Raw genomic sequence first — 57,671 nt, 5'->3', positions numbered from 1 at the left:
CCAACACCACGTTCGGCCCCTCGGCCGGATACACCGCGCGGTTCGCCGACGCGTCCGGTCTGCACGAGGGCGACGACGTGCGCATGTCCGGGGTCAAGATCGGCCAGGTGCAACGCATCTCGGTGGGTGAGGACAACCGCGCCGACGTCCACTTCGACATCCACGGCGAGCGCCGACTGCCCGGCCTGGTCACGGCCACCGTGAAGTACCGGAACCTCATCGGCCAGCGATACCTGTCGCTGAGCGCCGACGTGCCCGAGTCCCCGCCGCTCGAACCGGGCGGAACCATCCCGGTCGAGCGCACACAGCCCGCCCTGAACCTGACGGTGCTGTTCAACGGCTTCCAGCCGCTGTTGCGGGCCCTCGAGCCGGAGCAGGTGAACCAGTTGTCGTACCAGATCATCCGCGTGTTCCAGGGCGAGGGCGGCACGGTACGCAGTCTCCTGTCGCACACCGCGTCCCTGACCTCGACGCTGTCGAAGAAGGACGAGGTCATCGGCCGCACCATCGACAACCTCAATCGCGTGCTGACGACGGTCAACGACCGCACGCCACAGGTGAAGAACCTGCTGTCGACGACCCAGCGCCTCGTGTCGGGCCTGGCCGAGCAGCGTAAGCCGATCGGCGAGGCCGTCTCGGGGCTTGGCGACCTGACCGAGGCGACCTCCGGTCTGCTGGCCGACGCGCGTGAGCCCCTGCGCCGCGACGTGGCCGGACTCCGCGACCTCGCGAGCGGTCTGGCGGGCTCGCGCGAGTTGATCGACGAGGTCCTGACCACGCTGCCCGGCCACCTGAACAAGTTCACCCGCGCGGTCAGCTACGGCAGCTGGTTCAACTACTACCTGTGCGATCTGCGCGGAACGATCGGCGTGAAATCCCTCAACGTCGAGGTGCCGATCCTGCCGCTGCCCGCGACCCAGCAGCCGGAGAGGTGTCAGGTCGAATGAAGCCGCTCAAGGAACGCAACCAGGCGCTCGTCGGACTGGTCAGCCTCACGCTCGTGGCACTCGCCATCGTGACGGCATACCGCTTCGACGACATCCCCCTGCTCAACGACCGCACGACGTACTCCGCGCACTTCGCCGAGTCGGCCGGGCTGGCCGCGGGCAACGAGGTGCAGGTCGCGGGCGTGAAGGTGGGCGAGGTCGACGAGGTGGTGCTGGACGGCACCCACGTGCGGGCGACCTTCTCGCTCGAGGGGATCGACTCGTCGCGGATCGGCACCGAGACCACCGCGTCGATCGAGATCAAGACGTTGCTGGGGGAGAAGTACCTGGCGCTGCGGCCGAAAGGCGGCGGCACGCACGACCCGGGCGATGCGATCCCGGTCGCGCGCACCGAGACGCCGTTCGAACTGCAGGACGCCTTCGACCAGCTCTCGGGCACGGTGGGCGAGATCGACACCGACCAGCTCGCGCGCAGCTTCGACGTCGTGTCCGAGACGTTCGCCGACACCCCACAGTCCATGAAGGACGCACTGACGGGCCTGTCGGCGTTGTCGCAGACGGTGTCCTCGCGGGACGAGGAGCTGTCGCGCCTGCTGTCGAACACCAGGGAGATCACCGGGACGCTCAACAGCCGCAACCGTCAACTGCGCACCGTCATCGAGGACGGCAACCTGCTGCTGACCGAACTGCAGAACCGTCGACAGGCCATCAACCGGCTGCTGCGCGGAACCACGAGCGTGGCCGGCCAGCTCTCGGCGGTGGTCTCGGAGAACCGGAAGCAGCTGCGCCCCGCGCTGCGGGAACTCGGCAAGGTCACCGACGTCCTGCAACGCAACCAGGACAACCTCGACCGGGGGCTCGAACTGCTGGCGCCGTTCACGCGTCTCGGTACCAACGTCACCGGTAACGGGCGGTGGTTCGAGGGCTACATCTGCGGTCTGCTCCCGCCGACGATCAACACCGGCACCGGCTACGAGTACAACTCCGAGGGGTGCGTGAGTGACGTCGCGGCACCGGATCAGGGCGTGGGAGGTGGCCGATGACCGGTGTGCTGACGAGGGACACCCGCGCGGGCCGCAGCCTCTACCGGTGGCTGGCCACCGCGTGCGTGGCCGCGCTGCTGCTCAGCGGTGGTCTCTGGTGGATGCTCAGGGAACAGACCGGCCTGCGCGTCACCGCCCACTTCGACCGTGCCGTCGGCCTGTACGCCGGATCGTCGGTGCGGGTGCTGGGCATCGAGGTCGGGGAGATCACCCGGGTCGAGCCGCGGGGCAGGCAGGTGGTCGTCGACATGCAGGTCGACGAGGGCGTGCGGATCCCCGCCGACGCCGACGCGGTCGTCGTGGCGCCGAGCCTCGTCAGCGACCGCTACGTGCAGCTCACGCCCGTCTACGACGGCGGGCCCGTGATGCGCTCGGCCGCCCGGATCCCCCTGGAGCGCACCGCTACCCCCATGGAGATCGACGACCTCTACCGCAGCCTCGACGAACTGTCCACGGCGCTCGGGCCGGCCGGGGCCAACTCCGACGGTGCGCTCTCGCGCGCGCTCGACACCGCGGCGGCGAACCTCGACGGCAACGGGGAGAACCTCAACACGACCGTCACGCGACTGTCCGAACTGGCCACGACGCTGGACGGGTCCAAGGGCGATCTGTTCGGCACCGTGCGCAACCTGCAGCGGTTCACGAAGGTGCTGGCCGACAGCGACGCGCAGCTGAACAGCTTCTACTCGCGGCTGAACCAGGTGAGCGGATTCCTGGCCGAGGACTCCGACGAGGTCGGCAGGGCGCTGTCGTCGCTCGGCACGGCGCTCGGCAGGGTGAAGGGTTTCGTCGGCGAGAACCGGGAGGAGCTGGGCCGCAACGTCTCGAAGCTGGAGGGCATCACCCGGGTACTGGTGGACCAGCGCGCCGCCGTCGCCGAGATTGCCGACGTGGCCCCACTCGGCCTGTCGAACTTCATCAACTCCTACGACGCGGCGTCCGGGTCGATCGCCATCCGCTACAACCTCAACGAGCTGACGAACCCGTTGATGACGACGGCGTGCAAGCTCACCGACTCGTTGACCGATCGGCAGCTGCCGGACGCACTGACGAAGCTGTGCGACATCCTCGGGCCCGTGGTCGACGGGGTGGCCAAGGCCCCGTCGGTGTCGCAGCTGCTCGCCTCGATCCAGAGCGGCGAGCTGCCGCCGCTTCCGCTGCCGTTGATCGTCGCACCAGGGGGCAGGTCATGACCGCCGTCGCCGCGATGCGCGGACGGCTGCGGCCGGTGGATACCCGGAGCCCCGCCGCGGGACGCCGACCGCGGCGGGGGCCGCGGATGCTGCTCGTGTGCCTGATGCTGCTCGTCGCAGGCTGCGGGGACGGCGGTTTCTCCGGGCTGTACAACGCGCCGTTGCCCGGCGGGGCTGACCTCGGTGACCACCCGTACCGCGTCACCGTGCGCTTCGAGGACGTGCTCGACCTGGTGCCGCAGGCGGCCGTGAAGGTCAACGACGTCGCGGTGGGCAGGGTCGAACGGGTGCGGCTGGCGCCCGACGGCCGCTCGGCGCTCGTCGACCTGGCCGTGAGCGGCGACGTGCGCCTTCCGGCCGACGCCTCGGCCGAACTGCGCCAGTCGAGCATGCTGGGGGAGAAATTCGTCGAGCTGAGCCCGCCTCAGCAGGGCGGAAGGGGAACGCTCGCCGAGGGTGCGGTCATCCCGCTCGACCGCACCAACCGCAACCCCGAGGTCGAGGAGGTGCTCGGTGCGCTGTCGTTGCTGCTCAACGGGGGCGGGGTCCAGCAGCTGCGCGACATCGTCGGCGAACTCAACGAGGCACTGACGGGTAACGCGCCGGAGATCAAGGCGTTGCTGTCGCGTGTGGACCACCTCGCGAGCACCTTGGACGAACAGCGCGGGGACATCGTGCGGGCCATCGACGGAGTGCACGCACTGTCCCGCACGCTCTCGACCCAGCGCGGCGACCTCGCCACGGCGCTGGAGCACCTCGAACCGGGACTGAAGGTGGTGTCCGGACAGCGCAGGCAACTGGTCGGGATGCTGAACTCGCTGCGGACGCTCTCGGGCACCGGAACGCGGGTCGTCAACGCGAGCAAGGACAGTATCGTGGCCAACCTGCGGGCCTTGGCACCGACGTTGGAGAAACTCGCCGAGACCGGAGCCGACCTGCCCGAGGCGATGCAGTTGCTGCCGAGCTATCCGATCCCGGTGTTCGGCAATTCGATCATGCACGGCGACTACGCCAACGTCAGTGTCCGGCTGGACCTGCAGCTGGACGCGATCCTGGAGAACATCCTGAACGCGCGCAGGCCGGCGGTGCAGCTTCCCCACGACGACGGCACCGGTGCCGACGGTGCGATTCCGTTCAACGAAGGGGAGAACCCGCCGCCGTTGCCGCTGCCCGACCCGTCCGCACCGTCGGGACAGGACGGTGCCGGCGCGCCGGGAGCGCGGAGCAACGGCGGCCTCGACGGTCTGCTCGGCGGGCTCGTGGGAGGTGGCGGCTGATGCGCCTGCAACGCAAGAACCGGGTCCAACTGGTCGTCTTCGGCGTGATCTCGCTGTTGGCGGTGGGATACGCGGGCGGCAACTACGCCGGACTGGACCGGCTGCTGGGTGCACGCGGCTACGTCGTGCACGTCACGCTCGAGGAGTCGGGTGGAATCTTCGAGAACGCCGAGGTCGCGTATCGGGGCGTGACCGTCGGCAGGGTCGCCGAGCTGCACCTGGCCGACACGGGCGTCACCCTCGATCTGGACATCGAGGAGGGCGGTCCGCCGATTCCCGCCGACAGTGACGCCGTGGTGGCGAACCGGTCGGCCGTCGGTGAGCAATATGTCGACCTGCGGCCGAGCTCCGACGGCGGTCCGTACCTGCGCGCCGGATCGAGGATCGACAGTGCGCGCACCGACACGCCCGTCTCACCGGACACCCTGCTGGCCGGCCTCGACAAACTCGTGTCCAGTGTGGATCCCCGGTCGCTGCGGACGGTCGTCGGCGAGCTCGACACGGCCTTCACCGGAGCGGGCCCCGAACTCGGCCGGCTGTTGGAGGCATCGGGATCGCTGACCACCGAGGCCAGGCGTGCGCTGCCGCAGACGGCGCAGTTGTTGCGGGACAGCAGGACGGTGCTCGACACCCAGCGGCGCAACTCCGAGCAGCTGGCCTCGATCGCGAGCGGATTCCGCGACATCGCCGCGCAACTGAAGGACTCCGACGCCGATCTGCGGACCGTCGTCGACCGCGCCCCGGGTGCGAGCGAAGAGATCTCCACACTGCTGGCCGATTCGGGCACGAGCCTGAGCGTGCTCATCGCCAATCTGCTGACGACCTCGCAGGTCTTGGAGCCACGGTCGGACGCACTCGAGCACATGATGGTGGCGCTGCCGATGGTGTCGGGCTTCGCCCGTTCGGTCGTGTCGAACGGCGAGGGGCATCTCGGGTTCGTGCCGACGTTCTTCGACCCGCACAGCTGCACCAAGGGTTACGAGGGCACCCAGCGCAGGCCAGCCGATGACACGCGCGACCTCCCGCCGAACACCGACGCCTACTGCGCCGAACCGCCCGGGAGCCCGAGCAACGTGCGCGGCGCGCAGAACGCACCGGTGGCGGGCGATCCGGTGCAGATCCCCGATTCCGGCGGGAGCGGCAGCGGTGACGGGGGATCCCGTGGGGGTGAGGACGCGCGGGACACGGCCGGTGGTGCTGCCGACGGTGGCGGGGTGAAGCTCCCCGGGCTGCTGGAGTTCACCGACTCCGATGCCGAGTCCGGCCGGGGTGGCGGTGACGCGGGGCGCGGCGCGGACCGCCGGAACACCGGGGGCTTCGACGACCTGCTGGGGGTGGGCCGATGACGGAGCGCACGCGCAGCCGGATGCGGAGTGCCGCGGCGCGGACGGTCGGTCTCGCGGGCCGGGACCGGACGACGGCGGTGCTGGTGACGGTGGCGGTACTCGCCGCCGCCTGCTGCGCGGGCTTCGGCGTGCGGTGGTGGGCGGCCGCGGCAAGCGCGGACGCCAGGGGCGCGGACGCGCGGGAGACCGCTCTGCGGGACGGCTCCCGCGCGCTGGAGATCCTCCACACGATCGACCACCGCACCGCAGAATCCGATGTGGACCGGTGGTTGACCGTCACCGGCGGGACGTTGCACCGGAACCTGGCCGGGGACGTCGACGAACACGTCGGCAGGGCCGAGCGGGGGCGCACCGACGCGTCGGCGTCGACCGTCCGCGCCGCACTGTCCGAACTGGACGCCACGAAGGGAACCGCGCGGCTGCTCACGGTCCTGCGGATCGACCTCTCCGGGGCAGGCGAGGCGGATCCGCGGACGCGGCGCAGCGGCCTGCTGGCGACACTGGCCAGGGACGGGGACGTGTGGAAGGTGACCGGCGTCCAGGAGGTGGGCTCGTGAGCACGACGACCCGTACCCCGTCCCCCTCGTCCACCCCCTCTCCGGTCCCGCGCGCAGGCGCGTCGACGAAGGCCCGCGCGGGCGGGGGCCGGTCGCGGCGGCCCGGACCGGCCAGGGCGACGGTGCTCGGCGCGTTGGCCGCGGTGTGTGTGGTGCTAGCCGCGGCGGCGGCGTGGACGGCGCTGGGTGCGCTGTCGGCGACCCCCGACGATCGTGCGCACATCGATGGGCCCTCCACCGAGCGGGTGTCCGAGGACATCGCCGCAGGCGTGGCCGCGGTGCTGTCGTACGACCACGCCGACCTGGGCCGGACGAGCCGCGCGGCCGAACGCGTGCTCGCCGGCGACGCGTTGCGCAGGCACCGGGCGAGCTTCACCGAGATCGAGCGGGCCGCGCAGCGACCCGGCCACCGGGACCTCGTGCGGTCGACGACCGTGCGCTCGGTCGGCGTGCGCACGCTGACCGGCGGCCGCGCGGAGGCACTCGTGCTGGCCGACCGCCGTGACCTGGACGAACGGATGCGCCCGCGGTCCTCGAGCGTGGTGTGGGTCGAGGTCGTCGCCGTGCGGAGTGCGGGCGCATGGCGTATCACCGAGATGACGCCGGTCTGATCCGAGCCGTCGCGGTGGTCCGGGACGGCCGGGAGGGCGCGCGTTGCCAGAAAGTGAAACACGTTCTAGTCTGATCGTTGATCATGGCCGGGCCGTCGCGGAAGGGGTGAGCGGGTGCGCATCGCGTTGCTGTCGTACCGGAGCAAACCGCACTGCGGCGGGCAGGGCGTGTACGTGCGCCACCTCAGCAGGGGACTGGCCGAACTCGGCCACGACGTCGAGGTGTTCTCCGGCCAGCCGTACCCGGAGCTCGACGATCCGGTGCGGCTCACCCGGGTGCCGAGTCTCGACCTGTACCGCGATCCCGACCCGTTCCGCACGCCCGCGCTCGGTGAGTACCGGGACGCGCTGGACCTGCTCGAGGTCGCGACGATGTGGACAGCCGGATTCCCCGAACCGCTGACCTTCAGCCTGCGTGCGGCGCGGCTCCTGCGCGCCCGGGCCCACGAGTTCGACGTCGTGCACGACAACCAGTGCCTCGGCTACGGCCTGCTCTCGCTGCGCGGTGCCGGTCTGCCCCTGGTGGCCACCGTGCACCATCCGATCACCCGCGACCGCGCGGCCGACCTGGCCGCGCGGGGAAGGGCGCCGTGGCGCAGGCTCGCGGTGCACCGCTGGTACGGCTTCGTGAGCATGCAGGCTCGGGTCGCCCGGCGCATTCCCCGCCTCATCACGGTCTCGCAGGCCTCCGCCGAGGACATCGCCACCGACTTCCGGGTGCCGCGCGAACGGCTGACCACCGTCCCGCTGGGCGTCGACACCGACCTGTTCCGGCCCGCGGGCCCCCGCGTACCGGGGCGCATCGTCGCGGTCGCCAGTGCGGACGTGCCGCTGAAAGGGGTGCGTCATCTGCTGGAGGCCGTCGCCAAGCTGCGGGCCGAACGCGAGGTCGAGCTCGTGCTGGTCAGCAGGCTGGCCGAGGACGGCCCCACGCGGGCGCTGATCGACGAACTGGCGATCGGCGACGTGGTGCGCGCGGTGCACGGACTCCCGGACGCCGAGCTCGCCCGGCTGCTGGCCTCGGCCGAGGTCGCGTGCGTTCCCTCGCTGTACGAGGGGTTCTCGCTGCCGACCGTCGAAGCCATGGCGTGCGGTACGCCCCTCGTGGTGAGCAGGGCGGGCGCGTTGCCCGAGGTCGTCGGCGACTGCGGCCGGCTCGTGCCGCCCGGTGACACCGAGGCACTCGCCCGCGAACTGGGCGTCGTGCTCGGCGAACCGGGTCTGCGTGCCCATCTCGGCGAGGCGGGCCGCGCGCGGGCGCTCGAACGCTACAGCTGGCGCTCGGTCGCGGCCTCCACAGTGGACACCTATCGCCAGGCGATCGAAGGGCGGAACACATGCTGACGGTGGACTTCGACCGGCTGGGGATCGGCCCCGGCACCCGCGTGATCGACGTCGGATGCGGCGCGGGCAGGCACGCGTTCGAGGCCTATCGCCGGGGCGCCGACGTCGTCGCGTTCGACCGGGACGAACCGGCACTGGCCGAGGTCGAGACGATGTTCGCCGCCATGGCGGCCGAGGGCGAGGCGCCCGAAGGGGCCCGCGCGACCACGGTGGCCGGCGATGCGCTGGCGCTGCCGTATCCCGAGGCGTCGTTCGACTGCGTGATCGCCTCGGAGATCCTCGAACACGTGCCGGAGGACGAGCGGGCGATCGCCGAACTCGTCCGCGTCACCCGCCCGGGCGGGACGGTGGCCGTGACCGTTCCGCGGTGGCTGCCCGAACGCGTCTGCTGGCTGCTGTCGGATGCCTACCACCAGGTGGAGGGTGGGCACGTGCGGATCTACCGCGGCGACGAACTGCGCACCAAACTGCGCGCAGCGGGGCTGCGGCCCGTCGCCGGCGAACACGCGCACGCCCTCCACTCGCCGTACTGGTGGCTCAAGTGCGCCGTCGGGACCGACAACGACGACCATCCGTTGGTCAAGGCCTACCACCGGGTCCTCGTGTGGGACCTGCTGCACGCGCCGTGGCCGACCCGGCTGGCCGAGCGGGTGCTCGATCCGGTGCTCGGCAAGAGTCTCGCCGTGTACTCGGTGAAGGATCCACCCGCGCCGTCGACGCGCGAGCGCGGCCGAAACGCGGCCGAGGGTGGGGAGGTCGCCGTTGCCGCCGACTGACCCGCCCGAGGTACCGGGAGTGCTCAGCGCGGCAGAGGTCGACGCGACGGCACGGGCGATCGCGCGGGCACAGGAGCCCTCCGGGGCGATTCCCTGGTTCCCCGGCGGGCACACCGATCCGTGGGACCACGTCGAGTCGGCGATGGCACTGACGGCCGCCGGCCGCTACGACGAGGCGGCGGCCGCCTACGCGTGGTGCAGGCGCACCCAGCGCGCGGACGGGTCGTGGCCGGCCAAGGTCGTCGGCGGCCGGGTCGAGGACGCCGTCACCGACACCAACTTCTGCGCCTACGTCGCCGTGGGCGTGTGGCACCACCTGATCGCGACCGGCGACGAGGAATTCGCCGCGGCCATGTGGCCCGTCGTGCGCGCGGCCGTCGACCTCGTACTGGACGGACAACGGGAACGCGGCGAGCTCGTGTGGGCCCGCGGCCCGGCAGGCTGGGCCGACGAGGCGTTGCTGTCGGGATGTTCGAGCATCCACCAGAGCCTGCGGTGCGCGCTCGCGCTCGCCGAGTACGTCGAGCGGCCGCAACCGGACTGGGAGGTGGCCCTCGGCAGGCTCGTCCACACGCTGCGCGCGCATCCCGAGGCGTTCGCCGACAAGGACCGGTACTCGATGGACTGGTACTACCCGGTGCTCGGCGGGGCCGTGCGGGGACGGTCCGGACTCGACCGGATCCACCGGCGCTGGCCCGACTTCGTCGTCGACGGGCTCGGCGTCCGCTGCGTGGCCGACCGGCCGTGGGTGACCGGGGCCGAGACCTGCGAGCTCGTGCTCAGCCTCGACGCGCTCGGACGTCGCGGCCCGGCACGCGAGATGCTCGCCGCGATGCAGCACCTGCGCGAGTCGGACGGCTCGTACTGGACGGGGTACGTCTACGCCGACGGCAAGCGCTGGCCGGAGGAACGCACCACGTGGACGGGAGCCGCCGTGGTGCTGGCGGCCGACGCACTGGCCGGCACCAGCGCGACGTCGGGCATCTTCCGCGGCGACGCTCCTCCGGCGGCGCTGCCCGCCGGACTGCCCGTCGGCGGCAGTGACTGCGGATGCGACGCCTACGTCACCGGCGTGCCCGGCTGACCGTCGATGCGCCGCAGCACCCGCAGTGACCCGCTCGCCGCGTGCTCGGCGAACTGACCGGAGGCGAGTGCTCGCCGGAAGATGTGGAACGGTGGACGGCCGCCGTCCCGGGGGTCGGGGAAGACGTCGTGGATCGCGAGCAGTCCGCCGCGGCGCACCCATGGGGCCCACCCGGTCAGGTCGGCGTCGGCCGCCTCCTCGGTGTGCCCGCCGTCGATGAACACCAGATCCACGGGTGTCCGCCACAGGGCCGCGACGTCGGGGGAGCGGCCGACGATCGCCACCACCGTGTCCTCCAGTCCGGCCTCGGCGATCGTGCGCCGGAACGTGCCCAGCGTGTCGAGGCGTCCGGTGTGCGGGTCGACCAGGGCCGGATCGTGATACTCCCAGCCGGGTTGGTGTTCCTCGGACCCCCGGTGATGGTCGACGGTGACCACGCGGGCGCCCGTGCGCGCGGCCGCCGCGCCGAGGAACACCGTCGACTTGCCGCAGTAACTGCCGATCTCCACCGCGACCGGGCGGGTGCCGGTGCGGTCCGGGGTGCGGGCGGCGACGGCGTCCTCGAGTGCCCGGCACAGCGCCAGTCCCTCGTCGGTGGGCAGGAAACCGGGCGCGGCGACGGCGTGGGCGAGCAGCTCGTCGGAGATGTCGGGCATGCGAGCCGAGCGTAGGCCCGGCCGTGCCGGGGCTCAACCTCTTCCCCCGGTGGAACGTGATGGCGTCCGGCGCGCTGCATGGGGCGGGTTCCGGTGCCGGCCGGCCGGGACCGGTCGACGTCAAGAGTTGAAACATGTTTCAGTTATCGGCATGATGTGGGACGGCGGTGCGGCAGCGAACCGGCGGCCGCACGCCGCGGCACTGTCCGACGACGAACGGGGCGCCGATGACGGGGAACCGGGACTGGGACGCCGAGGCCGACGTGGTGATCGTCGGATTCGGCGGTGCGGGGGCGTGTGCCGCGGTCGAGGCCTGTGACGCGGGCGCCGACGTCCTCGTGCTCGATCGGTTCCGGGGTGGCGGGGCGACGGCCATCAGCGGCGGTGTCGTCTACGCCGGTGGTGGTACCGACCACCAGCACGCGGCCGGATTCACCGACACCACCGAGGCGATGCTCGACTACCTGCGGCTCGAAACCGCGGGCGTCGTCTCCGACGAGACCCTCGGCCGGTTCTGCGCGCAGAGCCTGGACAACCTGCGGTGGCTCGAGCGGCACGGCGTGCCGTTCGAGGGCAGCATGGCGCCGCGCAAGACGTCGTACCCGACCAACGAGCACTACCTGTACTACTCGGGCAACGAGCTGGCTCCGCCGTTCTCGGAGGTGGCGCCGCCCGCCCCGCGAGGGCATCGGGCCAAGGGCAAGGGGGTCTCGGGCAAACCGCTGTTCGCGGCGCTGCGCAGGGCGGTGGCCCGCAGGCCCATCGGGGTGCGCACCCAGACCAGGGCCACCCGGCTGATCACCGACGGCGAGCGCGTCGTCGGGGTGGAGGCCGACGAGATCCGCGGCACTCTCGCGCGAGGGCTGCATCGCCTGCTGGCGGCCGCCAATCTCAAACTCAACATCTATTACCGCCCCCTCGGCCGGATACTGGACCGCCCGATCCGGCGCTTCGAACGCGACCATGTCGTGCGCCGCCGGTTCCGCGCCCGCCGGGGCGTCGTGCTCGCCGCGGGCGGATTCGTGTTCAACCGGCCGCTGCTCGCCCGGCACGCGCCCGCGTACCGGCGCGGCTCCTCGCTCGGCACCATCGGCGACGACGGCAGCGGCATCGCCCTTGGCGAGCAGGTGGGTGGGCAGACCGACCGCATGCACCGGGTGTCGGCGTGGCGGTTCTACAACCCGCCGCTGGCGATGGTCGAGGGCGTACTGGTCAACAACCGCGGGCAGCGGATCTGCAACGAGACCTACTACGGCGCCCGCATCGGCGACCACGTGGCGCGCCAACCGGACTCGGAGGCGTACCTGATCATCGACGAGCGCATCCGCGCCGAGGCCAAACGGCAGGTGCCGCGGCAGACCCTGTGGTTCCAACGGCTCCAGGCCGAGTACGTACTGCGCATCGGCCACGAGAAGGCCGAGGACCTCGCGACGTTGGCCCGCCGCCGAGGGATCGACGCCGGCGGGCTCGTACGCACGGTCGAGTCGTACAACGCCGACGCCCGCGCGGGCACCCGCGACCGCATGGGCAAGGATCCCGAGCACGTGCGCCCCCTGGAGCGCGGCCCGTTCTACGCCATCGACTGCTCGCTGCGGACCCAGCCCGCGTTCCCCATCCCGATGATCACCCTCGGCGGCCTGGTGGTCGACGAAGCGACCGGCGCGGTGGTCCGCGGCGACGGTGCGGCCGTGCCCGGACTCTACGCGGCCGGGCGTACCGCGGTCGGCGTGTGCTCGGAGTCGTACGTGAGCGGACTGTCCCTTGCGGACTGTGTGTTCTCGGGCAGGCGCGCGGCCGCGGCGCTGACCGAGCAGCGGCACCACGAGAAGGAGGAGACGTGAGGATCGTCGTCGACTGGGATCTGTGCGAGGCCAACGGCATCTGCGAGGCCGTCGCGCCGGACGTCTTCGAACTGGACGAGGACGAGAACCTGCTGATCAAGGCCCAACCGAACGCCGAAACCGTGGACGCGGTGCGGCAGGCCGTCGCCTCGTGCCCCAAGGCGGCACTGTCTCTCGACGAGTCGGAGCAGCGGTGACCCCGGGCGCCGTCGACGGCGGGAACGCAGGCGGGGGCGAGGAGTTCGACGTCGTCGTGGTGGGCAGCGGTGCGGCCGGGATGACCGCGGCCCTTCGTGCTGCCCACAGTGGACTGTCCACGGTGGTCGTGGAGAAGGCCGCCGCGTTCGGCGGGTCGACCGCCAGGTCGGGCGGTGGGGTGTGGGTCCCCGGCAACGATGCGTTGCGCAGGGCCGGGGTCGCCGACACACCGGAGGAGGCCAGGGACTACCTGCGCACCATCGTCGGCGACGTGGCCGACCCCGACCGCATCGACGCCTACCTCGAGCGTGGCCCCGAGGTGCTGCGCTTCGTCGAACGCACCACACCGCTGCGGCTGGCGTGGGTGCGCGGCTACTCCGACTACTACCCGGAAGCCCCTGGCGGCAAGGTGGTGGGCAGATCGGCCGAGCCGAAACCCGTCGACGCCCGGTTGCTCGGCGACGAACGTGCCCGCCTCGAACGGCCCTACAGCGCGCCGCCGCTCGGCGTTCCCCTCGGTCAGGCAGACTACCGGTGGCTGAGCCTCATCGCCCGGCACCCCCGGGGCGTGCTGACCCTGTTGAGTCTCGGACTGCGGTGGCTCGCGGGACTGGCGCGCGGCAGGCGGCAGCTCACCATGGGACAGGCCATTGCGGCGGCGTTGCGCGTCGGCCTCCTGCGTGCGGGGGTCGAGGTGCGTCTCGAACGGCCCCTCGTGCGGCTGCACACGGGTCCGGACCCCGGCGCGAGGGGATCGGCGGGCCGCGAGCGGGTCGACGGGGTGGTCGTGACCGAGGACGGCCGTGAGGTGCTGATCCGTGCTCGCCGCGGGGTCGTGCTCGCCGCGGGCGGATTCGAACACAACGCCGAGCTCAGGCAGCGCTACCAGCGGGCGCCGATCGGTACGGAGTGGACGGTCGGGGCGAAGGCCAACACCGGCGACGCGATCACGGCGGCGATGGACGTCGGTGCCGCCGTCGACCTCATGGACGACGCATGGTGGGGCCCGTCGATCCCACTGCCCGGCGGACCGTGGTTCGCGTTGGCCGAACGGTCGCGGCCCGGCTGCGTGATGGTCAACGACCGCGGCAGGCGGTTCGGCAACGAGTCGGCGCCCTACGTGGACGCGGTCCACGCGATGTACGGCGGTGAGCACGGCCGCGGGGACGGGCCGGGGGAGAACATCCCCACGTGGCTCGTGTTCGACCAGCGTTACCGCAACCGGTACATGTTCACCGGGCTCGGGCCGCGGCAGGCGCTGCCCGGCCGCTGGTTCAAGCACGGCGTGGTGGTCCGGGCCGACACGATCGCCGAGCTCGCCGACCGCATGGGTGTGCCGGCCGAGAACCTCGAATCCACTGTGGAGCGGTTCAACGGGTTCGCCCGCGCGGGCGAGGACCTCGACTTCGGCCGTGGCCGGAGCCGCTACGACCACTACTACGGCGATCCGCGGAACAAGCCCAACCCGAGTCTGGGCGAACTGAACCAGGCGCCGTACTACGCGGTGAAGATGGTTCCGGGGGATCTGGGCACCAAGGGCGGCGTCCGTACGGATCCGCGGGCACGGGTGCTGCGGGAGGACGGATCGGTGATCCCCGGGCTGTACGCCGCGGGTAACAGCAGTGCGGCGGTCATGGGGCACACCTACGCCGGACCGGGGGCCACCATCGGTCCCGCCATGGTGTTCGGCTACCTCGCCGCCGAGGACGCCGCAGGACGTGCTGCCGCGGACGCCGCTGAGGACACCCCCGCGGACACCGTCGGGGGCCCCACCGCGGACACCGCCGAGCACACCGTCGGGAGCACCGCTGAGGACACCGCTGAGGACACTGCCGGAAGCGGCCCCGTGCACACCCCGCGGAATCCGGGAACACCCCGCGTGCGCAGGTGATCACGCACGGGCGCGCGCCGGTGGTCGACCCGCCGCCGGGCGCTGCACGACGACGGCCCGGCCGTGGGTAACCTTCCCGCGTGTCTGTCAACAAGCACGAGCAGGGACCCGCCAAGGCACGTCCCGCGCCGCCGCGCCCGGCGCGTACCGAACCGGTTCCCGTGACCACGCTCGTGGCGCGCTCGGGTGCCCGGCTGATCGCGGGCCCCGCGAACTCGGCGCCACCCGAGACCGCCGTGACGGGCGCGACCCTGCGAGCCCAGGACGTCCGGCCGGGCGATCTGTTCGCGGCGCTGCCCGGCGCCAGGGTGCACGGTGCCGACTTCGCCGGCGACGCGATCGCCGCGGGCGCCGCCGCCGTGCTGACCGACGAGGCCGGCGCCGAACGCCCCGACCTCCGCGACACCGAGCTGCCCGTGCTGGTGCATCCCGACCCGCGGGCCGTGCTCGGCGAGATCGCCGCCTGGATCTACGGCGAGCCGTCGCTGCGTCTCAGCGTCCTCGGCGTCACCGGGACGTCCGGCAAGACGACGACCGCCTACCTCGTCGAGGCCGGCCTGCGCGCGGCCGGGCACGACACCGGTCTGATCGGCACGGTCGAGACGCGCATCGGCGGGGAGCGGCTCGCGAGCGCCTTCACCACGCCCGAGGCGCCGGACCTGCAGGCACTGTTCGCGTTGATGGCCGAGCAGGGCGTCACCCACGTGCCCATGGAGGTCTCCAGCCACGCCCTGAGCCTCGGCCGCGTCAACGGCACGCGGTTCGCGGTCGGCGCGTTCACCAACCTCTCGCAGGACCACCTCGACTTCCACCGCGACATGGAGGAGTACTTCGCCGCCAAGTCGCTGCTGTTCGACGGCAGGTCCACCAGCGAGGTCGTCGTGGTCGACAGCGCGTGGGGCCAGCAGCTGGTGACCCCGCAGACGGTCACCGTCGCCACCGAACCCGGACTCGACGCGAGCTGGCGGGCCGACGACATCGCCACCACGCCGACGGGCGAACAAGCCTTCACCCTGCACCACCCCGACGGGCGCACCGCCCGCGCGAGCATCCCGCTGCCGGGTGAGTTCAACGTCGCGAACGCGGTGCTGGCGGCGGCCATCCTCGACACGGTCGACGTACCCCTCGACACGATCGTCGCCGGTCTCGCCTCCGTCGAGGTACCCGGCCGGATGGAACGGGTGTCGGTGGGTCAGCCGTACACCGCGGTCGTGGACTACGCCCACAAACCCGCGGCGGTCACCGAGGCGTTGCGCGCGCTGCGCGCCCGCACCGACGGGCGCATCATCACGGTGCTCGGGTGCGGCGGCGACCGCGACACCGCCAAGCGGCCCATGATGGGCGAGGCGGCGGTGCGCGGCAGCGAGCTGGTGATCGTCACCGACGACAACCCGCGCAGCGAGGACCCGGCCGCCATCAGGGCGGCCATGCTGCAGGGCGCCCGAGCCGTGAGTCCCGCCGAGGCGGGCGAGATCCGCGAGATCGGCGACCGCAGGGCGGCCATCGCGGCGGCGGTCGCCGAGGCGGGTCCCGGCGACGTCGTCCTCGTGGCGGGCAAAGGACATGAGAGCGGCCAGGACGTCGGTGGAGTGGTGCATCCCTTCTCTGACCGCGACGAACTGGAAGCCGCCATTCGCAAGACACTCGAGGTGAACCTGTGATCGAGATGAGCCTGGCCGAGATCGCCGAGGTCACCGGCGGCCGGTTGCACCGCACCGACGGCAGCGAGCGGGTGACCGCCTCCGTCGAGTTCGACTCGCGCGAACTCCGGGCAGGCGGCCTGTTCGTCGCGCTGCCGGGCGAGCGGGTCGACGGGCACACGTTCGCGGCCAAGGCCGTCGCCGACGGCGCCGCGGGGGTGCTCGCGGGCCGCGAGGTCGACGCCCCCGCGGTGATCGCCCCTCCCGTGCACGGCGCCGACGGGGGTACGAGCAACGCCATGGCCCTTGCCGGTGACACCGACGGCTCCGGCGCGGCGGTGCTCGCGGCCCTCGCCAAGCTCGCCAGGCACGTGGTCGACCGGCTCACCGAGGACGGGCTCTTCGTCGTCGGCGTGACCGGTTCGTCCGGCAAGACCTCGACCAAGGACCTCATCGCGCAGCTGCTGGAGCCGCTCGGCCCGACCGTCGCTCCGCCGGGGTCGTTCAACAACGAGCTGGGCCACCCGTGGACCGCGTTGCGCGCCGACGCCTCCACCCGCCACCTCGTGCTCGAACTGTCGGCACGCGGTCCGGGCCACATCGCCGAGCTCGCCCGCGTGGCGCCGCCGACGATCGGTGTGGTCCTCAACGTGGGCAGCGCGCACGTCGGGGAGTTCGGCTCGCGCGAGGGCATCGCCAAGACCAAGGGCGAACTGGTCGAGGCGCTCCCGTCCGACGGCGTGGCGATCCTCAACGCCGACGACCCGCTGGTGGCGGCGATGGCCTCGCGCACGTCCGCGCGGGTCGTGTTCGTCGGCGAGAGCCCCGAGGCCACCGTGCGGGCCGAGAACGTCCGCCTCGACGACCAGGCCAGGGCCTCGTTCCGGCTCGTCACCCCGCAGGGCTCGGCCGACGTCACGCTCTCCCTGTACGGCGAACACCACGTGGGCAACGCCCTCACCGCGGCGGCCATCGCCCTCGAGGCGGGAACCGACGTCGAGGACGTCGCGCGGCGCCTGTCCTCCGCGCAGCGCCGGTCCGCGCGCCGGATGGAGGTGACCACCCGCGAGGACGGCGTCACCGTGCTCAACGACTCCTACAACGCCAACCCCGAGTCGATGAAGGCCGCGCTGAAAACCCTGGCCTCCATGGCCAGGTCCGGCGGAAGGCGATCATGGGCGGTCCTGTCGGAGATGGGCGAACTGGGTACCGATAGCGTGTCCGCGCACGACGAGATCGGCAGGCTCGCGGTGCGCCTGAACATCAGCAGACTCGTGGTGGTCGGAGACGCGGCCGCCCCGATGCACACCGGTGCCAGCCACGAAGGTTCATGGGGAGAGGAGTCGGTTCTGGTTCCCGACACCGACGCGGCCGTCGCCCTGCTGCGCGATGAGCTGCGTCCCGACGACGTGGTCCTGGTCAAGGCCTCCAAGGTCGCCGAGATGTGGCGCGTGGCCGACGCCCTGCTCGAGGGCACCGAGCTGGAGGGCACCGAGTGATCAGCATCCTGATCGCGGCCTCGGTGGGGCTGCTGATCTCCATCCTGTTCACCCCCTACCTCATCCGGGTGTTCTCGAAGCAGGGCTTCGGCCAGGAGATCCGCGAGGAGGGCCCGGAGGGGCACCGGTCGAAGCGCGGCACGCCCACGATGGGCGGCGTCGCGATCATCGTCGCGATGGTGGTCGCCTACTTCGTGGCGCACCTGGTCGACCTGATCCGCGACTCGTCGAACTCGGGGCCGACTGCGTCCGGTCTGCTCGTGCTGTTCCTGTCGGTCGGACTCGGCCTCGTCGGCTTCCTCGACGACTTCATCAAGATCCGCAAGCAGCGCAACCTCGGGCTGAACAAGACCGCCAAGCTGGTGGGACAGCTCGTGGTCGCGGTCGTGTTCGGCATCCTCGTGCTGCAGTTCGCCAACGAGCACGGGCTCACCCCCGCCTCGCAGCACCTGTCGTACGTGCGCGACCTGTCGCTGATCTTCTTCCCCGTCCCGGTGTTCATCCTGTTCTGCTACCTGCTGATCTCGGCGTGGTCGAACGCGGTGAACTTCACCGACGGCCTCGACGGGCTGGCGGGCGGCGCCGGGGCGATGGTGCTGGTGACCTACGTGGTCATCGCCTTCTGGCAGGCGCGGCTCAGCTGCGTCGAGACCCCGCAGGCCGCGTGCTACGACGTGCGTGACCCGCTCGACCTCGCCGTGGTCGCGGCCGCGGCGGCCGGCGCCTGTGTCGGTTTCCTGTGGTGGAACGCCGCACCGGCGAAGATCTTCATGGGCGACACCGGCTCGCTCGCGTTGGGCGGTCTCGTCGCGGGTCTGTCGATGACGACGCGGACCGAGCTGCTGGCCATCGTCATCGGCGGTCTGTTCGTGGTCGAGATGGTCTCGGTGGTGCTGCAGATCGCCGTGTTCCGCACGACGCGCAAACGCCTGTTCCGCATGGCGCCGTTCCATCACCACTTCGAACTGGCCGGCTGGGCCGAGACGACCGTGATCATCCGCTTCTGGCTGCTGGCCGCGGTGTGCTGCATGTTCGGCCTCGGCCTGTTCTACAGCGAACAGCTCGGACTCGGCGGAGGCTGATCGGTGAAGCTGGCTGGAACCCGGGTGCTGGTCGCGGGCGCAGGCGTGACCGGCCGGTCCGTGACCGAGGCACTGACCGAGCTCGGCGCCCACGTGACCGTGACGGACGGCAACGCCGACCGCCTGGCCGAACTGGACGGGCTCGGCGCCACCCTGGCTCCCGGACTGGACACCCCGCCCGCGGGCACCGAACTCGTGGTGACCAGCCCCGGGTGGCGGCCGACCGCGCCGCTGCTCGTGGCCGCGGCCGAGGCCGGGATCGAGGTGATCGGCGACGTCGAACTGGCGTGGCGGCTCGGCCAGGAGCGGGAGCGTCCGCCCGCGTGGCTCGTGGTGACCGGTACCAACGGCAAGACCACGACCGTCGGCATGCTCGAGTCGATGCTGCGTGCGGCCGGTGCCGACGCGGTGGCCTGCGGCAACGTCGGTTTCGCCGTGTTGGACGCCGTGCGTGCGGGCCACGACGTGCTCGCCGTCGAACTGTCCAGCTTCCAGCTGCACTGGTCGAGCACGCTCGCCCCGCGCGCCTCGGTGGTGTTGAACGTCGCCGAGGACCACCTCGACTGGCACGGCGGGCTCGAGGCCTACGCGGCGGCCAAGGGCACCGTCCACGCCCGGTCGTCGACCGTCGTGCACAACGCGGGGGAGGCGTGGTCGCAGCGCCTGGCCGACGAGTACGCACCCGAGGGCGCGCGCCGGGTCGGGTTCCGGCTCGACACCCCGCGCCCCGGCGAACTCGGCATCGTCGAGGACCTGCTCGTCGACCGGGCCTACGTCGCCGACCCGGTGCAGGGCGCCGAGGAATTGGCGACGCTGTCCGACGTCCGCCCGATGGGGCCGCACAACGTCGCCAACGCCCTCGCCGCCGCCGCGCTGGCCCGTGCCCACGGCATTCCCTCCGCCGCGGTGGCCGAGGGGCTGCGCGCCTTCACCCCCGGTGCCCACCGCGCCGTCGTCGTCGACGAGGTGGACGGCGTGCGCTACGTCAACGACTCCAAGGCCACCAACCCGCACGCCGCGGCCGGCTCGCTGCTCGCCCAGGACGGTGTCGTGTGGATCGCGGGCGGCCAGCTCAAGGGCGCGTCGGTCGACGAGTTGGTCGCGGGCGTGGCCGCCCGGCTACGCGGCGTCGTCCTGCTCGGGGTCGACGCGGACGTGATCGGCGCCGCTGTTGCGCGACACGCGCCCGATGTTCCCGTCACACGCGTCGATCCGGGAGACCATGATCCCATGACATCGGCGGTGAACGCGGCCCACGCGCTCGCGAGTGCGGGCGACGCAGTGGTGCTGGCACCCGCTGCGGCGTCGCTGGACATGTTCCGCGACTACGCGGTCAGGGGCGAGGCGTTCACGGCTGCCGTCGGCGCGCTGAGACGGGAACGCCTCGGTGACGGCGGTTGACGACTCGAGATCCGGCGGCTCCGCGCGGCAGGGTGACGGCGGGGCCGGTACGGGCCGGAAGAAGCGCACCGAACGAGGTCTGACGGCTGTCCGCACGGCACTGACCGCGTGGTTGTCGCGACCGCTCGCCGACTTCCACCTCATGCTCGCCGTGACCGGTCTGCTGGCCGCGATCGGCACCGTGATGGTGCTGTCGGCCTCGTCGGTCTCCTCGTACGACCCGGACAACGCCTCCAGCGTCTACGCGCTGTTCCAACGGCACGTCGTGTTCCTGCTCATCGGTGCGGTCGTGTTCTGGGCGGGAGTGCGGATCCCGCTGCCGAAGCTGCGGTCGTGGTCGAACTCGTCGATGGTGGTCGCGCTCGGCCTGCTCGCCCTCGTGCTCACGCCGCTGGGCTCGAACCAGAACGGCTCGCAGGGCTGGTTCGTCCTCGGGCCCGTGTCGCTGCAGCCGGTCGAGGTCGGCAAGGTCGTCCTGGCGCTGTGGGGCGCGCACATCCTCGTGACCAAGCACAACGTGCTGCACCAGTGGCGGCATCTGCTGGTGCCGCTGGTGCCCGTCGCGCTGCTCATGTGCGCGCTGGTGATGGCCCAGCCCGACCTCGGCGGCACGATCCCGCTCGGGATCGTGCTGGTCGCGCTGCTGTGGTTCGGCGGTGCGCCGAAGCGGCTCTTCGCGGTCATCCTCGGCGCCGGTGTCGCGGCGTCGGTGGTGCTGGCGCTCATCGCCGACTACCGCCTCGACCGCGTCATGACGTTCCTCAACCCCGGCGAGGACCCACTGGGCAAGGGCCTGCAGGCCAACCAGGCCCTGTACGCCCTCGCCGACGGCGGTCTGTTCGGGAAGGGACTCGGCCAGGGCCAGTCCAAGTGGATGTACCTGCCGAACGTGCAGCACGACTTCATCTTCGCCCTCGTGGGCGAGGAGCTGGGCTTTGTCGGCTGCATCGTCGTCATCGGCCTGTTCGGCCTGCTGACCTTCGTGGGCCTGAGGATCGCGATGCGTAACCTGGACCCGTGGATCCGGATCGTCGCCGGAACGCTCACCGTGTCCGTCGTCTCGCAGGCCGCCATCAACATCGGCTACGTCGTCGGACTGCTCCCCGTCACCGGCGTGACCCTGCCATTGATCTCCTACGGTGGCACGTCGCTGCTCGTGACGATGCTGCTGCTCGGACTGCTGGCCAACTGCGCACGTCACGAACCCGAGGCGGTCGCGGCACTGCGCACCCAGGGGCCCGGTAAATTCGGCCGTCTGATGCGGCTGCCCGCACCGGAGCCGTACCGGCCGCCCGCGGCCACCCGCCGTGGCGGCGGTGGAGCCGCCGCACGCGGTCGCCCACGCGGACAGGGCGGTGGACGGCCCGCCTCGCGGGGCGGCCGAGCCGCGTCGGTCCCCGACCGGCGCAGGGCGGCACCGGAGTACGGTCGGCGCGCCCGCACGGACACCGGGCGCGGCGACCGACGCCGCAGGGGACCGGACCGGTCCACGGGAGCCAGTCGAACGACACGGAGAGGACGCAGGTGAGCCAGCCCGACACCGGGGCGGAGAAGGCACCGGCACGCAAGGCACCGACCGTCGTGGTCGCCGGTGGCGGCACGGCCGGACACATCGAGCCCGCGATGGCACTGGCCGACGCGATCATGCGGGTACGGCCGGACGCCACCGTGGTCGCACTCGGCACCGAGCGTGGTCTCGAGACGCGCCTGGTGCCCGAGCGTGGCTACCCGCTCGAACTCATCCCGCCCGTGCCCATGCCGCGCAAGCCCACCCCCGAACTGCTGCGCCTTCCGCTGAAGGTGCGTGACTCGGTGAAACGCACCAGGGCGGTTCTCGACCGGGTCGGCGCGGACGTCGTGGTGGGCTTCGGTGGCTACGTGTCGCTGCCCGCCTACCTGGCGGCGCGTGGACGCGTGCCGATCGTCGTGCACGAGGCCAACAAACATCCCGGCATCGCCAACAAGGTCGGCGCCCGGTTCGCCGCGAAGGTCGCTGCCGCGGTGCCCGGTACGCCCCTGCCGGGGGCGGAGGTCGTCGGTATCCCGCTTCGCCACACGATCACCTCTCTGGACCGCGCGGCTCTGCGGGCGCAGGCGCGCGCCCACTTCGGGCTCGACGCGGACGCGCCGACCGTGCTGGCGTTCGGCGGTTCGCAGGGCGCGCGCTCGATCAACGAGGCCGTCGCGGGTGCGGCGCAGGCCTTCGCGCAGGCAGGCGTGGGCGTCCTGCACGCGCACGGGCCGAAGAACACGGTCGCGGTGCGCGAGTTCCCCGACGCCCCGCCCTACGTCCCGGTGCCGTACCTGGAACGCATGGACCTGGCCTACGCCGCCGCCGACCTGGTGCTGTGCCGGTCGGGCGCGATGACCGTCGCGGAGGTGTCCGCGGTGGGCCTGCCCGCGGTGTTCGTACCGCTGCCGCACGGCAACGGCGAACAGGCCCTCAACGCCGAGCCCGCCGTGCGGGCCGGTGCGGGACTACTGGTCGAGGACCAGGAACTGACGCCGGAGTACGTGGCCGAGCGGGTCGTCCCGCTGGCTGCCGACTCCGAGCGGCTCGCGAAGATGAGCGCGGCAGCCGTCGGCCTCGGCCACGGCGAAGCGGACGAGACATTGGCCCGGATGGTTCTGGAGGCTGGCGGACATGGCGACGGAAACGTCCGAGGCGGTTGAGATGATCGGCACACCGGTGGCGGCGACGGCCGAGCTGCCCGAGATCCTCGGGCGCGCGCACCTGATCGGCATCGGCGGCGCGGGCATGAGTGGGATCGCCCGCATCCTGCTCGCGCGCGGCGCCGAGGTGTCCGGCTCGGATGCCAAGGAATCGCGGGCGTTCCTCACCCTCAGGGCGCAGGGCGCCCACCTCGCTGTGGGGCAGGCCGCGGAGAACCTCGAACTCAGCGGCGGCGAGCCCACGGCCGTGGTGGTGTCCACCGCCATCCGCGAGGACAACGCGGAGCTCGCGGCGGCGCGGGCCCGCGGCATCCCGGTGCTGCACCGTGCCGAGGCGCTCGCCGCACTGATGGAGGGTCACCGGGTGGCCTGTATCGCGGGCACGCACGGCAAGACCTCGACCACGTCCATGCTCACCGTGGCACTGCAGCACTGCAGGCTCGACCCGTCGTTCGCCATCGGGGGTGACCTCAACGAGTCCGGTGCGAACGCCCACCACGGCGAGGGCGGGCTGTTCGTCGCCGAGGCCGACGAGAGCGACGGGTCGTTCCTGAGCTACACGCCGGACGTCGCGGTCGTGACCAACGTCGAACCCGACCACCTCGACCACCACGGCACTGTCGAGGCGTACGTGTCGGTGTTCACCGAGTTCGTCGACCGGATCGCTCCGGGCGGCGCGCTCGTGGTGTGCGCCGACGACGCCGCGGCGGCCGAACTCGCCGCCCGCGCCGAGCAGGCGGGCGTGCGTGTGCTGCGGTACGGACGCTCCGCGACGGGGGAGCGGGATGCCCGCGTCGTGGCGTACGAGCCCGCCGACGAGGGCGGCACGGTCCGCCTGGCACTCGGTGGCGACGAGCTCGAGGTGCGCGTGACGGTGCCGGGTGAGCACATGGCGCTCAACGCGGTCGCCGCACTGCTGGCCGGTCTGGAGCTCGGCGCGCCGTTGGAGGGTCTGCTGGCCGGTCTCGCCGTGTTCGGCGGGGTGCGCAGGCGTTTCGAGTTCAAGGGCAGGGCGGGCGACGTGCGGGTCTACGACGACTACGCCCACCATCCGACCGAGGTCGACGCCCAACTGCGGGCCGTGCGGCACGCCGCGGCGGGCGGCCGGGTCGTGGTGGTGTTCCAGCCGCACCTGTACTCCCGCACCGAAGCGTTCGCCGACGAGTTCGCCACGGCACTCGGCCTGGCGGACGAGGTCATCCTGCTCGACGTGTACGGAGCCCGCGAGGAGCCGAAACCGGGCGTCAGCGGCGAGCTCATCGCCGAGCGGATCACCGGAGCCAGGGTGCACTACGAACCGGCGTTCGACCGGGCGGCGACGCTCGCGGCCGACCTCGTCGAGCCGGGCGACCTGCTCGTGACGATGGGGGCGGGCGACGTCACCCAGCTCGGCCCGGAGATCCTCGCCGAACTGGACCGGCGCCGAGCCTGACGAACCGGCCGCACACGCGGCAGGGACACGCACCGCCGGCAGCAGACACGGACGGACGGAAGACACGGACGGAGCGGGAACGGACACGGACATGACGACGACGAGACCGGGACGCGGTGATCGCCGTGGCGGCCGTCCCGCCGAGCGTGCGTTGCAGCGCGGCGGGCGTGGCCGTGCGGGCGGGTCCGCCGCACGTTCCGGGTCGTCCCGGCTCTCCGGTCTGCTGCGATCCGTGCGCGGGGGCGGCAGGGGAGCGCGGAACGGCGTGCCGAAGGGGGACGTGGTCTCCCGTGGCAGGGCGCTGCGACGCCGCTGGATCGCCGTCCTCAGCGTGCTGACCGTGCTCGGGATCGCCTACGTCCTGCTGTTCACCTCGCTGCTCGGGGTGCGCTCGGTCGAGGTCGTCGGGGCGGGCGACGTGCCCGCGGGTCAGATCCGCACGGCCGCGCAGGTGCCGGAACGGCGGGCGATGTTGCGCGTCGACACCGACGCCATCGCCGAGCGGGTCGCCGAGATCCCCGGAATCGCCACCGTGGACGTGTCCCGCTCCTGGCCGTCGACGATCGAGATCGCGGTTACCGAACGCACGCCGGTCGGGATCTACGACACCGGTTCGACGCTGTATCTCGTGGACGTCGGCGGCGTGGTGTACAAGCAGGTTTCCGAGCGCCCCAAGGGACTTCCCGAGTTCTCACTGTCCGAAGTGGCCCCGGACAATCCGGAGACCCGTGCGGTGATCGAGGTCCGCAAGGCGTTGCCGGAGGACCTGGCCGACAAGGTGACGCGGTGGAGGGCCGACACGCCCGGCAGCGTCGAGTTCACCCTGCGCTCGGGCAAGACGGTGCGCTGGGGCAACGCCGAGGACAGCGAACGCAAGGCACAGGTCCTCGGTGCGCTCATGACCCGCAAGGGCAAGACCTACGACGTGTCGAGTCCCGAGCTGCCCACGGTGTCCTGAGACGGGGTCCTTCGGCAGGAAAGGCGAATTCCCTTACACGGCAAGCGGTCCCGGGACGGGAGCCGGTGGCCGGTGACGGGATTGTGGCGTAAACATCCCGGCGACACGCGGCGTGGCGCCTGGATTCGGGCGCTCACGATGCCTACCGTCCTACCGCAACGTTGGTAGTTGACATAAGTCTAACCTTCAACTTGAGGTTGAGGGTTGTTCCGGGAATCCGCAGTCGACATCCAGCGCGAGCCAGGGACAAGCACCACGATCAGGAAGGCGAACCCGATGACGCCCCCGCACAATTACCTCGCGGTGATCAAGGTCGTCGGTATCGGCGGCGGCGGCGTAAACGCCGTGAACCGCATGATCGAGGTCGGCCTCAAGGGTGTCGAGTTCATCGCGGTGAACACCGACGCCCAGGCACTGCTGATGTCCGACGCGGACGTCAAGCTCGACATCGGCCGGGAACTGACCCGTGGCCTGGGTGCGGGTGCCGCACCCGAGGTGGGCCAGCAGGCCGCCGAGGACCACCGCGAGGAGATCGAGGAGGTCCTCAAGGGCGCCGACATGGTGTTCGTGACCGCGGGCGAGGGCGGTGGCACGGGTACCGGTGGCGCTCCGGTCGTGGCCCAGATCGCGCGCAAACTGGGCGCCCTGACGATCGGTGTGGTCACGCGGCCGTTCTCGTTCGAGGGCAAGCGCCGCGGCAAGCAGGCCGAGGACGGGATCCAGGAGCTGCGCAACGAGTGCGACACGCTCATCGTCATCCCCAACGACCGACTGCTCCAGCTCGGTGACATCGGTGTCTCGCTGATGGACGCGTTCCGTTCGGCCGACGAGGTACTGCTGTCCGGTGTCCAGGGCATCACCGACCTGATCACCACGCCGGGTCTGATCAACCTCGACTTCGCCGACGTCAAGAGCGTGATGTCGGGAGCGGGCAGCGCACTCATGGGCATCGGCTCGGCGCGTGGCGAGGGTCGCGCCGTGCAGGCCGCGGAGAAGGCGATCAACTCACCGCTGCTCGAGGCGTCCATGGACGGTGCGCACGGGGCGCTGCTGTCGATCGCGGGCGGGTCCGACCTGGGCCTGTTCGAGATCAACGAGGCGGCGTCGCTGGTCCAGGAGTCCGCGCACCCCGAGGCGAACATCATCTTCGGAACCATCATCGACGACTCGCTCGGTGACGAGGTCCGCGTGACGGTGATCGCCGCCGGGTTCGACGCGGGCACGCCGACCCACAAGAAGCTGGATCCGGGCACGCTGACGTCCAACGGGTCGACGGCGACCGCCGAGGCGGGCCAGGTCGGCGGTTCGGCGCCCGCAGGCGGCGCCCAGGGCAACGGCAACGGCACCGGCAACGGCAACGGCACCGCGCAGGCTCAGGCCCCCGCGCAGGGCAACGGCTCGGCATCGGCTCAGGGCGGTGCAGGCCCCGCGGGGGACAGCAACCAGGCGGCCGCGAGGGCCGGCAACGGGCACGCGCCCGTGCAGCAGGCCGGGGCGCAGCCCGTGCCGAGCACGCAGCAGTCGGCACAGACCCGACCCCAGCCGCCGGTGACCGGGTCGACGTCCTCGCAGCCGACTCAGCCGTCGCCGCACCAGGCCCAGCAGCCGGCACAACAGGCTCAGCCGTCGGCACCCCGGCCGCAGACCGGACTGCCCGGCGGCACCCAGCCGGTGACCGAGGACCCGGCCGACGACGAGGTCGACGTGCCCCCGTTCATGCGGCGCTGAGCCCGGCACCGAAGCACCAGAACACCGACACACCAGAACACGACGAGGGCCACCGTCTCCGGACTTCCGGACACGGTGGCCCTCCTCGTGTGCCGCGTCCGGTGCCGCACGCGGCACGGGACGGACGGTGCCCACGGGACACGGCTTAAGCTCGAGGTGCTCGTCCGGCCGAACGCTCCGAGGGAAAGGGGCCACATCCGTGCGCATCCGGCGCGTGATCACGACGAGGGCCGGCGGGTTCTCCCGGCCGCCCTACGACTCGTTCAACCTCGGCCTGCACGTCGGGGACGATCCGGAGGCCGTGCGCGCCAACCGCGCGCGGCTGGCCACCGAACTCGGGCTCACGGAGGATCGCCTCGCGTGGATGGAACAGGTCCACGGCCGGACCGCGACGATCGTCGACGGCACTGAGACCGAACCCGCCGAGGCGACCGACGCGCTCGTCACCGCAACCCCGGGCGTGGTGCCCGTCGTCCTCGTGGCCGACTGCGTACCGGTGCTGCTCGGCGACGCCGAGGCCGGCGTCGTGGCGGCCGTGCACGCGGGCCGCGTGGGCGCGCGGGTGGGCGTCGTGCCCGCCGCGATCGAGGCGATGCGCTCGGTGGGCGCCGAACCCTCGCGCACCGAGGCGCTGCTCGGGCCGTCGGTCTGCGGATCCTGCTACGAGGTTCCCGCCGACATGGCCGACGACGTGGAGGCACACCTGCCGGGCAGCCGCTGCACGAGCGCCAAGGGCACGGCCGCGCTCGACCTGCGCGCCGGCCTGTGGCGCCAGCTCGCCGACCTCGGCGTCGGCAAGATCGGCGTCGACCCGCGGTGCACCGTCGAGGACGAGACCCTGTTCAGCCATCGCAGGGACCAGCCCTCCGGCAGGCTGGCGGCGTTGACGTGGATCGAGGCATGAGCGTGGACCACAACGCGGCGGGCCCGGCGGGCGAACCGGCGGACCAGGAGCAGCGACGCGCGGAACTCGCCGAGTCCCTGCGCGCCGTGCGGGCACGCATCGACGCCGCCTGTGCCGCGGCCGGGCGCGGTCCCGGCGAGGTGCGCCTCGTCGCCGTCACGAAGACCTTCCCCGCCTCGGACGCGGCACTGCTGACCGATCTGGGCATGACCGACCTGGCGGAGAACCGGGACCAGGAGGCCGGGCCGAAGGCGGCCGAGGTGGCCGCGCTGCGCCCCGAGGCCCCGGCACGTTGGCACATGGTCGGCCGGTTGCAGCGCAACAAGGCCAGGTCGGTGGTGCGCTGGGCCCACGAGGTGCAGTCCGTGGACTCCCCGCGACTGGCCGAAGCACTGGCCAAGGCGGTGCGCAACGCCCGGGACCGCGGCGAGACGTCGGGCCCCCTCGACGTGCTGATCCAGGCGAGCCTGGACTCGCCGGACGAGGCGGAACGCCGCGGCGGCTGCCCGCTGCCGGACCTGCCGGCACTCGCCGACCTCATCGCTCGGTCGGGTGAGCAGCTGCGGTTGCGGGGAGTCATGGCGGTGGCACCGCTGGGGCAGGACCCCGAGCCGGCGTTCGCACGACTCGCCGAGGCCCACGCGAGGGTGAGGCGTGATCATCCCGACGCAACGGAACTTTCGGCCGGTATGAGTGGAGATCTCGAGCAGGCCGTGGCGCACGGCTCGACTTGTGTGCGTGTCGGAACCGCGTTGCTCGGCGGGCGACGTCTAGCCTCGCCATAGAGAGGTTCACCCACAGTGGCGTTCGTCGGTGACTCAGCGTCAGGGGTGGGGGCGAGACCGTGCGGGCGAGGGAGAGGCATGAGCACGCTGCACAAGCTGAAGGCCTACTTCGGAATGGTCCCTGCCGAGGACGACTACTACGACGACGCCTACCGGCGGGGCTACTCCGACGGCGGCCGTGACCCGTACGACTCGTTCGAGGACTACGACGGCTACGAAGGCTACGCGTACGACGGCTACGAACGTGTCGAACGCGGCGACCGTGCCGATCGGGCCGATTACCGCGACGCCGACTACGACGAGCCGCCCCGCAGGGGGCGGTCGCGGTATCACGTGATGGACGAGTTCGACGAGCCCGAACCGGCGCGGACCCGGCGGCCCGTGTCCCCGGCTCCGGCGGCGTCCGGGTCGTCGGAAGCCTCGGTGCACGGCGCGCTCGCCGTCGACCGGCAGCCCGAGCCCGTGACCCGGCTGCGGCCCGCGCCGGAGCCGCCCACGCGGCAGAACGCGGCAGGCCGGGACCCGCTCAGCCGGATCCGCACGCTGCACCCGACGAGCTACACCGAGGCACGGGAGATCGGCGAGGCGTACCGCGACGGCACGCCCGTGATCATCAATCTGACCGAAATGGACAATGCGGACGCCAAGCGGGTCGTCGACTTCGCCGCCGGTCTGGCGTTCGCTCTGCGCGGCTCGATGGACCGCGTGACCAACAAGGTGTTCTTGCTCTCACCACCGGATGTCGACGTCTCGGCCGAGGACCGCAGGCGCATCGCCGAGGGCAGTTTGTTCCTCCGGCGCTGACTCGGCGTATCCCGGTGGCCGACAAGTGCGCCGCTTGTGGCTAGAGTGGCGGCGTGGATGCGGTCCGGATGGTCTTGTATTGGCTGCTCTTTGTCTTCTGGCTCTTGCTCACGGCGCGGATCGTCGTCGAGCTCGTACGGGCTTTCGCCCGCGAATGGCGGCCCATGGGAGGGGTTGCGGTCGCGGTCGAGAGCATCTACACAGTGACGGACCCACCGGTCAAGCTCGTGCGACGTGTTATTCCGATCGTGCGGATAGGCGGCGTGGGCCTGGACCTATCAATTATGGTGCTGCTGTTGGTTGTGTTCATACTGATGCAACTGGCGCTACCCGGGTGACGGGGAACCCGGATCGTCCGACAGCCCATGGAGTGCGTGAGGTGATCTGATGTCGTTGACCCCTGCTGACGTGCATAACGTCGCGTTCAGCAAGCCGCCTATCGGCAAGCGGGGCTACAACGAGGACGAGGTGGATGCGTTCCTCGACCTGGTGGAGACTGAACTTGCCCGGTTGATCGAGGACAACAACGAGCTGCGCCAGCAGGTGGAGCAGCTCGACGCCGAGCTCGAGTCGACCCGCGGTGAGCTGGAGTCGGCGAAGGCCGGTGCCTCGGCGCCCGCGGCCCAGCAGGCCGCGCCGCAGCGTGACGAGGCCCCCTCGCGGCGGCTCGCCCCGGTGCCGCCCCCGTCGTCGACCGAGCAGACGCAGGCCACGGCCGCGGGCCTGCTCGGTGGTGAGAACGGCGAGCCCAACGTCCAGGCCGCGAAGGTGCTCGGCCTGGCCCAGGAGATGGCCGACCGGCTGACCGCCGAGGCCAAGACCGAGTCCGACGGCATGCTCGCCGAGGCCAGGACCAAGTCCGAGCAGTTGCTCTCCGACGCCCGCTCCAAGGCGGACTCGATGGTCAACGAGGCGCGTACGCGCGCCGAGAGCATGCTCAACGACGCGAGGACCAGGGCGGAGACGCTCGAGCGTCAGGCGCGCGACAAGGCGACCACGTTGGATCGCGAGGCGCAGCGCAAGTACACCGAGACGATGAACAACCTGAACACCGAGAAGGGCGCGCTCAACAAGAAGATCGAGGAGCTGCGCACCATAGAGCGGGAGTACCGCACCCGTCTCCGGGGCTTCCTGGAGTCGCAGCTGCGGGAACTGGACGATCGTGGTTCCGCGGCCCCCGCATCCGCGTCCACCTCGTCGTCGGATTCGTCGAGCAGCTCCAGCAGCAGCTCGAGCAGCGGTTCGTCCAGCAGCGGCCAGGGCTACTCGTTCGGCCCGCGCGCCGAGGCCGGCTGAACCAGCGGCTTCCGCACTCGTCGTGCTCACTGACAGAGACGGTTCCGGCACCCTGTGGAAGGGGCCGGGACCGTCTCTGTCGTTCTCGTGTTGTAATTCACTGTGCTCTACATCGTTCTGATTCTCGTGCTGGGCGCGCTCGGCCTCGTGGTCGCCGCCCTGATCACCGCCGAGTCGCTGTGGGCGTGGATCTCGCTCGGCGTCTCGGTCGTCGCCGGCATCCTGCTGCTGATCGACTGGTGGCGTCGCCGCCGGGCCCTGCGCGCGGCCGACTCCGCCGAGGACACGGCCGACGCCTCGGACACCGAAGCCTCCGACCGCGCTGACCGCGCCGGCGATGCCGAAGAGGCCGACGAGGCGGTCGGGACGGCGTCCTCGAAGGCCGGGAGGGCTGTGGAGGACACCGAGGACGCCGAGGACATCGAGGACACTGAGGACATCGAGGACGCCGATTCCGAGGACGAGGAGATCGATCCGGCCGCGTCGACCGCGCTGCTGGCCTCGTCCGGGGAACTGGACGACCCGGACGCCGAACCCGCCGAGGAACGGGCGGCCGCCGAGGACGTGCGCATCGTGTCGGTGCTCGAGGACGAGGTCGTGGTGGTCGACGAACGTCCGCGCTATCACCTCACCGACTGCACCTGGCTGCAGACGCGCGAGACGATTCCCCTGCCGGTGCGCGAAGCCCGCGAGCTCGGATTCAGCCCCTGCGGCCGCTGCTGGCCCGACGCCACCCTGGCCCGGCGCAGCCGCGAACGTGCCGAAGCCTGAACACCACCTCCCCAAACGACCGCCCCAACCCGACCGCCTGAACCGCAGCGCCCGAAACCGCACCGCTCGAAACCCGACCGCCTGAACCGCGCCGCCGGGGCGGGGCCGACGAGGCAGGGTGACGGCGAGCCTGGTCGGACGGGGTCCGGAGGGACCCGTTAACCTGGATGCATACGGCGACGATCCGGCCATCACCGGGGAGCTTCCGGAAGAACGGGCAGTAGCGGGACGCCGACGGGGCAGCAGTGCCCCGGCACGGGCGTCCCGGCATCGGCCTCAGTAGAACCGGACGGCAGCGGCCCGTCACAGCCGCCGAACGAGAGGCCCGCGCGTCCGCGCGCGGGCAAGCGGGGTGGTACCGCGGAACGTGCGCCTCACGGCGCCGGGTCGTCCCCGTGTGGGCCGCGTGCGGCCCGTACGGCAACACGGACATTTCCGCGAGGAGCACACCGGATGTATCCCAAGGCGTCCGTCGGCGAACAGCCCGCCGACGAGGTCCCCTCCCAGCCGTCGTTCCCCGCGCTGGAGCGGGACGTTCTGGCGTACTGGGAGAGCGACCGCACCTTCCAGGCCACCGTCGAGGCGCGGGACGCGGGCACGAACGGCGACAACGAGTACGTCTTCTACGACGGCCCGCCGTTCGCCAACGGCCTGCCGCACTACGGTCACCTGCTGACCGGCTACGTCAAGGACATCGTTCCCCGCTACCAGACGATGCGGGGCAAGCGGGTCGAACGACGCTTCGGCTGGGACACCCACGGTCTGCCCGCCGAGTTGGAGGCCGAACGGCAGCTCGGCATCACCGACAAGTCGCAGATCGACGAGATGGGCATCGCCGAGTTCAACCGGGCGTGCCGGGAGTCGGTGCTGCGCTACACCGCCGAGTGGCAGGAGTACGTCACCCGCCAGGCGCGGTGGGTCGACTTCGACCACGACTACAAGACGCTCGACGTCACCTACATGGAATCGGTGATCTGGGCGTTCAAGCAGCTGTGGGACAAGGGGCTCGTCTACGAGGGGTACCGGGTCCTGCCGTACTGCTGGCGCGACGAGACGCCGCTGTCCAACCACGAGCTGCGGATGGACGACGAGGTCTACCAGTCGCGTCAGGACCCGGCCGTCACCGTCGGCTTCCGCATCGAGGGTGGGGACGAGGCCGGCGCGGGGATCGGCGACGAGCTGGCCGGCACCTACCTGCTGATCTGGACCACCACACCGTGGACCCTGCCGTCGAACCAGGCGACGGCCGTGCACCCGGAGGTGCGCTACGTCGTCGTCGCGCCCGCGACCCTGCCGGGCAAGCGGTTCCTGCTCGCCGAGGACCGTGTCGCGGCCTACGCCAAGGAACTGGGCGAGGATCCGGCCGTCGTCGCGCGGTACACGGGCGAGCAACTGCTGGGGCTGCGGTACGCGCCGCCGTTCCCGTACTTCGTGGGAAGCGAGAACGCGCACCGGATCCTGTCGGCCGACTACGTGACGACCGACGACGGTACGGGCATCGTCCACATCGCACCGGCCTACGGTGAGGAGGACAAGGTCGTCACCGACGCCGCGGGGGTCACGCCCGTCACGCCGGTCGACTCCAAGGGCCGGTTCGACTCCCAGGTGTCCGACTACGAGGGCCAGCAGGTGTTCGAGGCCAACCCGAACATCATCCGCGACCTCAAGAACGGCACCGGTTCGGCCGAGCGGCAGGGGGCGATCCTGCTGCGGCACGAGACCTACGAGCACAGCTATCCGCACTGCTGGCGGTGCCGGAACCCGCTGATCTACCGCGCCGTGTCGTCGTGGTTCGTGGCGGTCACCGAGTTCAAGGACCGCATGGTCGAGCTGAACCAGCAGATCACGTGGTATCCGGAGCACGTCAAGGACGGGCAGTTCGGCAAGTGGCTCGAGAACGCGCGCGACTGGTCGATCTCCCGTAACCGCTACTGGGGCACACCGATCCCGGTGTGGGTCTCCGACGACCCGGCGCATCCGCGCATCGACGTCTACGGCTCGCTCGACGAGCTCGAACGCGACTTCGGGGTGCGGCCGACCGACCTGCACCGGCCGTACATCGACGAGCTGACACGCCCGAACCCGGACGACCCGACGGGGGCCTCGACGATGCGCCGGGTGCCGGACGTGCTCGACGTGTGGTTCGACTCCGGGTCGATGCCGTACGCCCAGGTGCACTACCCGTTCGAGAACGCCGACTGGTTCGAGCATCACTACCCCGGCGACTTCATCGTCGAGTACATCGGCCAGACCCGCGGCTGGTTCTACACGCTGCACGTGCTGGCGACGGCACTGTTCGACCGGCCGTCGTTCCGCACGTGTGTCTCGCACGGCATCGTGCTCGGCTCCGACGGGCAGAAGATGTCGAAGTCGCTGCGCAACTACCCGGACGTGAACGAGGTGTTCGACCGGGACGGGTCGGACGCGATGCGCTGGTACCTCATGGCCAGCCCGATCCTGCGGGGCGGCAACCTCGTCGTCACCGAGAAGGGCATCCGCGACGCCGTGCGGCAGGCCGTCCTGCCGCTGTGGAACTCGTACTACTTCCTGGCGCTGTACGCGCGGGCCGAGGGCGTCGAGGGAACATCGGTCACCGATGCTGAAGCGATGGCTCGGGCCGGCAAGCAGCCCTCGCGGCACGTGCTCGACCGTTACGTCCTGGCCAAGACCCGCGAACTGATCACGGACGTGCAGTCCGCACTCGACGACTGCGACATCGCGGGCGCCTGCGCGACGTTGCGGGACTACCTCGAGGTGCTGACCAACTGGTACGTGCGCCGGTCGCGGGACCGGTTCTGGGAGGGCGACCAGGCGGCCATCGACACGCTGCACACCGTGCTGGAACTCGTGTGCCGCACGGCCGCGCCGTTGCTGCCGATGACGACCGAGGCCGTGTGGCGTGGGCTGACCGGGGGCCGTTCGGTGCACCTGACCGACTGGCCCGACGTCGCCGACCTGCCCGCCGACACCGAGCTGGTCACGGCGATGGACCGGGTGCGCCAGGTGTGCTCGACGGCGCTGTCGCTGCGCAAGGCGAACAAGCTGCGCGTGCGGCTGCCGCTCGCGTCGCTGCTCGTGGCCTCCGACGACGCCGAGCTGCTGCGTCCGTTCGCCGACATCGTCCGTGACGAGGTCAACGTCAAGGCGGTCGAACTGACCACGGACGTCGCCGCGCACGGTGGGTTCGAGGTCGCCGTCAACGCCCGGGTCGCGGGACCGCGCCTGGGCAAGGACGTGCAGACCGTCATCAAGGCGGTCAAGTCCGGCGACTGGACCACGAACGACGAGGGCGCGGTCGTCGCGGCCGGCATCGAGCTCGTCGAGGGTGAGTACGAGCGCAGGCTCGTCGCCTCGGGTGACGGTGTGGCGGGCGAACTGCCCGGCGGATCGGGGCTCGTCCTGCTCGACACCGACGTGACCGCCGAGCTCGCGGCCGAGGGCGTGGCCCGCGACCTGGTGCGGGTGGTGCAGCAGGCGCGCAAGGATGCCGGTTTCGACGTGGCCGACCGCATCGCGCTGACCGTCGACGCCCCCGAGGAGGTCGCCAGGGCCGTGGCCGCCCACGAGAGCTTCGTCGCCTCGGAGACGCTGGCCGTCGAGGTGTCCTACGCGCCGGTCGCCGACGGGTTCGCCGGCGCGGTCGGCGACGGCGACAAGGTACGGGTGGCGGTGGCCACGCGCAGCTGATCGCGCATCGCCACCTCGCGACGACAGGCCCGGGTGGGCGAGGATGAGAACTTCTTCATCTTCGGCTCATCCGGGCTTCGTCGTTCGTGAGGAGGGTGGGACGCATGACACCGACACCGAGGGCGCTCGCGCTCGTCGCCGTGCTGGCTCTGCCCGTCGCGGCGATCGTGGCCACGCTGTTGCTGCGCGCCCCGGCCGAACCGCCCGCGCAGACTCCCGTCGTCCGCATCGGGGGCGCGGACGGATCGGGTGGGGCGTTGCCCTCGTTGACCCCGAACCAGTCCAGGCCGACGCAGGACGACCCCTCGGACGCACCACCGGACACCCCGTCGGACACGGCGAACCCGAAGCCCACCCGGGACGTCGTCCCGCCACCGCCGCCCGTGGATGACGATGACGATGACGATGACGGTGACGGGGACGGAGCTGACCGGGACGGCGACCGGGATGACGGAGACGACGACGGTGACGATGACGACTGACCGCTTGCCGTATCCGGCTGAGCGGAGCAGCCGATGACCGACGTGTTCGCCACCCAGGAGACCGCCGCGCCCGGCAGCACGTCCGATGACGACGGGACGTCACCGCGGCGCTCGCGCCGCCCCCGCGGCACGCGCATCCCCGCACGGGTGCAGATCATGGGCTGGCTCGTGCTCGTCATGACCGCCGGGCTGGCCACCGTCGTGCTGCTCGTGGCCGAGTTCGAGTACCGCGCGATCGACGAGCGGGTCAACTCGGGCCTCGCGCAGGACGCGCAGGAGTTCCGCCGGTTCGCCGACGCGGGGACCGATCCCGCCACGGGGCAGGCCGTGGCCGACCCGTACGACCTGTTCTTCCGGCACCTGAGCAGCCAGTACCCGGACCGCGCCGAGATCATGCTCGGCATCGAGGAGACCGCGGGCGGCGGGCTCGACGCGGTGCAGCAGAGCGACGAGGCGTTGCGGGACGTCACGTTCGACGATCCGCTGCTGCGCCGCATCGTCGAGGCTCCCCGCACCACCGGCACCGTCGAGACCCCCGCGGGCGAACTGCGCTGGTTGCGGGTGGACGTGCTGCCGAGGGAGGGCGGCAGCGAACCGAACGCGTGGTTCGTCAGCGGCTACGTCATCGACGAGGCGCGGTCCGACGCCGCCGACACCGTGCGCACGCTGGTGATCATCAGTGCGATCGCCCTCGTGCTCGCCGCGGGCGTGTCGTGGGTGGTGGCGGGCCAGATCCTCGCGCCCGTCAACACGGTGCGCAAGGCCGCGGCCCGGCTGACCGAGGCCGACCTGACCCGCCGGATCCGGGTCGAGGGCCGCGACGACGTGGCCGCGCTGGCCGACCAGTTCAACGCGATGCTGGACCGGCTGGAGCGGGCGTTCGCCACGCGCAGGCAGTTCCTCGACGACGCGGGGCACGAACTGCGTACCCCGATCACCATCGTCCGCGGGCACCTCGAGCTGATGGGCGACGACCCGGCCGAACGGGCCGAGGTCGTGCGCCTGTGCACCGACGAACTCGACCGCATGGCCCGGATCGTGGACGACCTGCTGCTGCTGGCGAAGGCCGAACAGCCGGACTTCGTCCGTCCCGAGTGGACGTCGGTGCCGGAGCTGACGAGCGACATCGACGCGAAGGTGCGGGCGATCGCGCCGCGTTCCTGGACCCTGGAGGCGATCGGCGAGGGCGAGGCCTACGTGGACGCCCAGCGCGTGACCCAGGCGGTGGTGCAGCTCGCGCAGAACGCCGTCCAGCACACGGAGGACGGCGCGAGTATCCGCATCGGATCGTCGGTCGACGAGCGATCGGTGTCGTTCTGGGTCACCGACACCGGCCCCGGCCTCGCCCCCGGCGACGAGGAACGCATCTTCGACCGGTTCGTCCGCGGTGAGGCGGGGGCGCGCGGGGGAACCGGGGCCGGACTGGGACTCGCCATCGTGAAGGCCATCGCCGTGGCCCACCACGGGGACGTGCGGGTGCTCTCGGCGCCCGGCCACGGTGCGACATTCGGATTCGAACTGCCGTTGCGGGGAGGACAGGCATGAGCAGCCGCATCCTGATCGCCGAGGACGAGGCACGGATCGCGTCGTTCATCGAGAAAGGACTGCGTGCCAACGGTTTCACCACGACGGTGGTGGAGGACGGCGACGCCGCGCTCGCACAGGTGGTGGCGGGGGAGTTCGACCTGGTCGTGCTCGATCTCGGACTGCCCAAACGCGACGGTTTCGCCGTGCTCCAGGCGATGCGCAGGGCGCACGTGCAGATCCCGGTGGTGATCCTGACCGCGCGCGACACGGTGCACGACACGGTCGCCGGTCTCGAAGGCGGGGCCGACGACTACATGACGAAGCCGTTCCGGTTCGAGGAGCTGCTCGCCCGTGTGCGGCTGAGGCTGCGCTCGGCCGACCGGGCGCCGGAGGTGACGGTGCTGCGGCACGGTGACCTCTCGCTCGACCTGCGGACCCGCAGGGCCGAGATCCCCGGCGGCATGGTCGACCTGACCGCGCGCGAGTTCTCCCTGCTCGAGCTGTTCCTGCGGCACCCACGTCAGGTGCTGTCGCGCGAGCAGATGCTCTCGCACGTGTGGGGCTACGACTTCGATCCCGGATCGAACGTCGTCGACGTCTACGTCCGCACGTTGCGCCGCAAGATCGGGCAGGACCGCATCGTCACCGTCCGCGGGATGGGATACCGCCTGGACTGACCCGCCCGCGGCCCGAGTTCGGCGCAGCTCGCGGGTCCGTCCATTACCGTGTTCCCATGAGCGGGACACCGGCCGTCGGCGCGTGCCTGCCGCCGTCGTGAAGGGACGGCGGATGCGGGGTGATCGAGATCTCCGGTGGGAAACGCCAGATCATGTCGATCGTCTCGATCGCCTTGCGCGCAACCGCCCGGTTCCGGGCAGAGTGTGACGTCGGGCGGCGAGCGAGGGGACAGCAGGGATGGGTGAGCTTCCGGTCATTCTCGGCTCGGGGGCCATCGTCCTGCTCGCCTCGGTGTTCGCCGTACGGTTCTCGATCCGGCTGGGGCTTGCCCTCGCTGCTGATCTATCTCGGGATCGGCGTGCTGCTCGGGGGAGCCGGGCTCGGCATCGAGTTCGACAACCCGGAGATCACCCAGAGCCTCGGCATGGCGGCACTGGTCATGATCCTGGCCGAAGGCGGACTCACCACGCGGTGGGAGTCCGTGCGCCCCGCACTCGGCCCCGGTATCGCACTGTCCACAGTGGCCATCGCCATCACGGTGCTCGTCGCGGGCACGGCGCTGCACTGGCTGCTGGACCTGGACTGGCAGGTCGCCTTGCTGTGGGGCGCCGTGCTGGCCAGTACCGACGCCGCGGCCGTGTTCTCGATGCTGCGCGGATCGGGCATCAACCGGCGGCTGTCGGGCACGCTCGAGCTCGAATCCGGGCTCAACGACGCCCCGGCCTACATCGCCGTCGTGCTGTTGGCCGGCGGTGCCGCCGTCGACTGGGCGCTACCGTTGCAGGTCGTCTACCAACTGGGGGCGGGCGCGGCCATCGGTCTCGCGCTCGGCTGGCTGGGTGCCCAGGCGCTGCGCCGGATCGCGTTGCCCGCCACCGGTCTGTACCCGCTGGCGACCGTTGCCGTGTGCGTCGTGGCCTACTCGGGCGGCCAGCTCGCCCAGGCCTCCGGTCTGCTCGCGACCTATCTGGCCGGTCTCGTGCTCGGCAACGCGAACCTGCCGCACCGCGGCGACACGCGATCGTTCGCCGAGGGGATCGGCTGGATCGCCCAGATCGGGCTGTTCGTGCTGCTGGGCCTGTTCGCCTCGCCGGAGCGGCTCGTGGGCGGCATCGTTCCCGGACTCGTGGCGGGTGTCGTCGTGCTGGTGCTCGCCAGGCCGGTCTCGGTGCTGGTGTCGATGCTGCCGTTCCGGTTGCCGTGGCGGGAACAGGTCTTCCTGTCCTGGGCCGGTCTGCGGGGTGCGGTGCCCATCGTGCTCGCGACGATCCCGCTCGCGCAGGGCGTGCCGGGTGCGGAACGGCTGCTGGACGCCGTCTTCGTGATCGTCATCGTCTTCACGCTGGTGCAGGGCGCGCTGCTCAGCCCGGTGGCGCGTGTGCTCGGGCTGAGCAGCCCGTCCGAACCGGAGGAGATCGAGGTCGACGCCGCCCCGCTCGACGAGCTCGGCGCGGTGCTGCTCCAGATCGCGATCCCCTCCGGGTCCCGACTGCACGGCGTGTATCTGCGGGAGCTTCGCCTGCCGAGCGGTTCGGGCGTCAGCCTCATCGTCCGGGACGGCCGCAGCTTCACCCCCGACACGCGTGCCCGGCTGCAGACCGGTGATCGGTTGCTCATCGTCACCACGAGCCAGGCGCGCTCGGCGGCCGAACGCCGGATCCGCGCCGTCGACAGGGCCGGCCCGCTCGCGAAGTGGAAGGGCGAGTCAGGGGACTGAGCCGCCGGTCACGCGCGGGGTGGACAATGGACGGGTGAACACCGACCGTGAACCCGAGTCCGGTGCGGCCGGCCCGGACGGCAGCGGCTCCGCCCGTCCCGCGCGCAGGGTCCTGCTGCTGACCCTCGTCGCCGTCGCCGCCTACGTCATCGACCTGGTGACGAAGGTGATCGCGACGGCCCAGCTCGAAGGCGCCGAACCGGTCCGCATCCTCGGCGGTGCCGTCTACCTGCAGCTCATCCGCAATCCCTACGCCGCGTTCGGCATGGACTTCGGCGGTACCTGGCTGCTGGCGCTCGTGGCGATCGTCGTCGTCGGCGTGATCGTCTGGTTCGCGCGGAGGCTGCGCTCCACCGGTTGGGCGATCGGCCTCGGGTTGGTGCTGGCCGGTGCGCTCGGCAACCTCACCGACCGGCTGTTCCGCGCTCCCGGGCCCATGCAGGGCCACGTGGTCGACTTCGTCTCCGTGTTCGGTCCCGACGGGCGCTACTTCCCGGTGTTCAACGCCGCCGACTCGGCCATCACGATCGGCGCGATCCTCATCGTGCTGCTGTCGCTGCTCGGCCACGACTACGACGGCACCATCACGCGGGGGCCGAAGAAGAACGTCCCCGAGGAGAACCGCGAGAACGCCGAGAACGCCGAGAACGCCGAGACCGGCGAGCGGGCCAAGGACCGGACGGGAACGGGGGACGAGTCGTGAGCGCCCGCATGCTGCCCGTGCCGGACGGGCTGGACGGAATGCGGGTCGACGCCGGCTTGGCCAAGCTGCTCGGGCTGTCGCGCACCGCGGTGGCCGACCTCGCGGGCGAGGGCCACGTGCTGCTCGACGGAGCCCCCGCGGGCAAGTCAGACCGCCTCGTCGCGGGCGGGCTGCTCGAGGTGACCCTGCCGGAGCCGCAGGAACCGCCCCAGGTGGTCGCCGAGCCCGTCGAGGGGCTGGTGGTGTTGCACGAGGACGACGACATCGTCGTGGTGAACAAGCCGGTCGGTGTGGCGGTGCACCCGAGCCCCGGCTGGGAGGGGCCGACGGTCGTCGGCGGTCTCGCTGCCGCCGGGTTGCGCATCTCCACCTCGGGAGCGGCCGAGCGGCAGGGCGTGGTGCACCGGCTCGACGCGGGCACCACCGGCGTCATGGTCGTGGCCAAGAGCGAGCACGCCTACACCGTGCTGAAGCGGGCGTTCAAGGAGCGCACCGTGGAGAAGCGCTACCACGCACTCGTACAGGGCCATCCCGATCCGATGCGGGGCACGATCGACGCACCGATCGACCGGCATCCCAAGCACGACTACAAGTTCGCGGTGGTCGCGGGCGGGCGGCCGTCGGTCACGCACTACGAGGTGATCGAGGCGTTCCGCGCCGCGTCACTGGCCGACATCAAGTTGGAGACCGGGCGCACCCACCAGATCCGGGTGCACTTCTCCGCGCTCCGGCATCCGTGCGTGGGCGATCTGACCTACGGTGCCGATCCGGTGCTGGCCCGCAGGCTCGGGGTGACCCGCCAGTGGCTGCACGCCCGTGCGCTCGCCTTCGCCCATCCCGCCGACGGCCGCTGGGTCGAGTTCACCAGCGACTACCCGGCCGACCTGGCCCACGCACTGGAGATCCTGCGCGCCGAGTCGTGAGCTACCTCAGGCGTCCTCCGTTGTCGCGCCGGGTCCACGACGAACTCTGCGGAGGCCCCCACGTGCTGATCGCCGGGTCGAGGGGCACGGCTGGAGCAGGCGTGGGGTTCTGCGGCGAACCGTGCGCAGGTGTCTGTGGTGCCGGCTGGGCCGCGTCCTGCTGCGCGGAAGCCGGAGACCGAACAGGACCGGGCTGAGCGGTACCTGCCTGGGCAGGAGCTGGCTGGGCGGGCCGGTGCGCCGTGGGCGGATGCTGGCCGCCGGTGGCTCCGCCGAGAGCGTTGCGGAGCCGGGTGCCGTCGGCCTCGACCCCGACCGTCAGCGGCAATCCGGAGGCGGACAGGTTCAGCAGACGGTGGGCCGCTTCGCGCGGATCCATGCCCGCTCTGGCCGCGATGTCGGTGAGCGAGGCTCGGCCGAGGTCGGCGACCACGGTGAGCAGTCGTGCGTCGGCGGGATCGGTGACGGACACGGGGTGCAGCCTACCGGCGTTCGGCCACCCGGCTGACCCGTCGAAAACCGCCCAGCCGGGTGGGCCGCATGTGGTTATGCTCGGCGCCCATGGATGACGTCGTGGCACTCGCCGATGAGTACATGGACTTGATGTTCGATGCCGACCCGGTGACCCCGGCGGTCCTCGGGATCGACCCGGAGCGGACCGGCCTCGAGGACCTCGGCGAGGAAGCCGAGCAGCGCCAGTGGCGGGCGCTCACCGACATCGTCACCCGCGCTCGCGCCATCGATCCGGCACGGCTCAGCGCCGAGAGCCGCACGACGCGCGACGTGCTGATCACCTCGGCACAGGCCCGCCTGGAGTCGCTGGATGCGAAGACGCTGGAGTTCTGTGTCTCCGACGGGATGCAGGCTCCCGCGGCGAGCATCCTGACGGTGCTGCCGATGATCCCGGTGGCCACGCCCGCGCAGGCGGCCGCGCATCTGGAGCGGCTGCGCCAGTTGCCGGTGTACCTCGACGAGGCCGCCGAACGTCATCGGGTCGGCATCATGGCGGGCCGGGTGCCGGTGGCGCGTGGTGTGCGCGGCGCGATCGAGCACATCGACCGGTACCTGGCCGACCCGCAGTCCGACCCCCTGTTGCGACAGGAGGCTCCGGACGGGGCAGCCGATTTCGACGACGAACGCGACCGCATCCTCGCCGAGCGGGTGCGCCCCGCGTTCCGGCGCTACCGCGACGTGCTGGAAACCGAGATCCTGCCGCGGGGACGGCCCGACGAGGAAGCGGGCGTGTGCCACATCCCGGGCGGTGACACGATCTACCGGTCGTTGATCCGGGTGCACACGACGTCCGATCGCACGGCCGACGACCTGCACGACACGGGACTGCGCATCATCGACGACCTCGCGCGGGAGTACCGGGAGATCGGCGGCCGGGTGTTCGGCACCGACGATCTGCAGGAGATCTTCCGGCGGCTGCGCACCGACAAGGAACTGCGCTGGAACGACGGGGACGAGCTGCTGGACGCGGCCAGGGCGGCCGTCGCGCGCGCCGAGGAGGCCACCCCGGAGTGGTTCGGCCGGATCCCCTCGCAGCCGTGCGTCGTCGAGGCGGTGCCGGAGGCCGAGGGGCCCGGCGCCCCGCCCGCCTACTACATGCAGCCCGCCGCGGACGGTTCCCGTCCCGGCACGTACTTCGCGAACACGTACAAGGCAGGGGAGCGGTTCCGGCACACCGCGGAGGCGACGGCGTTCCACGAAGCGGTGCCGGGGCACCACTTCCAGCTCAGCACGGCGCTCGGCCTGACCGACCTGCCGCTGCTGCGCAGGCTCGGCGGGTTCACGGCCTACATCGAGGGCTGGGGGCTGTACGCCGAGCGCCTCGCCGGCGAGATGGGGCTCTACTCCGGGGACGTCGCGCTGCTGGGCATGTTGAGCAACGACTCGATGCGCGCGGGCAGGCTCGTGGTGGACACGGGCCTGCACGCCAAGGGCTGGAGCAGGCAGCAGGCCATCGACTACCTGCTCGAGCACACGCCCATGGCCGAGGTCGAGATCGTGTCGGAGGTCGACCGCTACATCAACTGGCCGGGGCAGGCGCTGGCCTACATGGTGGGCAGGCTCGAGATCGAGCGCGTGCGGGCCAAGGCCGAGGAGGCGATGGGGGAGCGGTTCGACATCCGGGCCTTCCACGACGTCGTGCTGGGCGGCGGTGCGCTGCCGTTGTCGGTGCTCGACGACGTGGTGTCGGCGTGGTCCACGGCGGGACAGGTGGTGTCGGCCTGAAGGCGGGTGCGCGGGCCTCGCGTGCGCGCGGGTGAGGGCAGCGCCGCCGGATCGGGGTGAGCATTCCCGGCCGGGTGAGCCCTGTCGGCCCGGTGAGCCCTGTCGGTCGGGGCCGGGGCTGTGCGGTCCGGGGCGCTGCGGTCCGGGGTGCTGCTGGATCAGGGCGAGTCGGCCTGCACGCAGATTCCCCCGCCCTTGTCGGTCATGCCGTCGGGGCAGGTGCGGTCGTGGTCGGGCCCGATCAGCAGGCCCGCGGTGACCAGGGCGGCGAGCACCAGCAGGGAGGGCACCCCGACGAGGATCCACCAGCGGCGCAGGCACGTCGGCTTGCCGCACGCGGGCATGTGCTCGGCGAACGACGAGGCCTCGCCGCACTGGCACGGCGGCCACATCCGCTGACGACGCTTGCCCACGCCGGGCAGGATAGCGCCCCGATCGCCGGTCCGGCGGGTGACACCGTGGGCCGATCGGGGGTACACCTCGACTATGCGCGATCACCGTCAGCCCGACCGCCGTTCGTGGTCGGACGAGCAGGAGCAGTATCCGAAGCAGCCCACGTCGCCGGACGTGCCCGCCCCGCCCAACCGCGACGTGCTCGGCGGCACCGAGGACGTGCCCGAGCCGCCGAACCGCGACGACGTCGACCCGGAGGTGCCGGGCTCGGAACGGGAGGTGCAGGAGGGCGACGACGTCACCCGGGAGGCGGGCAACGTCGAACCGCCGGACTAGCGCCGGACACTGCGGTGGCCACGGGGCGCGTCAGGCCACCGGCCTGCCCGCCCCGGCGTAGGAGTCGCCGGGCGAGCGGTAGTTGTGCACCTGCACGGCCTGCCCGAACGTCGGCGCGTCGATCATCTGCTGGTTGCCGATGTACATGCCGACGTGGTGGATCTTCGTGTTCGGATCGCCGTAGAAGACGAGGTCGCCGAGGCGCGGCTGTTCGTCGGGCCCGATCAGCGGCACCGACGAGTACTGCCAGTGGGCCGTGCGCTGCAGGGTGATGCCCGCCGAGCCGTAGGCGGCGGTGGTCAGGCCCGAGCAGTCGAACCCGGCGTCGCCCTGTTCCTCACCGTTGCCGCCCCACACGTAGGGCAGGCCGATCTTCTCGATGGCGAAGGTGACCGCCTTGATGACCTTCTTGTTGGGCGGCTTGCCCTCCATGCCGACCGTGCCGTAGACGTTCGCGGTCGCCAGTACCCGGTGCAGGAACAGGGGCTCGTCGTGCAGGGCGGACACGCCGGCGAGCCAGTCCTCGCCGCGGTCCAGGTCGCGTCCACCGTCGCACAGCGCGCGTCCCGCGGTGAGTGCGGCGTCGTCGAGGTCCTGGATGTTCGGTGCCCGGCCGGAGGCGGTGTCGGACACGGCCGCCCACTTCTCCCAGACGGCGGGGGAGAGCTGCATCGGCCCGGCCGCGCCCGCCTGGGAGATGACGTCACCGTCGAAGTTGCGCAGTTCGATCGTGTCGATCGGCGTGCTGGGCGTGCCGTCCGGGGTGATCTCGCCGCCGGAGGCCCGGCCGTGGTCGCTCGCGGTACGCCCGATGCCGGCCAGCGTGACCCACGACAGGTTGCACGCGGGCTGCTCCTCGGCCATGCGCACCGTGGCGGTCGCGTAGGAGTGCATGGCGTTGCGCGGGATGTCGAGCCAGCCTGCGACGTCGTCGACCCACTTCTCGAACCTCGGACCGCCGCCCTGGTCGGGGACGCGTTCGGCGGGCTGGGAGCCGGAGCCGGTCTCGGCGCCGTCGTCCTGGTTCGGCTGGGGCGTGGAGGGGCTGCCGCCGGGTGCCGCGGCGCGCGGGCCCGCTGCGACACCGTCGGAGGTGGCCGCGGCGGACACGCCGCCGTCCGATTCGGACGGCGCGAGCCGGACCACCGTGATCACGCCGGCGGCCATGACGACCGCGGTGGCGGCGGCGAGCAGTGCGGCGAAGCGGCCGTGGCCGCGGGCGTCGGTCACCTTCGTCGACTCCGATGTCTCTACAGTTCCGATATCTCTACGGTCTGGGATCTCTGCTCTGTCCGGACGTTGCTGCGCCTTCCGGGGTCACCCGGCCTCCCGGTCGTGCCGGTCGCCCCGGTGTGCGGCCCTCGAGGCCATGGTCACAGGGTACGGAGCCGATCTTCTCCCGGCACGTTCGCGTCCGTGCGCAGGCCGGCCAGCAGCTGGGCGCGCAGCTGGTCCAGATCGGCGTCCACGGCCACCTCGGTCTCGGCGCCGGTCTCGCTCTCCGCGGACGCGGCCCTGAGCGCGGGCAGCCTGCGATCGGCGTAGGTGGCGCCTCTTCCCGGTCCGAACGAGCACTCGACCTGCACCGCAACGCGTTCGGTCCGCAGCGTGCCCGGGCGGATCGCCTCGGCGACGGCCACGGCGTCGTGCAGCACCATTCCGTCCCAGCCGAGAGCGCCGCGGTAGTGCTCGCGGTAGTCGGGGGTGAGCGCGTCGAGTGCGGTGCCGATCGGCCCGGAGGTGCCCAGTTCGGTCATCCACGCGGCGTCGACGGCGCAGCGGTAGGTCAGGTCCATGGGCACGAGCACGCACGGCGCCTCGCCTCCGGTGAGGACGCGGTGGGCCGCCTCGGGGTCGCTCCAGATGTTGAACTCGGCGGCGGCCGTGGTGTTGCCGTGGCCGAGCGCGCCGCCCATGATCACGATGCGGGCGATCTTCTCCGCGGCTGCCGGGTGGGCGGCCAGCAGTGCGGCGATGTTGGTCAACGGGCCGATGGGTGCGATGGTCACCGGTTCGTCCGAGGCGGCCAGCAGGTCGGCCATGAGCGTGACCGCGTCGCGCTCGTCGAGCGGACGGCTCGGCTCGGGCAGGGCGTGCGACCGGCCGGACAGTCCGTCGGCGCCGTGGACGTAGCGCGCCTCGTTCGGATGCCGGTGGACCAGCGGCCGCTGGGCGCCCGCCGCCACGGGCACGTCGTCGCGTCCGCAGAGCGCCAGCACCCGCCGGGCGTTGATCGTCGTCGCCGCGAGCGGGACGTTGCCGTACACCGACGTCACGCCCAGCAGGTCGACCTCGTCGCTGAGGGCTGCCAGCGCGATGGCGAAGGCGTCGTCCACGCCGGGGTCGGTGTCGATGATCAACTTCGTGGGCACGGGTTCTCCTCGCGTCCGGCTCGGGTGTCGGTCTGCCTGTCACCGACAAGGCTAGGGCGGTCGTTACTCTCGGCCCCATGACGTCGATGTGGGGTTCGCCCGTGCTGCACCGCGTGCAGGCCTGGCGCAGGACGCGCAAGGATCCGGGGCAGGCTCGGTTCCTGACGAAGGATTCGCTGCGCTGGGTGCTGCGCAACCGCGCCTACACGCCCTGGTACCTGGTGCGGTACTGGCGGCTGCTCAAGTTCCGCGTCGCGAATCCGCACATCGTGTTGCGTGGCATGGTGTTCCTCGGCAGGAACGTCGAGATCCACGCGCGCCCGGGCTACGGGCGCATGGAGATCGGCCGGTGGGTGCACATCGGCGACGGCAATGCGATCCGCTGCCACGAGGGCTCCCTGCGGATCGGGGACAAGACGGTGTTCGGCAGGCAGAACGTCCTCAACGGTTACCTGGACATCGAGATCGGCGCCGCCTCCATCATCGCCGACTGGGTCTACGTCACCGACTTCGACCACGTCACCACCGACATCACCGTGCCGATCAAGGACCAGGGCATCGTCAAGGCGCCGGTGCGGATCGGCCCGGACACGTGGATCGGCACGAAGGTGTCCGTGCTGAAGGGGACCCGGGTCGGGCGTGGCTGTGTGCTCGGTGCACACGCCGTCGTGCGCGGCGACATTCCGGACTACGGCATCGCGGTGGGGGCGCCCGCGCGCGTCGTGCGCGACCGCAGGGCCGATTACGAGGCCGACGCCGAGCGCCGCGAGGCGGTCCGGGACATGGCCCGCAAGGCCGACGAGGCGCTCCAGCAGAGCCTTGAGGAGTCCTGAGCCGGTTCGTCCGGGGCCGCGTGCATGGCGGCGGCGGGCGACGTGACATGTCCCGATTCGGTGGATTGGTCCCTTCCACCCCAAGTGATTAGCTGTTATAACTAACTTTCACGGTGGCGCCACCACGACATGTCCGTGCTCGGTCCCGCGGCAGGGCTGTGGGACCGGCCGACCCTGCGTGAGGAGTGCCGTGTCCAGACCCACACGTTCGCTGGCGGCTGCCGCACTGGCCGGAGCCACCGTGCTCTCCCTGGCCACCGCGATGCCGGCGGCGGCCCAGTCGTCCGCCGCCACAACGCAGCCCAACAGCCCCACCAGCGCAGCGCAGCCGAACAGCACAGCGCAGCCGAACACGGGGGCGCCCGCGGCGGGCAAGTGCAGCGACGAGCCGCAGGACCTGCCCATCCACGAGTTCACCGACCACCGTGAGCTCGGCATCGAGCTCGACCGGATCGAGCGGGTCTCCGGCGGGCGCGTCGAGGTCGAGGAGATCGGCCGCAGCAACCAGGACCGTGAGATCTGGTCGGCCCGCGTCGGCCACGGCCCCAAGTCGGTGCTGCTGACCAGCGAGATCCACGGCAACGAGAAGGTCGGCACCGACGCCCTGCTGCGCCTGCTCGACTTCGTGGGCACGAGCGACAGCGCGAAGGCGCAGAAGTGGCGCAGCGAGCTGACGATCGTCGCCATCCCGAAGATGAACCCCGACGGTGCCGAACTCGACCGCCGCGGCAACGACATGACCTGGGACGAGGTCGTCGAGGAGTACCCGCAGCTGGCCGACGCCGAGCCGGCGTGGAACTACTACACCGAGCCGCGTCAGGGCGACGACTACTCGCAGCGTCCCGGTTTCGACATCAACCGCGACTACAACCCGGACCTGTCCTACGAGCCGAAGCCCGAGGACCTTCCCGGTGAGTCGGCCGACACCGGCTGGTTCCTCTCGCCGGAGACGCGTGCGGTGCGGGACGTCTACGTCGACCTGACCGAGGAGTTCGGCAAGGTCGACACCTATGTGGACCTGCACCACCAGGGCGCCTGCTACGTCATGCCCGACGACCCGGACCGGTTCGTCACCATGTCGATCTCGGGCAAGTTCGTCGACGACCCGGCCACGACGCCGGGCTACGAGCAGTACGCCGACGACTACGACCTCGACTACGCCAAGCAGCTGAACGTCGCGACCTACAACGCGCTGCAGGCGAAGGCGAACGACAACCCGTTGTTCGGCAACATCACGCTCTACCCGCAGGACACGAACCTGCCGGGCACGGGCCTGGGGTCGTTCGCGCTCAACGGCAGTGGTGCGGTGCTCTACGAGGTGCGGGGCCAGACGCAGACGCTCGGACAGAAGTACCGGGAGCAGCTGACCAAGACCGTCTACTTCGGTCTCGAGGGCATGCTGTCGTCGATCGCGACCGGGCAGGTGGACAACCTCGACCCGGCGGCCTACGACGCGATCCCGCCGCGCGGCCCGAGCATCGGTGACGCGGAAGCCACCGCGCGGGTCGACGAGCCGTAACCGGCCATCCGAACGGACCAGGGCGGGGCGGTGCACCGGGGACCCGGAGCACCGCCCTGCCCTGGTCCGTGCTGGTCGAACTCCTGACGCATCGAACCGATCGCGGCTGCGTGACCCGCCTCGTTCTGCCGCCTCGTTCTGCCGCCTCGGGCGGACTACGTGGGCAGGCCTGTCGTCGAGGTGATGTGGTCGGGCACGTCCCCGTCGTAGTCGCCGGTGCTCAGCGTTCCGGTCGGTTCGAGCAGCATGACCGACGCGCCGCCGGGTGACTCGGGGCAGTGCTCGACGCCGCGCGGCACGACGAACACGTCGTGCCGCGCGAGGTGCACCACCGACTCCGTGCCGTCCTGGCGGAGGCGGATGTCGAGCCGTCCGTCGAGCACGACGAACAACTCGTCGGTGTCCGGATGGGAGTGCCAGACGAACGTGCCCTCCATCTTCGCCACGCGGACGTCGTAGTCGTTGACCCGCGTGAGGATCCGCGGGCTCCAGTGCTCGTCGAACGAGGCCAGCACGGCATCGACGTTCGTCGCGTTGTTGCGGGTGGTGGACATGATCCGATCCTGCGTCTTGCACGCCGGGGCCGACAGTGCGAGAAACAACGCATGGCGCAAGATTCCTCGCACACGCGGGGTGAGGATGCACCGGGCGTTCGCCGTGCCGGACCGGGCGGGCGGAACCGTCACGTCGTGGGCGTGCTCGTCGACGAGGGCTCGAACCCCTTCGAGCTGGCCTGCCTGACCGAGGTGCTCGGGATCGACCGACCCGAGATCGGCGGGCTGCTCTACGACCTGCACCTGTGCGCCCGGCGACCTTCCGTGGGAATGCGGCAGGGTTTCTTCTCCATGACCGACGTCGCCGGCCTGTCTGCACTGCAGCACGCGGACACGGTCGTCGTCCCGAACCGCCCCGACACCACGCGTCCGCATCGTCCCGACGTGCTGGAGGCCATCGGCCGTGCCCACGCGCGGGGTGCGCGGCTGATCGGGATGTGCACCGGGGCGTTCACGCTGGCTGAAGCGGGAGTCGCGGACGGGCGGCGCGTCACCGTGCACTGGCAGTGGGCCGACGAGTTCCGCGGGCGGTATCCGCGGGTGCGCGTCGACGACGAGGTGCTGTTCGTCGACGACGGAGACATTCTCACCTCGGCAGGCAGCGCCGCGGCGCTCGACCTCGGACTGCACCTCGTGCGCCGTGACCACGGCGCCGAGGTCGGTGCCGCCGTCGCACGCCGTCTGGTGTTTCCCGGGCACCGTCCCGGCGGGCAGCGGCAGTTCGTCGAACGCCCCATGCCCCGCCGGGAGGAGAGCGTGCTCGCCGCGGTTCTCGCGTGGGCCGAGGACCGGGCGACCGGGCCGCTCACGGTCGCGGACCTGGCCGCCCGTGCGGGCATGAGCCCGGCGAACCTGCACCGCCGCTTCCGTGCCGAACTGGGCTGCACGCCCAACCAGTGGCTGACCGCGGTGCGGGTCGAACACGCCCGCAGGCTGCTGGAGACGACCGACCTCGCCGTCGACCGGATCGCCCACCGCAGCGGGCTGGGCACGGCCGCCAACCTCCGTACCCGCCTGGCCGAGCAGACGGGCCTCACGCCGACCGCCTATCGCTGCACCTATCAGTCCTCGGGTTTCGGCACGGCCGGGTAGGGCACGAACGTGCTGGTGTTCTCGTCGACCGTCAGCTGCTTGCCGATGTGCGGGAACGCGCGCTGCGGGCAGGCGGGACGTTCGCAGACCTTGCAGCCCATGCCGATCGGGGTGGCCGCCGTGCGGTCGTCGAGGTCGAGACCCGCGGAGTAGACCAACCTGCGAGCGTGCCGCAGTTCGCAGCCGAGGCCGACCGAGAACGTCTTGCCGGGGCTGGCGTAGCCGCCCACGTTGCGCGAGATGGTGCGCGCGATCCAGAAGTAGCTCTTGCCGTCCGGCAGCGTCGCCACCTGCGTGATGATCTTGCCCGGCGAGGTGAAGGCCTCGTAGATGTTCCACAGCGGACACGCGCCACCCACGCGGGAGAAGTGGAATCCCGCCGCGGACTGGCGTTTCGACATGTTGCCCGCCCGGTCCACGCGGACGAACGAGAACGGCACGCCGCGTGCCTTCGGCCGTTGCAACGTCGAGAGCCGATGGCACACCGTCTCGAAACCCACGCCGAACTCGTCGCACAGGCGCTCGATGTCGTAGCGGTACTTCTCCGCCGTCGACAGGAACGGCCCGTACGGCAGGATCAGCGCACCTGCGAAGTAGTTGGCCAGGCCCACCCGCGCGAGCGACCGCGCCGCGGGACCGGAGAACGCCCACGAGTCGGCGAGTTCGGTGATCAGGTCGTCGTACTCCAGCAACGCGATCTGGGAGGCCATCCGGAACGCCCGCTGGCCGATCCGCAGGCTGGGCGCCAACCGCAGCACCTTCGCGTCGGGCTCGTAGCGGTGCTGCTGGCCTGCCGATTCGTCGATGCCGTCGCTCGTGACCTGCACCCCGTAGTGGTCGGTGAGCCGGTCGAGCAGCGTGCGGTGCACGGTCTCCCCGCGGCGCAGCCCCATGTCGGAGGCCATGCGTTCGGCACGTTCGTCGAGTTCGCCGACGTAGTTCTCCCGCTCGTAGAAGAAGTCGCGCACCTCCTCGTGCGGCAGGGGAGCGGCGGCGCTGCCGTGCTGGCCCATGCCGTTCTCGGTGACCAGTGCCGCCGTCGTCTCGACGGCGTTGCGATAGGTGCGGTGCAGCTTGACCAGCGCCGAGGCGATGCCGGGCAGGTTCGAAGCCAGCTCGTTGAGCTCACTCGTGGTGGCCTCGATCCCGACGGCCTCGTCGAGCAGCGCCTCCTTGACGTCCGCGACCAGGCGTGCGGTGTCGGTGTTGGCGAAGAACTCGGTGTCGACCCCGAACGCCTCGGTGATGCGCAGGAGCACCGGAACCGTCAGCGGACGGGAGTTGTGCTCGATCTGATTGAGGTAGCTGGGCGAGATGTCGAGCAGTCTGGCCATGTCGGCCTGGCTCATCGAGCGGCTCTCCCGCAGATGACGCAGTTTCCCGCCGGCGAAAGTCTTGTCCACCGCAGCCTCGCGTTCCGTAGATCTTCCGGACCGAAACGGTCAAGTAACCGGTTCAGTCGCCGTCTTTTCCCGTTGGTGTGAACGCCGGGTTCACAACCTTCGCAACATCGTACGGAAATTTTGCAGAAATTTGCAAATTGGAGATGTGGCCGAGTTTTCGCAGCGCATGTCATGGTCTCTACACACAGCGAGTTAATCGCAAAGTTCGCAAAGGTGGAGAGTTCGATGGCACAGAACCTGGAGCAGACGGCTGCGGAGCTGCAGAAGAAGTGGGAGACCGACTCCCGCTGGAAGGGCGTGGAGCGGGCCTACACCGCGGCCGACGTGGCCAAGCTGCGCGGCAGCGTCGTGGAGGAGAACACGCTTGCTCGCCGGGGTGCCGAGAAGCTGTGGAACCTGCTGCACACCGAGGACTACGTGCACGCCCTCGGCGCGCTGACCGGTAACCAGGCCGTCCAGCAGGTCCGCGCCGGCCTGAAGGCGATCTACCTGTCCGGCTGGCAGGTCGCGGCCGACGCCAACCTCTCCGGCCAGACCTATCCGGACCAGAGCCTGTACCCGGCCAACTCGGTGCCTGCCGTCGTGCGCCGCATCAACAACGCGCTCGGCCGCGCCGACCAGATCACGTGGGCCGAGGGCGACACCAGCATCGACTGGTACGCCCCGATCGTCGCCGACGCCGAGGCGGGCTTCGGTGGTCCGCTCAACGCGTTCGAGCTGATGAAGGGCATGATCAACGCCGGTGCCGCGGGTGTGCACTGGGAGGACCAGCTGGCCTCCGAGAAGAAGTGCGGCCACCTGGGCGGCAAGGTCCTCATCCCGACCAAGCAGCACGTGCGCACCCTGAACGCCGCGCGCCTCGCCGCCGACGTCATGGACGTGCCGTCGCTGATCATCGCCCGCACCGACGCCGAGGCCGCGACGCTGATGACCAGCGACGTCGACGAGCGCGACCAGCAGTTCCTCACCGGGGAGCGCACCTCGGAGGGCTTCTACAAGGTCCGCAACGGCATCGAGCCCTGCATCGAGCGGGCCAAGGCCTACGCGCCGTACTCCGACCTCATCTGGATGGAGACCGGCACGCCGGACCTGGAGATGGCGCGCAAGTTCGCCGAGGCCGTCAAATCCGAGTACCCGGACCAGATGCTGGCCTACAACTGCTCGCCGTCGTTCAACTGGAAGAAGCACCTCGACGACGACACGATCGCGCGTTTCCAGCGTGAGCTCGGCGCCATGGGCTTCAAGTTCCAGTTCATCACGCTGGCCGGCTTCCACGCGCTGAACTACTCGATGTTCGACCTGGCCTACGGCTACGCCCGCAACGGCATGTCGGCCTACGTCGACCTCCAGGAGAAGGAGTTCGGCTCGGAGGAGCGCGGCTACACGGCCACCAAGCACCAGCGCGAGGTCGGCACCGGTTGGTTCGACCTGGTGTCCACCGCCCTGAACCCGGAGAGCTCCACCACGGCGCTCACCGGTTCGACCGAGGAAGCCCAGTTCTGAGGGCACCTTCCCCCTGACGCGGGGTGGGCCGGTCACGTCCGATCCGGCCGGCCCGCCCCGCGCCTTCGCCACCCACTCCGCGTCCGGAGTGTCCGCCCGAGAGGGGTCCGATCATGGCTGACAGGTTCGACCACAGGCTGACCGTCACCGGCGAGACTGCCGACCGGTTCGACGAGATCCTCACGCCCGCCGCCCTCGCGTTCGTCGCGAAGCTGGACAACGCCTTCGCCGAGCGCCGCAGGGAACTGCTCGACGAGCGGCGTCGCCGCCGCGAGCGCATCGCCGCGGGCGAGGAGACACTCGACTTCCTCGCCGAGACGGCCGCGATCCGTGCGGACTCCTCCTGGCAGGTAGCAGCTCCGGCCCCGGGCCTCGAGGACCGGAGGGTGGAGATCACCGGGCCCACCGACCGCAGGATGACGGTCAACGCCCTGAACTCGGGCGCGAAGGTGTGGCTGGCCGACTTCGAGGACGCGACGTCGCCGACGTGGCACAACGTCGTCGGTGGCCAGCTGAACCTCTACGACGCCATCCGCAGGAACATCGACTTCGAGGCCGGTGGCAAGCGGTACGTCATCGGGGAGAACCCCGCCACGCCCGTCGCCCGCCCGCGCGGATGGCACCTGGTGGAGAAGCACGTCCGCATCGACGGGCGGCCGGTGTCGGCGAGCCTGTTCGACTTCGGCCTGTACTTCTTCCACAACGCCAAGCGGCTCGTCGCGAAGGGCCTCGGCCCGTACTTCTACCTGCCGAAGCTCGAGAGCCACCACGAGGCGCGGCTGTGGAACGACGTCTTCCGCCTCGCGCAGCGCGAGATCGGCCTGCCGCAGGGCACGATCAGGGCCACGGTGCTGATCGAGACGATCACCGCGGCGTTCGAGATGGACGAGATCCTGTACGAACTGCGCGAACACGCCGCAGGGCTGAACGCGGGCCGGTGGGACTACATCTTCTCGATGATCAAGACCTTCGGGCACGCGGGCGCGGACTTCGTGCTGCCCGACCGGGCCGACGTGACGATGACCGTGCCGTTCATGCGGGCCTACACCGAGCGGCTGGTGCAGACCTGCCACCGGCGCGGGGCCCACGCGATCGGCGGCATGGCCGCGTTCGTCCCGAGCCGTGACCCGGAGGCCAACGCCGTCGCGCTGGAGAAGGTCCGGGAGGACAAGCAGCGCGAGGCCACGGACGGCTTCGACGGCTCCTGGGTCGCCCACCCCGGCCTGGTTCCGACCTGCCGCGAGGTGTTCGACGGTGTGCTCGGCGACCGGCCGCACCAGCTCGACCGGACGCGGGAGGACGTCGACGTCACGGCGGCCGACCTGCTCGATGTCGCCAGTGCAGGCGGCGAGGTCACCGAGGACGGCGTGCGCGGCAACATCAACGTCGCGCTGCGCTACCTCGACGCGTGGTTGCGCGGCACGGGTGCCGCCGCGATCCACGGTCTGATGGAGGACGCGGCCACGGCCGAGATCGCCCGCTGCCAGGTGTGGCAGTGGCTGCGGCACGACACCAAGCTCACGGACGGCACCGCCCTCACGCGTGAGCTGGTCACGGAGTGGCTCGACGAGGAACTCGCCGCGGTGCGTGCCGATCTTGGGGATGAGACCCGGCTGTCCGACGCGCGCGAGATCTTCGTCGAGACCGCGCTCGGGGAGAAGCTTCCCGGCTTCCTCACCACGGGTGCATACGCGCGCTACCTGACCAACGCCACGGTCTGAGCAGCGCGAACGAAAGGGGCACCGTCTGCCGCGCTCCCGCCTCGCGGCAGACGGTGCCCCCTTTCTCGTGCGGGGCCCGGGCCGCTTCTTGTGGCGCCTGCTCGCGGGCGACACCGTTGCGGTCGTACCACCGCGGTGCCACCGGTGCAGTGCCAGGATGGTCCCATGACAGTGCCGCATCCGCCTCGGCCTCCCCAGCAGGGCCCGCATCACGGTGCGCAGCAGGCCCCGTTCCCGCAGCAGGCTCCGTTCCGGCCGCAGGGTTCGTACCGGCCGCAGGGTTCGTACCGGCCGCAGGGCGGGATGCCGCATCCGCCGCAGGCGTATCCGGCCCAGGCTCCGTATCCGCCGCACATGCCCGTCCGCCCGCCGGAACCTCCTCCGGAGCGGGTGCATCCGGCCGTGCTGGCGGGGGTCGTGGTATGGCGGCTGGTCGTGGCGGGGTGCGCGCTGTACGGCGTCGGAGACGCCACCGGCTGGACACGGAACTTCGAGGCGCTGAGCCAGCTCGCCAGCCTCGTGGCCGGCCTCGTGTTCGTCGGGCTGCTGCTGTATCCCCTGCTGACCGGCGGCAGGCGGCACGAGCCGGGCAGTCCGTGGCTGCGCGGTGCCACGACGGTCCTGCTGCTGCTCGTCGCGGGGGCGTACTTCGGCCTGATGGGCGGGGACGCCGACTACCTGCCGTTCGAGCACATCGCGACGCCGTTGCTGGTGCTGGTGGACTGGTGCTTCGTGGGCAGGAGCCAAGGCCGTGCGCGCTGGTGGCATCCGCTGACCTGGATCGCGTTCCCGCTGGCCTACCTCGTCTACTACCTCGCGGCGGGCCTGGACATCTATCCGTTCCTGGACGCCGGCGACGACGGCTTCGCCGGGACGATCGCCATGTTGCTCGTCGCGGTCGTCGCCGTCGGCTACCTGCTGTACGGGATCGGCCTGCTGAAGGAGGCGCTGGGCCGCTCGCTGCGGGCGAACGCCGCGGCGTGACGGCGCCCGTACCGCGTGGTCACGCGCGCGCGGCGGCGATGACGCGGTGCAGGGCGGAGTTGAGCCGTTCCAGGTCGGCCACGTCGATGCCCAGGCGTTCGACGACGCGGTAGGGGATCTTCTCCGCCTCGGCCCGCAGCGCCTCGCCCGCCGCGGTCAGCGAGACCTCCAGGGTGCGCTCGTCGCCCTGCCGGCGGCGCCGCGTGACGTAGTCGAGCGCCTCGAGGCGCTTGAGCAGTGGGGAGAGCGTCGCCGGCTCGGAGCAGAGGGTGTCGGCCAAGTCGCGGACCGAGCGCGGTGAGCGCTCCCACAGCGCGAGCAGCACGAGGTACTGCGGATGTGTCAGCCCGTGCGGTTCGAGCAGCGGCCGATAGACGCCCACGACGCTGCGCGCGGCGACCGACAGCGCGAAGCACACCTGGCGTTCCAGGGCCAGTGGGTCCTCACCCAGGTCGATCTCGGTCATCGCGCCTTCCTCGTCCGTCGGCCGGCCTCGTGTGCTGATCGGTCTCGTGTGCTGATCGGCCTCGGGTGTCGATCGGCCGGCTGATCGTTAGCGTACTAACTGTTAGCCTGTGCATCATGACCCGGCGCGGCGAACAGGTTCGGCCCAATCCCCTTCAGTGGCTTCGCTACTCGGTCGGCGGCCGGTTGCCGCAGCATCTCGCCCCGTGGGTGCTCAAGGATGCGACCGCGCGAGGGTGGCGGTGGCGGCTGGCCGCCCGCAACTGCGTGTACGTCCTGCCCCTCGCGTCGGTCTGGTTGCTCCTGCCGGGACCACTGGGGCTGCGGCTGTCGCTGTCGCTGATGGCGATCCTCGTCGGTGTCTTCTACTCGCAGGCCTACGGCGACGAGAGCGTCGAGCTGCGGGTCGCCAAGCACGGTTTCGAGTACGGCCAGGCACGCGCCATCCGCCAGGAGAAGGAGAAGGAGGCCGACGCGCAGGCGTGGGCCGACTACGAGGCCATCTACCGGTCCTGAGCCGAACCCGGACGCGCCTGCGCGGTGCTGATCGTGCTGCCGTGCTGCCGTGCCGGCGCAGTGGTGCCGTGTCCGGTTCGGACATGCTTTCGGCGTGGTGTGAACGGGCCGTTCGCGGCGTGGCCCGGCGGCGCACGTGATCCCTTTCGTACCGGTTCCGGGGCCGGGCACCTCCTTTCGGCGTGCCTCGTTGCCAGCCCATCGACCTGCTGATTCGGGACGAGATCCGGCGTGATGCACATCCGGCCGCCGAATGCAATCCCCTGGTGTTGCCAGTACTAACGTCGC

The 57,671-nt window shown here is 71.2% G+C and carries 51 protein-coding genes and 1 pseudogene (1 of these 52 running past the window's edge); 44 read left to right on the top strand and 8 right to left on the bottom strand.

The features are described from left to right. The 10 genes from IF64_RS0105820 to IF64_RS0105775 all read left to right on the top strand — a co-directional run. Window positions 1–947 carry the 3' portion of an MCE family protein gene (locus IF64_RS0105820; protein ID WP_030530974.1) on the top strand. The gene continues 88 nt to the left of window position 1, outside the view, so only the last 947 of its 1,035 coding nucleotides appear in the window; the start codon falls outside the window, past its left edge; its stop codon occupies window positions 945–947. After that, window positions 944–1,990, top strand: coding sequence for an MCE family protein (locus IF64_RS0105815; RefSeq protein WP_030530973.1), 1,047 nt, complete (start codon window positions 944–946; stop codon window positions 1,988–1,990). The genes IF64_RS0105820 and IF64_RS0105815 overlap by 4 nt, the downstream gene beginning before the upstream one ends. Then, window positions 1,987–3,183 carry an MCE family protein gene (locus IF64_RS0105810; protein WP_425468437.1) on the top strand — a complete coding sequence of 399 codons (1,197 nt, stop codon included), beginning with the start codon at window positions 1,987–1,989 and terminating at the stop codon, window positions 3,181–3,183. The genes IF64_RS0105815 and IF64_RS0105810 overlap by 4 nt, the downstream gene beginning before the upstream one ends. Window positions 3,184–3,269: 86 nt before the next feature. After that, window positions 3,270–4,460, top strand: a complete 1,191-nt coding sequence (locus IF64_RS0105805) for an MCE family protein (protein ID WP_030530971.1) — start codon at window positions 3,270–3,272, stop codon at window positions 4,458–4,460. Further along, the gene (locus tag IF64_RS0105800) at window positions 4,460–5,806 is read left to right on the top strand and encodes an MCE family protein (protein WP_084705678.1); all 1,347 of its coding nucleotides are present in this window, start codon (window positions 4,460–4,462) and stop codon (window positions 5,804–5,806) included. Before IF64_RS0105805 ends, IF64_RS0105800 begins: the two co-directional genes overlap by 1 nt. After that, window positions 5,803–6,363, top strand: coding sequence for a hypothetical protein (locus IF64_RS0105795; RefSeq protein ID WP_051757507.1), 561 nt, complete (start codon window positions 5,803–5,805; stop codon window positions 6,361–6,363). The genes IF64_RS0105800 and IF64_RS0105795 overlap by 4 nt, the downstream gene beginning before the upstream one ends. Continuing rightward, on the top strand, window positions 6,360–6,974 hold the full coding sequence (locus IF64_RS0105790) for a hypothetical protein (protein ID WP_048808069.1): 615 nt from the start codon (window positions 6,360–6,362) through the stop codon (window positions 6,972–6,974). The genes IF64_RS0105795 and IF64_RS0105790 overlap by 4 nt, the downstream gene beginning before the upstream one ends. A gap of 114 nt (window positions 6,975–7,088) precedes the next feature. After that, window positions 7,089–8,318, top strand: a complete 1,230-nt coding sequence (locus IF64_RS0105785) for a glycosyltransferase family 4 protein (RefSeq protein ID WP_030530967.1) — start codon at window positions 7,089–7,091, stop codon at window positions 8,316–8,318. Continuing rightward, window positions 8,312–9,094 carry a class I SAM-dependent methyltransferase gene (locus IF64_RS0105780; protein ID WP_048808070.1) on the top strand — a complete coding sequence of 261 codons (783 nt, stop codon included), beginning with the start codon at window positions 8,312–8,314 and terminating at the stop codon, window positions 9,092–9,094. The genes IF64_RS0105785 and IF64_RS0105780 overlap by 7 nt, the downstream gene beginning before the upstream one ends. 19 nt (window positions 9,095–9,113) lie before the next feature. Next, entirely contained in the window at window positions 9,114–10,178 is a 1,065-nt protein-coding gene (locus IF64_RS0105775) for a prenyltransferase (RefSeq protein WP_246134741.1), read from the top strand. Here IF64_RS0105775 and IF64_RS0105770 read toward each other — a convergent pair. Further along, a complete protein-coding gene (locus tag IF64_RS0105770) occupies window positions 10,154–10,834 on the bottom strand; it encodes a class I SAM-dependent methyltransferase (RefSeq protein ID WP_030530964.1) in 681 nt (226 codons plus the stop codon). The two genes, IF64_RS0105775 and IF64_RS0105770, sit on opposite strands and share 25 nt — an antisense overlap. 227 nt (window positions 10,835–11,061) lie before the next feature. Here IF64_RS0105770 and IF64_RS0105765 point away from each other — a divergent pair, with 227 nt between their 5' ends. The 25 genes and pseudogenes from IF64_RS0105765 (at window position 11,062) to IF64_RS0105640 (ending at window position 41,454) form a co-directional block, all read left to right on the top strand. Then, a complete protein-coding gene (locus tag IF64_RS0105765; protein WP_030530963.1) occupies window positions 11,062–12,675 on the top strand; it encodes an FAD-binding protein in 1,614 nt (537 codons plus the stop codon). Then, a complete protein-coding gene (locus IF64_RS27625; RefSeq protein ID WP_030530962.1) occupies window positions 12,672–12,872 on the top strand; it encodes a ferredoxin in 201 nt (66 codons plus the stop codon). The genes IF64_RS0105765 and IF64_RS27625 overlap by 4 nt, the downstream gene beginning before the upstream one ends. Then, a complete protein-coding gene (gene kstD, locus IF64_RS0105755) occupies window positions 12,869–14,764 on the top strand; it encodes a 3-oxosteroid 1-dehydrogenase (RefSeq protein WP_281292240.1) in 1,896 nt (631 codons plus the stop codon). Before IF64_RS27625 ends, kstD begins: the two co-directional genes overlap by 4 nt. An 80-nt stretch (window positions 14,765–14,844) precedes the next feature. Beyond that, on the top strand, window positions 14,845–16,425 hold the full coding sequence (locus IF64_RS0105750; RefSeq protein ID WP_030530960.1) for a UDP-N-acetylmuramoyl-L-alanyl-D-glutamate--2,6-diaminopimelate ligase: 1,581 nt from the start codon (window positions 14,845–14,847) through the stop codon (window positions 16,423–16,425). Continuing rightward, window positions 16,422–17,903: a UDP-N-acetylmuramoyl-tripeptide--D-alanyl-D-alanine ligase gene (locus tag IF64_RS0105745; protein ID WP_030530959.1), complete on the top strand. Its 1,482-nt coding sequence runs from the start codon at window positions 16,422–16,424 to the stop codon at window positions 17,901–17,903. Before IF64_RS0105750 ends, IF64_RS0105745 begins: the two co-directional genes overlap by 4 nt. Beyond that, window positions 17,900–18,985 (top strand): phospho-N-acetylmuramoyl-pentapeptide-transferase, encoded by a 1,086-nt coding sequence (gene mraY, locus IF64_RS0105740; protein ID WP_030530958.1) that lies wholly within the window; start codon window positions 17,900–17,902, stop codon window positions 18,983–18,985. The genes IF64_RS0105745 and mraY overlap by 4 nt, the downstream gene beginning before the upstream one ends. 3 nt (window positions 18,986–18,988) lie before the next feature. Next, the gene (gene murD / locus IF64_RS0105735; protein WP_030530957.1) at window positions 18,989–20,386 is read left to right on the top strand and encodes a UDP-N-acetylmuramoyl-L-alanine--D-glutamate ligase; all 1,398 of its coding nucleotides are present in this window, start codon (window positions 18,989–18,991) and stop codon (window positions 20,384–20,386) included. Further along, window positions 20,373–21,914 carry a putative lipid II flippase FtsW gene (gene ftsW / locus IF64_RS0105730; RefSeq protein WP_051757506.1) on the top strand — a complete coding sequence of 514 codons (1,542 nt, stop codon included), beginning with the start codon at window positions 20,373–20,375 and terminating at the stop codon, window positions 21,912–21,914. The genes murD and ftsW overlap by 14 nt, the downstream gene beginning before the upstream one ends. Further along, a complete protein-coding gene (murG, locus tag IF64_RS0105725) occupies window positions 21,911–23,059 on the top strand; it encodes an undecaprenyldiphospho-muramoylpentapeptide beta-N-acetylglucosaminyltransferase (RefSeq protein WP_030530955.1) in 1,149 nt (382 codons plus the stop codon). Before ftsW ends, murG begins: the two co-directional genes overlap by 4 nt. 1 nt (window position 23,060) lies before the next feature. Next, window positions 23,061–24,491 (top strand): UDP-N-acetylmuramate--L-alanine ligase, encoded by a 1,431-nt coding sequence (gene murC, locus IF64_RS0105720; RefSeq protein ID WP_030530954.1) that lies wholly within the window; start codon window positions 23,061–23,063, stop codon window positions 24,489–24,491. 91 nt (window positions 24,492–24,582) lie between these two features. After that, complete coding sequence (locus IF64_RS0105715; RefSeq protein ID WP_030530953.1) at window positions 24,583–25,449, top strand: cell division protein FtsQ/DivIB; 867 nt, start codon at window positions 24,583–24,585, stop codon at window positions 25,447–25,449. A 276-nt stretch (window positions 25,450–25,725) separates the two neighbouring features. Then, window positions 25,726–27,177 carry a cell division protein FtsZ gene (gene ftsZ / locus IF64_RS0105710; protein WP_030530952.1) on the top strand — a complete coding sequence of 484 codons (1,452 nt, stop codon included), beginning with the start codon at window positions 25,726–25,728 and terminating at the stop codon, window positions 27,175–27,177. Window positions 27,178–27,376: 199 nt separating this feature from the next. Further along, window positions 27,377–28,081 (top strand): peptidoglycan editing factor PgeF, encoded by a 705-nt coding sequence (pgeF, locus tag IF64_RS0105705; protein WP_030530951.1) that lies wholly within the window; start codon window positions 27,377–27,379, stop codon window positions 28,079–28,081. After that, on the top strand, window positions 28,078–28,866 hold the full coding sequence (locus IF64_RS0105700; protein ID WP_051757505.1) for a YggS family pyridoxal phosphate-dependent enzyme: 789 nt from the start codon (window positions 28,078–28,080) through the stop codon (window positions 28,864–28,866). The genes pgeF and IF64_RS0105700 overlap by 4 nt, the downstream gene beginning before the upstream one ends. 78 nt (window positions 28,867–28,944) lie before the next feature. Beyond that, window positions 28,945–29,670, top strand: coding sequence for a cell division protein SepF (locus IF64_RS0105695; RefSeq protein ID WP_030530949.1), 726 nt, complete (start codon window positions 28,945–28,947; stop codon window positions 29,668–29,670). Window positions 29,671–29,738: 68 nt separating this feature from the next. Then, window positions 29,739–30,008: a YggT family protein gene (locus IF64_RS0105690; RefSeq protein ID WP_030530948.1), complete on the top strand. Its 270-nt coding sequence runs from the start codon at window positions 29,739–29,741 to the stop codon at window positions 30,006–30,008. Between the two features lie 49 nt (window positions 30,009–30,057). Beyond that, a complete protein-coding gene (gene wag31 / locus IF64_RS0105685; RefSeq protein ID WP_030530947.1) occupies window positions 30,058–30,966 on the top strand; it encodes a DivIVA-like cell division protein Wag31 in 909 nt (302 codons plus the stop codon). Window positions 30,967–31,068: 102 nt separating this feature from the next. Beyond that, window positions 31,069–31,737 carry a hypothetical protein gene (locus IF64_RS0105680; protein WP_030530946.1) on the top strand — a complete coding sequence of 223 codons (669 nt, stop codon included), beginning with the start codon at window positions 31,069–31,071 and terminating at the stop codon, window positions 31,735–31,737. A gap of 453 nt (window positions 31,738–32,190) precedes the next feature. Beyond that, window positions 32,191–35,424, top strand: coding sequence for an isoleucine--tRNA ligase (gene ileS, locus IF64_RS0105675; protein WP_030530945.1), 3,234 nt, complete (start codon window positions 32,191–32,193; stop codon window positions 35,422–35,424). 104 nt (window positions 35,425–35,528) lie between these two features. Continuing rightward, window positions 35,529–35,906: a hypothetical protein gene (locus IF64_RS27015; RefSeq protein WP_030530944.1), complete on the top strand. Its 378-nt coding sequence runs from the start codon at window positions 35,529–35,531 to the stop codon at window positions 35,904–35,906. Between the two features lie 33 nt (window positions 35,907–35,939). Then, complete coding sequence (locus IF64_RS0105665) at window positions 35,940–37,451, top strand: sensor histidine kinase (RefSeq protein ID WP_084705677.1); 1,512 nt, start codon at window positions 35,940–35,942, stop codon at window positions 37,449–37,451. Next, window positions 37,448–38,110 carry a response regulator transcription factor gene (locus tag IF64_RS0105660; protein ID WP_030530942.1) on the top strand — a complete coding sequence of 221 codons (663 nt, stop codon included), beginning with the start codon at window positions 37,448–37,450 and terminating at the stop codon, window positions 38,108–38,110. Before IF64_RS0105665 ends, IF64_RS0105660 begins: the two co-directional genes overlap by 4 nt. 238 nt (window positions 38,111–38,348) lie before the next feature. Then, window positions 38,349–39,828 (top strand): annotated as a pseudogene (locus IF64_RS25225) (potassium/proton antiporter). Between the two features lie 34 nt (window positions 39,829–39,862). Further along, on the top strand, window positions 39,863–40,531 hold the full coding sequence (gene lspA / locus IF64_RS0105645; RefSeq protein WP_036875812.1) for a signal peptidase II: 669 nt from the start codon (window positions 39,863–39,865) through the stop codon (window positions 40,529–40,531). Beyond that, window positions 40,528–41,454: an RluA family pseudouridine synthase gene (locus IF64_RS0105640; RefSeq protein ID WP_030530940.1), complete on the top strand. Its 927-nt coding sequence runs from the start codon at window positions 40,528–40,530 to the stop codon at window positions 41,452–41,454. The genes lspA and IF64_RS0105640 overlap by 4 nt, the downstream gene beginning before the upstream one ends. A gap of 1 nt (window position 41,455) precedes the next feature. Here the strand turns inward: IF64_RS0105640 and IF64_RS0105635 are convergent, their stop codons facing one another. Further along, window positions 41,456–41,926, bottom strand: a complete 471-nt coding sequence (locus IF64_RS0105635; protein ID WP_051757504.1) for a hypothetical protein — start codon at window positions 41,924–41,926, stop codon at window positions 41,456–41,458. A gap of 89 nt (window positions 41,927–42,015) precedes the next feature. On the opposite strand from IF64_RS0105635, the gene IF64_RS0105630 reads away from it, so the two are divergent. Beyond that, window positions 42,016–43,692, top strand: a complete 1,677-nt coding sequence (locus IF64_RS0105630; RefSeq protein WP_030530938.1) for a DUF885 domain-containing protein — start codon at window positions 42,016–42,018, stop codon at window positions 43,690–43,692. Between the two features lie 158 nt (window positions 43,693–43,850). Here the strand turns inward: IF64_RS0105630 and IF64_RS0105625 are convergent, their stop codons facing one another. After that, window positions 43,851–44,105 (bottom strand): hypothetical protein, encoded by a 255-nt coding sequence (locus IF64_RS0105625; RefSeq protein WP_145600390.1) that lies wholly within the window; start codon window positions 44,103–44,105, stop codon window positions 43,851–43,853. Window positions 44,106–44,178: 73 nt separating this feature from the next. Here IF64_RS0105625 and IF64_RS0105620 point away from each other — a divergent pair, with 73 nt between their 5' ends. After that, complete coding sequence (locus IF64_RS0105620) at window positions 44,179–44,421, top strand: hypothetical protein (RefSeq protein ID WP_036875811.1); 243 nt, start codon at window positions 44,179–44,181, stop codon at window positions 44,419–44,421. Between the two features lie 30 nt (window positions 44,422–44,451). Here IF64_RS0105620 and IF64_RS0105615 read toward each other — a convergent pair whose 3' ends face one another. After that, the gene (locus IF64_RS0105615; RefSeq protein ID WP_030530935.1) at window positions 44,452–45,588 is read right to left on the bottom strand and encodes a C40 family peptidase; all 1,137 of its coding nucleotides are present in this window, start codon (window positions 45,586–45,588) and stop codon (window positions 44,452–44,454) included. A 206-nt stretch (window positions 45,589–45,794) separates the two neighbouring features. Continuing rightward, complete coding sequence (locus tag IF64_RS0105610; protein ID WP_051757503.1) at window positions 45,795–46,793, bottom strand: nucleoside hydrolase; 999 nt, start codon at window positions 46,791–46,793, stop codon at window positions 45,795–45,797. A 77-nt stretch (window positions 46,794–46,870) separates the two neighbouring features. On the opposite strand from IF64_RS0105610, the gene IF64_RS0105605 reads away from it, so the two are divergent. Both IF64_RS0105605 and IF64_RS0105600 read left to right on the top strand, forming a co-directional pair. After that, window positions 46,871–47,626, top strand: a complete 756-nt coding sequence (locus tag IF64_RS0105605) for an acyltransferase (RefSeq protein WP_030530933.1) — start codon at window positions 46,871–46,873, stop codon at window positions 47,624–47,626. Window positions 47,627–47,816: 190 nt separating this feature from the next. Next, entirely contained in the window at window positions 47,817–49,145 is a 1,329-nt protein-coding gene (locus tag IF64_RS0105600; RefSeq protein WP_246134738.1) for a M14 family zinc carboxypeptidase, read from the top strand. Between the two features lie 155 nt (window positions 49,146–49,300). On the opposite strand, the gene IF64_RS0105595 is transcribed toward IF64_RS0105600, so the two are convergent. Further along, on the bottom strand, window positions 49,301–49,699 hold the full coding sequence (locus IF64_RS0105595; RefSeq protein ID WP_030530931.1) for a cupin domain-containing protein: 399 nt from the start codon (window positions 49,697–49,699) through the stop codon (window positions 49,301–49,303). 135 nt (window positions 49,700–49,834) lie between these two features. Here IF64_RS0105595 and IF64_RS0105590 point away from each other — a divergent pair, with 135 nt between their 5' ends. Further along, window positions 49,835–50,791 (top strand): GlxA family transcriptional regulator, encoded by a 957-nt coding sequence (locus IF64_RS0105590; protein WP_246134737.1) that lies wholly within the window; start codon window positions 49,835–49,837, stop codon window positions 50,789–50,791. Here IF64_RS0105590 and IF64_RS0105585 read toward each other — a convergent pair. Next, the gene (locus tag IF64_RS0105585) at window positions 50,761–52,194 is read right to left on the bottom strand and encodes a short-chain fatty acyl-CoA regulator family protein (protein ID WP_030530929.1); all 1,434 of its coding nucleotides are present in this window, start codon (window positions 52,192–52,194) and stop codon (window positions 50,761–50,763) included. The genes IF64_RS0105590 and IF64_RS0105585 overlap by 31 nt on opposite strands. Window positions 52,195–52,419: 225 nt before the next feature. On the opposite strand from IF64_RS0105585, the gene aceA reads away from it, so the two are divergent. The 3 genes from aceA (at window position 52,420) to IF64_RS25910 (ending at window position 56,402) form a co-directional block, all read left to right on the top strand. Continuing rightward, window positions 52,420–53,697, top strand: a complete 1,278-nt coding sequence (gene aceA, locus IF64_RS0105580; RefSeq protein ID WP_030530928.1) for an isocitrate lyase — start codon at window positions 52,420–52,422, stop codon at window positions 53,695–53,697. Between the two features lie 113 nt (window positions 53,698–53,810). Continuing rightward, on the top strand, window positions 53,811–55,418 hold the full coding sequence (aceB, locus tag IF64_RS0105575) for a malate synthase A (protein ID WP_030530927.1): 1,608 nt from the start codon (window positions 53,811–53,813) through the stop codon (window positions 55,416–55,418). A gap of 165 nt (window positions 55,419–55,583) precedes the next feature. Then, entirely contained in the window at window positions 55,584–56,402 is an 819-nt protein-coding gene (locus tag IF64_RS25910; RefSeq protein WP_051757502.1) for a hypothetical protein, read from the top strand. 19 nt (window positions 56,403–56,421) lie between these two features. Here the strand turns inward: IF64_RS25910 and IF64_RS0105565 are convergent, their stop codons facing one another. Next, a complete protein-coding gene (locus IF64_RS0105565; RefSeq protein WP_030530925.1) occupies window positions 56,422–56,868 on the bottom strand; it encodes a MarR family winged helix-turn-helix transcriptional regulator in 447 nt (148 codons plus the stop codon). Between the two features lie 116 nt (window positions 56,869–56,984). On the opposite strand from IF64_RS0105565, the gene IF64_RS0105560 reads away from it, so the two are divergent. Next, complete coding sequence (locus IF64_RS0105560) at window positions 56,985–57,383, top strand: DUF5313 family protein (RefSeq protein WP_030530924.1); 399 nt, start codon at window positions 56,985–56,987, stop codon at window positions 57,381–57,383. Window positions 57,384–57,671: the final 288 nt, after the last annotated feature.

Source organism: Prauserella rugosa, assembly GCF_000719975.1.
Lineage (GTDB): Bacteria > Actinomycetota > Actinomycetes > Mycobacteriales > Pseudonocardiaceae > Prauserella > Prauserella rugosa.
This window is presented reverse-complemented; position numbering and strand designations above follow the sequence as displayed.

What these genes read in the sequence shown, in the direction of transcription:
- IF64_RS0105815 (WP_030530973.1), top strand. Translation starts at nt 944, where the DNA reads ATGAAGCCGCTCAAGGAACGCAACCAGGCGCTCGTCGGACTGGTCAGC.
- IF64_RS0105810 (WP_425468437.1), top strand. Translation starts at nt 1,987, where the DNA reads ATGACCGGTGTGCTGACGAGGGACACCCGCGCGGGCCGCAGCCTCTAC.
- IF64_RS0105805 (WP_030530971.1), top strand. Translation starts at nt 3,270, where the DNA reads ATGCTGCTCGTGTGCCTGATGCTGCTCGTCGCAGGCTGCGGGGACGGC.
- IF64_RS0105800 (WP_084705678.1), top strand. Translation starts at nt 4,460, where the DNA reads ATGCGCCTGCAACGCAAGAACCGGGTCCAACTGGTCGTCTTCGGCGTG.
- IF64_RS0105795 (WP_051757507.1), top strand. Translation starts at nt 5,803, where the DNA reads ATGACGGAGCGCACGCGCAGCCGGATGCGGAGTGCCGCGGCGCGGACG.
- IF64_RS0105780 (WP_048808070.1), top strand. Translation starts at nt 8,312, where the DNA reads ATGCTGACGGTGGACTTCGACCGGCTGGGGATCGGCCCCGGCACCCGC.
- IF64_RS0105770 (WP_030530964.1), bottom strand. Translation starts at nt 10,834, where the DNA reads ATGCCCGACATCTCCGACGAGCTGCTCGCCCACGCCGTCGCCGCGCCC.
- IF64_RS0105765 (WP_030530963.1), top strand. Translation starts at nt 11,062, where the DNA reads ATGACGGGGAACCGGGACTGGGACGCCGAGGCCGACGTGGTGATCGTC.
- murC (WP_030530954.1), top strand. Translation starts at nt 23,061, where the DNA reads ATGATCGGCACACCGGTGGCGGCGACGGCCGAGCTGCCCGAGATCCTC.
- IF64_RS0105715 (WP_030530953.1), top strand. Translation starts at nt 24,583, where the DNA reads ATGACGACGACGAGACCGGGACGCGGTGATCGCCGTGGCGGCCGTCCC.
- ftsZ (WP_030530952.1), top strand. Translation starts at nt 25,726, where the DNA reads ATGACGCCCCCGCACAATTACCTCGCGGTGATCAAGGTCGTCGGTATC.
- IF64_RS0105700 (WP_051757505.1), top strand. Translation starts at nt 28,078, where the DNA reads ATGAGCGTGGACCACAACGCGGCGGGCCCGGCGGGCGAACCGGCGGAC.
- IF64_RS0105695 (WP_030530949.1), top strand. Translation starts at nt 28,945, where the DNA reads ATGAGCACGCTGCACAAGCTGAAGGCCTACTTCGGAATGGTCCCTGCC.
- IF64_RS0105690 (WP_030530948.1), top strand. Translation starts at nt 29,739, where the DNA reads ATGGTCTTGTATTGGCTGCTCTTTGTCTTCTGGCTCTTGCTCACGGCG.
- wag31 (WP_030530947.1), top strand. Translation starts at nt 30,058, where the DNA reads ATGTCGTTGACCCCTGCTGACGTGCATAACGTCGCGTTCAGCAAGCCG.
- ileS (WP_030530945.1), top strand. Translation starts at nt 32,191, where the DNA reads ATGTATCCCAAGGCGTCCGTCGGCGAACAGCCCGCCGACGAGGTCCCC.
- IF64_RS27015 (WP_030530944.1), top strand. Translation starts at nt 35,529, where the DNA reads ATGACACCGACACCGAGGGCGCTCGCGCTCGTCGCCGTGCTGGCTCTG.
- IF64_RS0105665 (WP_084705677.1), top strand. Translation starts at nt 35,940, where the DNA reads ATGACCGACGTGTTCGCCACCCAGGAGACCGCCGCGCCCGGCAGCACG.
- IF64_RS0105660 (WP_030530942.1), top strand. Translation starts at nt 37,448, where the DNA reads ATGAGCAGCCGCATCCTGATCGCCGAGGACGAGGCACGGATCGCGTCG.
- IF64_RS0105630 (WP_030530938.1), top strand. Translation starts at nt 42,016, where the DNA reads ATGGATGACGTCGTGGCACTCGCCGATGAGTACATGGACTTGATGTTC.
- IF64_RS0105620 (WP_036875811.1), top strand. Translation starts at nt 44,179, where the DNA reads ATGCGCGATCACCGTCAGCCCGACCGCCGTTCGTGGTCGGACGAGCAG.
- IF64_RS0105615 (WP_030530935.1), bottom strand. Translation starts at nt 45,588, where the DNA reads ATGGCCGCCGGCGTGATCACGGTGGTCCGGCTCGCGCCGTCCGAATCG.
- IF64_RS0105605 (WP_030530933.1), top strand. Translation starts at nt 46,871, where the DNA reads ATGACGTCGATGTGGGGTTCGCCCGTGCTGCACCGCGTGCAGGCCTGG.
- IF64_RS0105595 (WP_030530931.1), bottom strand. Translation starts at nt 49,699, where the DNA reads ATGTCCACCACCCGCAACAACGCGACGAACGTCGATGCCGTGCTGGCC.
- aceA (WP_030530928.1), top strand. Translation starts at nt 52,420, where the DNA reads ATGGCACAGAACCTGGAGCAGACGGCTGCGGAGCTGCAGAAGAAGTGG.
- aceB (WP_030530927.1), top strand. Translation starts at nt 53,811, where the DNA reads ATGGCTGACAGGTTCGACCACAGGCTGACCGTCACCGGCGAGACTGCC.
- IF64_RS25910 (WP_051757502.1), top strand. Translation starts at nt 55,584, where the DNA reads ATGACAGTGCCGCATCCGCCTCGGCCTCCCCAGCAGGGCCCGCATCAC.
- IF64_RS0105565 (WP_030530925.1), bottom strand. Translation starts at nt 56,868, where the DNA reads ATGACCGAGATCGACCTGGGTGAGGACCCACTGGCCCTGGAACGCCAG.
- IF64_RS0105560 (WP_030530924.1), top strand. Translation starts at nt 56,985, where the DNA reads ATGACCCGGCGCGGCGAACAGGTTCGGCCCAATCCCCTTCAGTGGCTT.